The organism is Aequorivita capsosiphonis DSM 23843 (genome assembly GCF_000429125.1).
GTDB classification, from domain to species: domain Bacteria; phylum Bacteroidota; class Bacteroidia; order Flavobacteriales; family Flavobacteriaceae; genus Aequorivita; species Aequorivita capsosiphonis.
The window spans coordinates 115,343-173,013 of record NZ_AUBG01000013.1 but is presented as its reverse complement, the minus strand read 5'-3'; the positions used below and the strand labels follow the sequence as shown (position 1 = coordinate 173,013).

The window sequence follows — 57,671 nt, the reverse complement described above, 5'->3', positions numbered from 1 at the left end:
TGCTTTTCCGTCAAACCACAAACAAGGATAAATTTGATTTAGCATTTCTTTTCATTTTGATTATTTCAAATTTAGAAAACTTAATCCCAAAATAAATTGTCATAGGACATTATTTTATCGTTTTCAATCATCAATATTTTAAATGTCTTGATTATTCTTTTTCTTTGTTGAATGATTACGAATAGAAATACACATTGATAAATCAAAGCATTTAATAATGCGCCAAATGGGATATCATATAATATATCTAGCAATATTATATTTAGGAAAATTGGTGTAAGTAACAGCGCTCCGAGTAATTTTGTTTTCCGGAATACCAATAAAATTGCGCCTATTATTTGTAAACTACCAATTATAATAGGATATTCCCTTGTGGTTCCAAAAAACGCCCACATAATTTCAAATTTGCTCGCGTCTCTGATTGATACGTCAAGTAATTTAGAGCCTTCAAATTGCCTAATTTTTGCAATTCCATACACAAGAATAAAAAAGGCTGTCCAAATGCGAATTGCATTTTCAAAATATCCAATACAAACTTTTTCTTGAGTTTCACACTTCTAATTTATTTATGAATTTTAAAATTTAATGCTGTTTTTAAATGTTAAACAACTTGTGGATATATCTAACCCAATCTCGCCATTTAAATCAATTGCTGTAGTTCACTTTGGTCTACTTTTTTTTCTGCCATTTCCAGGCATACCAGACAATTAAACCAGTAATCATACTTTCCAAAAATCCCAGAAAAACATAAAAGCTATACCATTCAGTCATTGAATTTACTGCTATAAATAACATAATTAAGGTAAATACTGTTCCGAAAATAATATTTAAAAACCGATTTAATTTTGGTTTTAGTACTATAGATGCGCCAACCATTAATGCAGGAATTGCCAGAACTATTGAGGCTATTAATAACTTAGTTGGACTGTCTAAACCATTTACACCAGTAATTAAACTGTTCACTTTATCTGGTGTATAAAGCTCGAAATAGTCTCCATATAAATAACAAAAGGTTGCCGAAGCCCACAATGCAGCGAGTTTGATTTTGATGTTTACTTTTGGATTTTCTAACACTGGAGCTTGATTGTAATTGGTTTATAATAAGGACGATTCATCCGAAACTTTGTTACAAGCACTATTTTTATTCCACTCTTTTTAGATATTCCGCCCATTTTCCAATTCCAACAGATGCTGATATTTCTGCATTATTTTGATGGTCGGCATTTTTGGTAAATTCCGAATACCATACCAATTGGTCATTTTCATTTTTACTCAAGATTTTTGTCATTTCATTAAATCCGTTTTTCATTTTTTCATTTTCCTTGTCTCCCATACTCAAATACAGAAACGAGTTCAAATTCTCGTTTGTATGAAGAAAATCAGAAACCTTTTTTATAATTAAATTATCTTCTCTCCAAAATGCTGGACTAAAACAAAACCGGCCTTTAAACAAATCAGGTTTATAAAGCAAAGAGTACATTACTAAAAGTCCGCCTCTTGAATTCCCCGCAAGGGAACGAGTTTTAGAAGCTGAATAATTTTGCTCGACAAAAGGAAAAAGCTCATTCTCCATAAACGATAAAAATTGGTCTCCTGCTCCAAGACCTGGTGACAGGAGTTATCCCAAGTTCGTCCAAAAACGGCTAAAAAACGAGGCGGAAAGTATCGTTTTGTCTTTTTAGGCTAAAGTGACTGGCTATCAATATGGATCATCCTTTTTAAAAAACTCAAATCTTGTCTATTTTTCTGGCCTGAGGAAAAAACAAAGCCGCTTAAAGCGGCTTATATAGCATCGATATTTATGGAATTATGGGATGTGCAACGGTTACCGGTGTTGCACACAGTACGTATTCTTCAATTATTCTTTCCAGTTTTGAAGTCGGTCGAGATATAGATAACTTTCTACAAATTTTCTATGATCAGGACTTGTCATTTTTTCCACTAAATTCAAGGCAGAAATATAACTCGCTAAATTTCCATTTGAGGAACTGAATTTTCCGTCCTCAACAAAAGTTACCAAACTATCGTCTTCCACTTTTAAATTCGGATAATCTTTCTGTAATTGTTCGCCACCACCAATCCACGTAACAATTTTGTGTCCGTCCGCAATTCCCGATTTTCCGATTAGTTGCGCTCCTGCACAATTGCTCACAGTATATTTAGTTTCTTTATTTTTTTCCTTTATAAAATTCACAATCTTTTCGTTATGGACTTGAGCATACATATCATAGGCACTTGGTACAAAAAGAGCAGTCAATTTTGGGCAATTCTCAAAAGTATAATCTGGAACGAAATGCATTCCTTCTTCCGTTGTTATTGGATTATCAGTTTCGGCTATTGAAATAACGTTAAAAAGTTGATTTCCATCTTCTGTCGGTTTTGCGAAAACATCGGAAGTTGCGATTACTTCGCTTTGTAAAACTCCGTTATACATTAAAAGTCCTATTGTAGGCAATTCTGGATTAAACGGTTTTAGATGTTTTGTAAGCGTATCCGTTTTCACTTCGGTTTTTGTGAATTCGGGGTTTTCTATTTTCGTTTTTGATTTGTCCGTGTTACAACCCGTTAAAAGAATTGCAAAAATCATTGTAATGATTCCTAATTTTCTCATTGTTTTCTGTTATTGTTTTTAAGTATAATTTATTTCTTTAAAATACCTTTTTGGACACTATCATTGATTAGGTTTTCGGCAAATTTCCATAATTTTTTCGAACCATTTTTAATTACTTTTTTCTTATCGTAAACTGTTTGATATTTAACTCCAAATTCTTTCCAAGTTCCACCATCATTTGATGTATTCTGAAGCAAAGGTTCAAGTCTGTCCATAGACCTTGCAAATTTCGCTTCGTTGGATATTCCTTCTTCAAACTCAATCCAAATTTTGATAAAATCCTCTGCTTGCTCTTTTGGTAAAATTCCAAAAATCCGTTGGGCTGCTTTTAGTTCTTCTTCAGTATTTTCGTGGTTTTTATTTTGGTCGTAAATAAACGTGTCTCCTGCATCTATTTCAACTATATCGTGAATTAAGACCATTTTTATGACCTTTAATAAGTCAATTTCATAATCTGAATGTTCGCTTAAAACAATTGCCATCATCGCTAAATGCCAACTATGTTCTGCATCATTTTCTTGTCTGTCACTATTAAATAATTTTGTTCGTCTTTGAATATATTTTATTTTGTCAATTTCTTTTATAAAATCAATTTGCTTTAATAATTTTTCGGTTACCATTGTGTTTTTTTGTATTGTGAGCAACATACAGATATAACCAACCTTATGTAGTATATATCGCAAGTATGTTTTTCATTTTTCAGTTTCCAATAAAATTCCCGGGTAGAAATAAGCTTCAAGCTTACCTTCAAATATATCAATTAACCTTATTCCATTAAAATTTTACTTAAGAGAAAAAGCCAAACCACAAAAAAAGCCATCCCAAAATTGCTTTCGAGACAGCTTTTGAAATGACGTAAGACGGAAGGACACTTCGACAAGCTCAGTGCAGCGCGTAAGACGTAGGACTAGAGGATGTAAGACTCGTGGAACATTAAAATTTCTCTTATGTCGTATGTCATACGTCCTCCAGTTGTAAGTCCTATCGTCTTATGTCCATTTTACACTACATATCCAAAGTCTGCTCTCCCCCGCCATTTACAAAAATAACTTGGCCACTGGTCCAGCTTGAAATTGGTGCTGCAAAATATAATACGGCGCCAGCAATATCTTCCGCTTCTCCAAGTCTGTGGATCGGTGTATGCTTTAGCATTGCTTTTTCCAATTCTGGAGTAAGCACAGTACTCAACGCGTGTGTTCTTGTTGCTCCAGGCCCGATGGCGTTGATACGGATATTATCTGGGCCATAATCAAAGGCCAAATTACGTGTCATATGGTTGATCGCTGCTTTTGAAGATGCATAAGCACTAATAGCAGGACTCTTGTTAATGGAAGCCATTGAAGACATATTGATAATACTTCCGTAACCGGCTTTTTTCATATGTGGAGCCACTAATTGGCAAAGACGCCACATACTAAAAACGTTCATTTCAAAGACTTTTTTAAATTGGGCTACCTCAATATCGTACGGACTTTCTTTTCCTGCGCCACCGCCACCAACGTTGTTTACTAAGATCTCGATGCTACCAAATTTTTCAACAGTTTTATCTACTAAATTAATAAGCGCATCGTCTTCAAGTACATTACAATCTATCGCGATTGATGTTCCGCCATTATCGTTTATTGCTTTTGAAGTTTCCTTAGCCGCATCCAGATTATAATCTGAAACAACGACATTTGCTCCATAAGCAGCTAGCATCTCGCAGCAAGCTTTTCCTATTCCGCCTGCTCCGCCAGTTACTACTGCCGTTTTTCCTTTTAAATCAAAATGTTTTGAGATATCCATAATATGATGTGTGTTTTAATTACTAATAGTCTCAAAGGTAAGCTTTCCAGCTACGGAATCTGTTGAGACGTCTTAATCTTAAACATAATTTAACAGCTTAAATACATCTAATAATAGCGCTAAAAATAAGCGAGAAAAACAAGGAATTTACAACTAAATTTTTCCAGAACAATAGCGATAAACACAAGAAAACAAAGAAATAGCTTTGGAGAACTCCTACTTATGGCTAAATTGCGATTTTTCGTGAATTATTTAATATAGTCTATAACAATACTTTTAGTATCATTCCTACTTGGAGTAATATTCAGGCTACATAATTTCAAAAAAACATTAATTGAGTAGCCATTTAGTCTTACGTCTTACGTCCAATAGCGCAACGGTCTTAAGTCTTACCCAGATACGATTAATCTAATCTCATAAAACCCAGTAAACCTTAATGATCAAATCACTATTTTTTCTCTTCACTTCATTAATTCTAATAACAACTTCAAATGCTCAAAACAATGGAAATTCCAATGATGAATTATCCATCAATCTAGAATTAAAAAACCCTTCTTCCGAAATCAATGACGCAATCGCCCAAGTACAAGTAGTAGGCGGAACATCTCCATACCAATACAAATGGAGCAATACTTCCACATCTCTAAGATCTAAGGTTTCCACAGGTTTAATTGAAGGGATGCAGCATTCGGTAACGGTAACCGACGCCAACGGAAACACCGTCTCTGAGTCTTTTAATATTCCAGCGGAATCCATCGTAGAGGTTTTTAACAGCAATGTACAACCTGCAGTAGATTTTCTCGGTGCTATTCTGTTTTGGGATCCATTCGCTTCCCTCGGTGTTTACGATCCAGTAGTCTATATTTCTCACGAAGATATTGCTCCCCCACATTCAGATACGGAACACGAGAACTACCTACTTAAAAAATGGTTGGTGCCAGAAGGAGCGCAGATAACCGAAAAGCAAGAGATTGCACTTCTTGAAATTGATGGAGAGGAAACAGTATTACACGCGATCTTTGACGGAAAACTACATCATTTAGTTGCGGAAGGAACACTTATTACCCCAAGCTCCAAGGCATCCTCAGCAGAAGAGCTTAAACTGGGTCGGGTAGATTTTAAAAAACCCCAGCCTCTATTATATCCAAATGGTGAAGTGGTGACCAATACCATTCCCTTTATTGTTATTTGGTTGATCTTGGGCAGTATTTTCTTTACTATTCGATTAAAGTTTATCAATATTCGCGGGTTTCGGCATTCCATTGATTTGGCAAGAGGAAAATATGATGATCCAAATGCGCCGGGAAGCATCACGCACTTTCAGGCTATGGCAACAGCCGTATCGGCAACGGTAGGTTTAGGAAATATTGCCGGGGTTGCCGTGGCAATTTCCCTAGGAGGTGCAGGGGCTACATTTTGGATGTTTATGGCCGGTTTCTTTGGAATGTCGATGAAATTTGCCGAATGTGCCATGGGTGTGAAATATCGGTTTATCGATGCAGACGGACGTGTTTTTGGTGGCCCGATGAACTATTTGAGGTACGGTCTTGAAAAACGAAATCTTAAGCGTTTAGGAAAATTCCTTGCCGCATTTTTTGCGATTTTAGGTGTAGGAGCCTCTTTTGGTGGCGGAAATATGCTACAATCAAACCAGGCATTTAAGATAGTTTCAGAACAAATTCCTATTCTTCAAGGACAAGGTTTCTGGTTCGGAATTGGCTTCGCAACACTTGTTGGGATCGTAATTATTGGTGGAATAAAGAGTATCGCCAAGGTTACCGAAAAAGTTGTGCCCGTTATGGCAATCTTATATATCGTAGGTTGTTTGGTTGTTATTGGTTCTAATATAGAAGGCATCGGAGGTGCATTTTTAGCGATTTTTGAAGGTGCCTTTTCTGCCGATGCATTAAAAGGTGGGTTTATTGGAGTGTTGATTGTTGGTCTGCAACGGGCTGCATTTTCAAGTGAAGCCGGCGTTGGTTCCGCAGCAATTGCCCATAGTCCGGCTAAAACAAATCATCCTATTGCCGATGGATTTACCTCCATCGTTGAACCTTTTATCGATACTATGGTGGTGTGTACTATGACCGCCTTAGTCCTAATCTTTACTGGTAAACACGAAGGGAATCTCGGTATGGGCGGTGTAGAACTTACTTCCGCTGCTTTTGGAAGTGTAGTTTCGTGGTTTCCGGTAGTGCTAGCCATCGCCGTGTTTCTATTTGCATTCTCCACAATGGTTTCTTGGTCTTATTACGGAATGCGTTCTTGGACGTATTTATTCGGACGAAGCAAAAAAGGAGAATTACTATACAAATTTATGTATTTAGGCTTTGTGGTGCTAGGAGCTTCCGTAAGTCTAGGTGCCGTGCTAAGCTTTGCCGATATGATGATTTTGGCAATGTCCTTTCCAAACATCGCTGGATTATACATTCTAGCTCCTGAAATTTATGCAGATATGAATTCTTATCTAGAAAAACTTAAAAAGGGACAATTGTATGTAAGTGAAAAGTTTCGGAAAGCTTGATTTTTAGACTTGAGATGTGAGACGTGAGATGTGAGACTTAAGCGGTAAGACAAAATTATACTTCCTAAAAATGCAATATATTTTAAAGTGAGAATAATGATTTTTAGGGCGTTACCCGCGAAAAGCGGGTCGGGCTATCCGTTCCAAGTCCTCGCTCCCCCGATAAAAATCGGGATCGCTGTGGGCTTTCCACTGCTATCCCTAACGCAAGCTGAAATTAAATATTCAAGCTATAAAGTAACTTGGATGATCAAAATCGCTATGTCGTGCAATTGATATCTAAGGATTTGATAAACATTATCGACAGCTGCCTATTCTTTTTCTTTGTTTTTATGAGGAATTAATTTAGAGAGTGCAGTAAGCCCAGCTAAAATTCCTTCCATTAGTTTATAGCCTTTTGTAGAGGATAAGGTGGCATATTCCATATTTACCTTCCTGTCCATTTTTAAGTAATGATATACCTCCTGAGCGGCTTGTTTTCCGGACATAGATGCTTGTTCCATCGTTGGTATTTTCCATCTTCCGGGAACGCTAACCACTTCCCCAGCTAAATAAACACCTTCCATTTCCGTTTTTGACACTATTTCTTTATCCTCCGCAGAGCGAACGTAAATTTGTGAAAAATCTACCCACCTGTGATCATTATTTTGGAGAATCCCCAGTTCTGCCGTTTCCAAATTTGCGTGTTGCTTCCATTCCTTCGTATATTCTAGATAGATAGGATCAACTACAGCATTATCGACAAGGGGTTTTCTTTCTGCTTCCTCCGTTATTCCCAATTGAAATAGAATTTCGTGTAGGCTTTCTTCGGGGGTGCATTCCATAAATCGTTTCCCATAAAGAGAACCTTCATTAAACGGGGAACTACAGGTTGCAGAGAGATTATAAGGTTTGGATTTTGAAAAATTCACATCTTTCCAAAATCCTTCTTTATGCTGAATTTGAAAAACAATGTTCCAAGGCGCATCAAAACTCAGATTATAGGATTTCCCTTTAAAAGGAACCAAAGCTTCCGGTAAAACTGCCATAGGAAACTGGGATCCAAATGACCATTCATCATCAAAGGGTTTTTTAACCCCTTTTAGCAAACCTACTTTCCACATTGTTTCGTGTGGAACCGCAATGATGCACGCGTCAAATTCATTTTTTTCTAAAATTTCACCCGTTGTCTTGAGTTTTATCTTTTTTGAAGCCGCATCTTGATCAATATTTTCAAAACGAGTATTATAGCTGAATTTTACTCCACGCTCTTCTAATTTTTTAACCAATAGCTCAATCACTTCCGAAGTAGGCCGATTAAAGCAATACGATTTTGAGTGTTTTCCCGGCGGCAGCTGTGGACTCTCGGTCATCGGCAGAAACATCAATACGAAACTGTCCATAATATCCACTGCCTTACTTTCCATCCGCGCACCCGTAAGGATCCCAAACCAGTTGATGATAAACTGTCGCGTATGTTCATCAAAATCATCGATACCGATAACGTCTCCTGCTTTTTGATGGGATTGTTTTTCACGTTCCTCATCAGATGCATTAACGTGATGGGCAATTTTTTTCGCCAAACTCATCATATCGGTCAAGGATAAGTCGAAAGTACTAACCAGCTCCTTAAATGTTTCAAACTTTATGGATTCGGTACGATCTATAGCGACTTTTTTACCCGATTTGCTTTCATAAAAAATGTATTCATCTACGGCGGTTAAAACATCCAACATACCTGCGCGATAAAAAACATCAAAAAGCGCAAAATAGGTAGAACCCAAGGCGCGGATAGAATGTTCTTCAAACCGATTGGTTTTCTTATTAAAATAGCCTTTCATTTTTCCGCCGCAGGAATCACTGGCTTCAATTATAGTAATATCCAATTCTGAATTCTCACTAAGCTCGAAGGCAGAGACCAATCCAGATATACCGCCTCCAACAATTGCTATTTCTTTTTTCATCAATAAATACTTTAAGTTTAAAGATCTAGATTGCTGTTATTATTTTTTCTTCATCAAATAATCCGCAACCGCTTGATACGCCGGCAATGAAGTAGCATCGTTAGCAGCATTGGCAGCAACGGGGTATGAAGCCAGTCGTACAATGACCATTTTGGCTGCCGGATCGATATAGATGGTCTGGCCATAAATGCCACGAGCTGCATAGGCACCGTCTTCATTTTCTGTAATCCACCATAAATTTTTATAAGACCATCCTTTTAGTCCGGGGTGTTCCGATTTTGCAAAATCTTCTTTGCTGGCACCATTCATAATGGTTTCCACCACTTCTTTAGGAAATAGCTGCTCTCCTTTCCAGTTTCCTTTGTTGCGCATCAACTCTCCAAAACGAGCTAAATCTCGAAGTCCGGCACTTAAACCACCTCCAGAAAATGGAATTCCTTTAGCATCGACCATCAAATTAGCTTCCTGCTCCATCCCTATTTTGCTCCATATTCTTTCAGATAACAATTCAGCAATGGATTTTCCGGTAGCACGTGTTATAATCCAGCCGGCAGCCTGTGCATTTACGGTTTTATATTTAAAGGCTTTTCCGTGAGGTCCTTTTTTCTTTACGGTTTCCAAAAAGGCATAATACCCAACTGGTTCTTTATCGCCTTTAGCTTTGATCAACGCATTTCCAGCATCGGAAAACTCCCAAACCTCAGCATCTGGATCAGCATAATCCTCACTGTATTCAACGGATGTAGTCATATCTAATATCTGACGCACCGTGGCATCTTCAAAAGCAGAGTTCTTCAACTCTGGAACATAAAAGGAAGCGGTTTTGGTTTCATCCAATTTCCCTTCAGCAATAAGAATTCCTGCCAAAGTTCCCACAAAAGATTTAGTGACCGAAAACACAGCGTGAACTTTGGTCTCATCCATCGCGCTAAAATAATTTTCATAAACTATTTTCCCATCGTGCAAAATGAGCATCCCGTCGGTGTAGTTTTTTGCAAGCGATTCTTTCCAAGTCATCTTCTCCTTTGCTTCCCAAGGAAGAAAAGTTAGCGAATCTATATTTTTATCCAGCGCATAGTCAAAGGCTTGTGGTGGTGCTAATTTCGGTGTAACTTCCGTTGTAGGCATCAGTTTCCGCATATTTACAACACTCCATCTGAGTTCAGGGAAATGAAGATAAGAACCATCTTTGGCGCTTATGGTTTTATCATTGGAAGGGGGGAAGTCTGCCATCCATCCAAAATTACTGGGTTCACTTTCCTTTGCCGATAAAAAATCTTTTTTGTCTTGAGCCATCAGTTCTACGGTATTAGCAAGTAACATCAACAGCAGAAATATGCCGCTTAAACTACGAGGGGTTTTATTATGTAAGAGTATATTTTTCATAAGAATGATTTTGAAAAATTTATAACTTCCGTTCTTTTCTATTATTTTTTACTCATCAAATAATCCGCCACCGCTTGATAAGCTGGTAAGGAAGTTGCGTCATTCGCTGAATTTGCGGCTATGGGATGCGAAGCGAAACGAACGATAACCATTTCGGCAGCTGGATCTATATAAATGGTCTGTCCGTGAACGCCACGAGCGGCATAGGCTCCATCTTTATTCTCAGTAATCCACCACATATTTCTATACGACCAGCCTTTCAGTCCAGGGTGATTCGATTTTTCAAAAGCTTGCTTGCTCCCTCCTTTCTCGATATCCTTTACCGCTTGAGCCGGAAATAGTTGCTCTCCATTCAAGTTTCCGTGATTTCGAAGCAGTTCGCCAAAACGACCTAAATCACGCATTCCAGCATTAAAACCACCACCGGTAAAGGCAATTCCCTTGCCGTCAACTTGGTAATAAGCGTCTTGCTCCATTCCAAGTTTGCTCCAGATGCGTTCTGAAAGCAATTCATTGACCGATTTCCCAGTTGCTTTTGAAATAATCCATCCCAAAGCATCTGCATTTACGGTTTTATAGCCAAAAGCTTCTCCGTGTTTACCTTCTTTTTTTACCGTTTCTAAATATTCATAATATCCTTCGGGACCTTCGTAATCTTTTGGTTTTGGAAGCGGACTTCCCGCAGCGGAAAAATCCCAGATATCGGCATTCGGATCGGCATAATCTTCACTGTATGCCAAGGCGTTGGTCATATCCATCACTTCCCGCACCGTGGCATCGCCATAAGCTGAGTTTTTAAGTTCGGGAACATAAGTCGGTACCAATTTATTTTCGTCGATTTTTCCTTCTGCAACGAGTATGGCAGCAAGAGTTCCGTTAAAAGATTTTGTCAATGACATTACGCCGTGAACATCATTTTCGGTAAGTTCACTAAAGTATTTTTCGTAAACCACTTTTCCTTTGTGAAGGATAAGCATTCCATCCGTATAGTTTTCCCAAAGGGACTCTTCCCAAGTCATTTTTTTATCGGAATTCCACGGAGTAAAAGTCAGTTCGTCGATATTTTTATCCAAGTTGTATTCCAAAGGATTTGGCGCTCCCAAACCTCTTGAAACATTTATTGTGGGAAGCATTTCGCGCATATGGACGACACTCCAGCGTATTGCCGGAAATTCAAAAAACGAGCCATCGGAAGTGTGAAGTGTTTTATCGGCCAGCGGCGGAAAACCTTGCATCCAACCGAAATTGCTCGGTTCGCTTTCCTTGGCGGAAAGAAATTCTTTTTTGTCTTGTGCCATAAGTTGTACAGTTGAAAAAAACACTAAAAGCAAAAACAGCTTCGAGTGTTTAAAATTGATTTTTTTAGGAAAATTTGATCTAGCGGAATATTCTTTCATAGTCTTTAATTTTATGGGTTTGTCGAAAAGATTAATCCTTGAAAAACTTGCATTAAAAAGCTGCTAAAGCATTTAAGCAAGGAACGCAAAACTGATGTTCCCGATTCGTTTAATAAGGCATTTTCTCAAATTTAAAGAATTAGCCTTTTACTAATAGCTAAAGAAAGTGTAAAATTTGGAATTGGAATTGAAAGACTTTCACCGAGCGACATTAGAATGAATGAATTACACTTTCTGTGCCTTCCCTGCTTGCAGGCCCACGGTAAGTTTATAACAGGCTATTAAAGCCATTAAACCTAAGGAATAATTCCAATCTTCGTTAAGGTCTTGAATAAGCCCAACTACAAATACTCCGATGGCCGCCAAAAAATAACCAATAGATTGCACCAAGCCCGATAGTTCTGCTGCGGTTTCAGAACATTTGCTTTCATAGTTTTCCACTCTTTAAGTGGTCAACCTATATCAGGGACGTACAACGTACATCTTTCCTCTTTCTACTTTCTATTTTCCACTTTCTAATTTCCTTTTTCTCTTCTTACAATTTATATATACTCACCCCCTCTTTGATAGTTTCTACCACTTTAATATCCTTGATTTTTATAGGATCGATAGTAAGCGGATTCTTATCTAAAATAATGAAATCGGCCAATTTCCCTAAGCTTAGGCTGCCTTTGGCCTCTTCCTCAAAAAACTAATAAGTCGTGTGACTCCTTATAGCCCTTAAAACTTGATAAGATGTCGATTTTTCGTCTGCTCTAATGGTTCTTGTAGTTCTCAATAGGCGATTTAATGCTGACCAAACAGTAAATAACGGATCAAGTGGCTTAACGGTTGTTTCGTAATGATTGGACTAAGAAAGAATGCTCGGTTTTCACGTTTTTTTGAGCGCATTTTCATTTAAATAATAAGTTATTATAAAGAAAGACTAAATATTTGCTATAAAAATTAATCTCAAATTCACTTTATCTATCTTTGGGATAAAGAGGTTTTTAATCATAATTTAATAGTGGGTTCGGATTTCAATTTTTTGTTTAGTTCCTTGATAAAAAACCGGTTTGAGTTGGTTAATTGACTAAAAAAAATAAAATGAAGTAGGTATCTTCTGGTGAGCACATTTAACTTCTGAAAGAATGTGCTGGTTTAATATATATAGATAAATGTAAATAATTAGAAAAATTAAATATTATGAAATTGTTAGAAAATAAAGTTGCTATGGTAACGGGCGGTGCACAAGGAATGGGCGCTGCGCATGTACGTAAACTAAACGAAGAAGGTGCAAAAGTTATTATTACAGATATTTTAGAGGAAAAAGGAGAAGCACTTGCCAAAGAACTTGGTGCCAACACTACATTTGTGAAGCTTGATGTTACCGATGCTGGTTCTTGGGAAGAAGCAATCAAAGTAGCTGAATCTGTTTTTGGCCCGGTCGATGTACTTGTTAATAATGCGGGAATCGATATTATGAAACCATTTATAGAATTTAAAGCAGAAGATTTACAAAAGCTTCTAGATGTAAACCTTTTTGGCAACTTTCACGGAATGCAAAAAATCTTGTCATCTATGAAAAAAGCTGGGGGTGGATCCATTGTTAATATTTCTTCACTTGAAGGACTGCGTGGTACGGCTGGAAATTCAATTTATAATGCATCCAAATTTGCTGCTACCGGACTAACAAAAGCAGTGGCCCAAGAGTATGCGGAATATAATATTCGTGTTAATTCTGTCCATCCGGGTGCAATTAAGACCCCCGGAATAGAAGCGGATGATATTAAAGATACCGTACAGAACTATGTTGAAAGAATTCCGATGAAGCGTATAGGCGAAGCAGAAGAAGTTGCAAACCTAGTAGCTTTTTTGGCATCAGATAAATCGAGCTATTCAACTGGGTCAGAGTTTATTTCAGACGGCGGAATTATGGCAACCTAATTTGCCCGAACCTTAGTAGAATGAAAAAATGTTCTTTTTCGTAAATATTGTTACGAAAAAGAACATTTTATATTTCTGAACAATTTTGCTCGCTTAAAAAACTTTATAAGAAGTGCATAATTTATAGTTTAAATATGCTTTTCCCCTCTTTGATAGTTTCCACTACTTTAATATCCTTGATTTTCATTGGATCAACTAAAAGCGGGTTCTGATCCAAAATAACGAAATCGGCTAATTTCCCTAAGCTTAGGCTGCCTTTGGTTTCTTCTTCAAAAAACTCATAAGCGGCGTGACTCGTTATTGCTTTTAAAGCTTGATATGGCGTTGCTTTTTCATCTGGCCCAATGGTTTTTCCTGTTCTGGACACGCGATTTACGGCCGACCAAACTGTAAATAATGGATCGATTGGTGTAACGGTTGCATCCGAATGATTGGTATATTTTAGACTCAATTTATCTGCGGAAGCAATGGGACTAAGGAAGAAGGCGCGCTTTTCACCTAAATTTTCTACGTGCACATCGCCCCAAAAATAAGCGTGATTTGTAAAAAACGAAGGTTCCATATTATATTTCTTATAGATTTCCAGCTGATCCGGTCTAACAAACTGGGAATGGATTACAATAGTTCTTCTGTCTTTATCCAAATGCTGGTTTAACTTTTCACAAGCATTTTCGTGGGCGGCGATAATCATATCAATGGAAGCGTCACCATTGCTGTGTATAAAAAGTTGATTGTCGTTTTTATAGGCCAATACAAATAAATCATTCAGCGTTTCCTGGGTCAAGCTGGGAAGTCCTTTGCAATCACTTTCGCAACCGGGTACTGGAGTTAAAAAAGCTTCGGTAAAAAAGGCCGTTTTTCCTTGAGGAGAACCGTCTGCAATAATTTTTGTACCCTGAACTTTAAATCGGTTATCATATGTTTTCCAATTGATAAGCGAATCGTTTAAATTGGTTTCTAATTCGGTATATCCACCGAGTGTAATGAGATCTATTTTGAATTTTCCCGCATCCGCTTGCGACTGAAAAAACTCAATAGCATTCCGGTCTGTCATTCCATCTTGGGCGGTTGTAATCCCATTACTGGCGTAATAATCTTGAGTAGCATCAAAAAACTCTTCTTGTTTCTTTTGTAAAATCATCATCATATTTCCCATAAACGGATACATCGCTGTTTCCTGCACCAATCCCGAAGGTTCTTTAGAGTTTGGAAAACGTTCTATGGTTCCTCCGTCGGGATCTTTGGTTTCCGAAGTTACCTTCAATTTTTCCAAAGCCTTGGAATTAGCTACCCCCATATGGCCGCTTGTATGCACTAAATAAACTGGGTTATTCGGTAAAACCGCATCTATTTCCCTTTTGTTGGGATGGCGTTTCTCCTTTAACTGACTCTCATCATAACCCCAACCGAAAATCCACTCCCCATCTGGAATATTATTTTCAGATTTATACTTTTTCATTTTTTGCATTATATCTTCAATATTGGCAACTTCCCCAACTGGCGGGGAATTAAGATCCACTTGCCCCATAGAACTAGAAACCATTCCGAAATGACTGTGCGGATCGATAAAACCGGGTAACATTGTTTTCCCCTGAAGATCGATCATTTTGGCATTTGGAAAATTTGTCGCGGCATACTTTTTACTTCCCACAAAAACAATTTTACCGTCTTGCTCCACAACAGCTTCCAAATAATCCGGCTTGTCAGCCTGCATACTAAGAATTTCGCCGTTGTAAAATAACTGTGCAGCAGCTTCGGAAGAAGTCGGAATTTCTTTTTCCTTTTCTTTACAGCTTGAAACCACAGTTAAGACTATTAATGTAAATAATAGATTTTTCATTTATTTAAAATTTATCTTGTTGATATAATACTAATATGTTTATCTATGTAATAATTCACAGCGGACTTAGAATTAATACTCTGTTCAAAGGAGGATATTTATTTAGGTTGCACCGCAAAGTCGCAGAGGACGCAAAGCCTCTATTAATATTCTTTTCCTCTAAACACAATTTTATTTTTAATTTTTGAAAAGTAAAAAATTAGATTTTAATCTACCTTTCTCTGCGCTCTTGGCGTCTTTGCGGTAAAAACATAATCAGATAAATCCTCCTCATTAATTTGGTAAATTAGCAGAGAAATAAAAGAATAGTATTGGGAGAAATAAGATATAGTTTTGCTTTATAGCTTAATCCTTTATTTCTTCAGCAATTACACTCTCCTTTAAAGTAAGGTAGTTTACAATTCCAGAGACGATACCTGCAATAACACCAATAATAATTAATGCTGAGACCAAAGAAACCTCAACGGTTCCAACATATTTTTGCCAAAGCACCGCCAAAGAAGTCAAGACCCCAAAAGTGAAAAAGCCGTGTTTTATGGTTAACCATAAAGTTGTTGGAAAAAATGGTGCCTTTGCTTCTTTGATTCCGAAGTAGGCAACCAGAGTAAGAATCATCGACAAGGTGATAGCAAGCATAACCGCGGTTCCCAAGACTGTTTGCTCATTGTTGGTAATTGAATCTACGGAAATAGGAATTATGTCCTTGTCCTTTAAAAAGAAATATTGAATCCCTCCGTTGATGACGGCATTAATGACTCCGGTAATGACGGCGCCTTTTACTAATTCTGATTTTTTTTGTGCATCCATAATGAGGTTTATTTTGGTTGGTTGTGATTTTTATTCGTTTTTTAAGCTGTTTTCAAATGAAATAAACTTTGTCCGCGAATTGCTGATTTTTAAACTCGAAATGGAGGATGCTCCGCCTTCACAGGAATTAGAATTTTATTATCTATGGACACATTTCGAAGCGCTTTAGGAGTTAGAAAAGCAGTTATTCTGTTTATCAAATTTGTCGTTTTTAAAGATTTCATATGTTTTTTACTTAGGTTTTATATTAAAAATTGTGGTTAAAGCTCCCCTCCTTTTTCAAGGTGCCCTGCCCCTCGTCGATTTAAAAAAATGATTCCAGGCGGGGGTGTCAATCCGCCACGTCGGGATGACTGGGTGGTTACCGCAGCTTCCAGATTGTAATTCGAAACCACCACATTGGACCCAAAAGCGGCAAGAATCTCACAACTCGCTTTCCTTTTCCGTTCTAATTTAATTCACTTTTTTTCGTCCAAAGCTTTCAGTTCTGCACGGGCTTGGGCTGCCGCTGACAGATAAACAGTGGCTTCTTGCAAAGGCGTGTCCTCAGCAGCAATCCGTTGCATATAAACATCGATAAACAATCTTTTAGCCTGCGGATTATTCGGTGCGCCATAATAGGCCCAATCTGCAAGCCGTGAGGCAAGAACCGGATCGGTTTTTAGAAGTTCACGACCACGTTTTTCCAGAGCTTCTACACCACCGGCTAATTTCACAGCCTCCGCCGCCTCTGCGTCGAACTCGAGTGGAGCAAAATGCGACGGGATATCGTCCCACCAGCCTGTATATCGCTTTGCGACCATCCGTGCGATGTCTGCCGGGCGATTATAGTGTATTTTCAACAAAGGATGTTCCGCAAAACGTTCGGGCCATTCTATGCGCGCTGCGATCTGATCCTTTCTCCATCCTCGATTTAATCGTTCTATAGTATAGTCACGTATGTATTCCAACGCATCTGCCGTAATCCCAAGAGCGGAGGCAACTTCATCTTTTCCGGTCACTGCGGCGGCGTGCATGCCAAGAAGATACTCGGGTTCCAGCGAGATCATTTCCCGCAACGCACCAACCCATTCTTTTGTGTAGCGCTGGCGCCTTTTACCATTGCCGGTATTTGGTAGAAAACCCTGATAGAAATCGCCTGTCGTCACTGCCTTACGTTCGGGCAACCAAACCCACATCTGTCCTTGGGTTTCGCCTGGGGAATGAACGAATGAAAATTTTTCGCCACCGATTATCGTATCCAGCTTATCGCGGAAAGTACGAGTAGGCTGCGCAGGGACGCTGGAGTTATCCGACTGATTTTCTAGCGCTTGATTGTTGTACTTTGCGAGGGAACCACGTAGTTCGATATCGGCAGAAACTTCTTCAAGATATGCTTGGGTGGTGATGACCTCCGCTTCCGGCCAACGTTTCAGCAAAGCATAAGCGCCGTAGGCATGGTCGACATGGCTATGGGATATCGCAATGGCCAGGAGAGGCTTGTCCGACAAAGTTGGAATAAGATCGGCGAGCACCTGCCCTATTGCGGCATAGCCACTGTCAAGAAGGACTAATCCATTTGGTGTTTCGACAAGCGTAACGTTCACAAATGGAAATCGGATATGCCATAAACCGCGCCCAGCAACATCGCTATAATTGGTGACTTCCATCTTAGATCGTGCTTCGGTCACAAGTTCCGGCGAACGATCCTGCATTCTGTTTGCGATCATGCTAGAGCCCGGCCCGCCGAAAGTTGTTCGCTCAGATAGAACCTGCATAGCTTCTGGATATTCCTTTGAGAGAAGCTTCCGGCCTTTGTCCTCAGTTGTTTGCCGCTCTTCTGCAGCTTTTTTTATATCAGCGTCTTGTGCCATAAGATTAAATGTTGAAATGAGTAATAAGATTAAAAGAAACGAGGTTGGAAATGATTTGGAAATCGGAAAATTGGCATTTAATTTTTTCATATGAAATATCTTTTATGATTATTTGCAAGAGCTTGTATCTTCACTGGTATTAGAATTTTATTTTCTACTGACACATTTCGAAGACCTTTAGGAGTTAGAAAAGCAGTTATTCTGTTTACAATAGTTCTTGTTTTTATAGTTTTCATAAGTTTTTTATTTAATGATTAATAGTCGATTTTAAAATGGATAAATAGTTTCCCGAGAAATCATTCATTTCCCTTTCCATCCTCTTTTGAAATATTTTCGGATGAAATTTTCAGCAATCCAAATTTCGTACCTTGAAAAAGAGTACCCTCTCCATCAAAAAGCCCTGCCATTTGCATCGCGTTAAAAGGATTGCCAATTCGTTCCAGCATAGCTTCTTTCTTTTCTTGTGTAAGCTGATTGGCATTGGGCAAAACGGAGTAGGGATCTAATTCAATAATTTCTTTTTTTACCAGATTTCCGGTTTCAAAATCCAATTCGGCATAGGCTTGTTGTTTATTTTCATCTTCATTGATAAAATGTATGCGCTTTGAATCCTTGCCCATTTTTGGGACACTGGTGGAGCGGACGTTCTTGTTGAACCAAACTGATTTGGCACCTTTTCCATTTTGGTTCACATCAAAACGTTGGACGCCATTTTTTAATTCCCCAACTTCATCCGTGGCAATGCTTGATGACGGATATTCAAAGCCGTATGTACTGGCAATTATTACAGAATTTCCGAAGGCAATTGGTGAATTCTCACTTCCCTGTTCTACATCGCCCTCAAAAGCCAATTCGCTGGCAATTAATTTTCCGTTTTTGGAATTGTAAATATTGAGATGTGTTCCCTCCGTGCCACTATCGAGGATCGTTAAATATTCATAGCCTTTTTTCGGGCCGAAAAAACTTGGCGATGACCCCGTACCCCAGCTTAATTTCCCTGGTTTTACACGGTTTCCACGATCATAATCGGCTTGCCATAAAATTTTGGGTTGCTTGCTTTTTAAATGCAAGACATATAATGAATGTGTGGTAGCGATGGCAATCCCTGCCGGACTACTGGAAATGGAATTGGCAACAATTTCATCTTTTCTATCGGATAAAGATATAAGGCTGAATTTTCCAGTTTTTGGGTTTAAAAATCCCGCTTGGGAATCATAGGAAGCAAACCAAATATTTCCCTTCCAGTCTGGGGTAATAGCTACAAATTCAAAATCTTCGGCAACTGATCCTAAAACAAATTCTTCTTTAATTTTAAATTCCCATCCGTTTTCAGCTTGATTGTGGGCTATTCTATAAATGGTCTTTCCATTGGCGAGCAGCAGTTCATCGTTTTCGTTTAAATACCCATAAATATTGTTGAGCGCTCTACCTGCGGGAAGTTTAAAGGATGCTATGGTTTCCATAGTTTCCGGATTTAGCAATAAGAGATATGGAGTTCGTTTAATACTGCCGTCGGTACTTTCATTGCGAACACATACAACTTGTAGCAAATCGTCGCTTCCCATCAGCAGCGTGGGAACAGCGCCTTTTTTGGTTTCAAATGTAAAATTAAGATCGCCGGTTGGCGCCTTGCCCGTAAATACATCGGAAGATAGCGCATCGTCGTGCATAAATGCTGTTTTTGTGCCTGCGTAAGGATTTTTTACTTGTGCCATAAGAATATTAATAAAGAGTAATAATATAGGCAGTACAAATACTGTCTTTGTTTTAATCGGAGATCGTTTTAGTAAAGTCATATTTTCTTTTCTATATATTTAGTTTAATAATCGGTTGTGCATTTTGAACATTTCATCGATTCTCGCCCTAAACCATAAAGGGAATATCCATGAAATTTCAAGTTCTTCCTTTAGGATAAGAGGCAAAAAACTTGAAATTTTGCCAAAATTGAATGATATTCATCAAAATGCACTACGGTTTTCAATAGTTTATAAATACGGCCGCTTGAACCGTTAACCAATTTGGCGTGTTTTCTATAAAGACTTCCTCCAGACCTTTTCCCGGAATGCCATACGAGACAACTCCCAAAAATGTAAAATGATCTTTTAATAATCCTTTTAAAGTAACGGAAGCTTCGTGCCCCAATTCCTTGTTTTTTAGGGTTGAAAGTGGTGGCAATCCACCCAAATTATTCAACTGATTGGCCTGCAGATAAAAATAATCCACGGACAAAGACATTTTTCTGCTTACCCAACTTGTAAGCTCTATTCTATGAGAAACAATATTGCCATTGCCTAAAACTTTTCTAAAGTTAAGGCCTTGCACCCAATTTCCAAGGCCGCCAGTCAACATAGAGTCAAAGCGTTCGTAGGTTTCGGTATTGGCGTTATCACCTTTCATAAAAGCATACCGGTAATAAACGGAGGGAGAAGTACTCACATCTTTAAAACTGTATCCCAGTCCCGCGTACCAAGCATAAGACTTCATATCTTCGGAAGTATGCGATTGGTAGGCGTATTCCGACTTAAAAAACAATCTCGTTTCGGCAATATTGCTTATCCATAACTTAGGATTGATCACATACATTCCTTTTTTCTGAATAGCGCCATCAGGCGTTGCATATTTCGCCTGTCCTCCCGTGGTTTGGATATAGGATATCCCCGTATCCAAATTATTATTGTTGTTATAGTTAAAAGTACCAATTGCGTAATTGGTATTGATCTGCTTATCCCGAAACAATTCTTGTGGCTCTACAAAATGTCCCGACAATCGGAATTTTTTCCATTGAATGGAAAGGTTTCCGTTTTTCTGATAAGTAGTCCGCGAAGACGAATAAACACTTCCCCGTGGTCCAGCATTCGAAGAACCCGAATATCTTGAAAATAGAAAACCATCGTTTAGTTGAAAGAAATTTCGTCCATAATTGGCGTTGATGGTAATATCTTTATTCTTGCCCAACCCGGTCACTAAAAATCCGCCATAAAGTCTTTCAAAAGCAATATGTGCGGTACTTCCCGAAGAATAAATATCGGTAGTATTCCTTGCCGAAACCAATGCTGAAACCTCGCCATACCAATAAACATTGGAATTGCCCAGTTTTGATATTCCAGAAATTCCGGGTTCGACAAAGGTTTCCAACCAAAAACGGGTTTCTTTTCCTGGCGGATCATCGGCTATGGGATTGCCCTGCGTAAACGCTTCTCCTTGTGCAAAAAGCGGATTTACATCGTTGTAAAATCCTAAGCCACCCTTCATCATTAACTTGAATTGCGCCTGACCAGATTCGTAAAGCAGCGGAAAATCATCATAGTGTTCAGAGACAAAAATGCCTTTCCGCGTTGGTGTTTTTACTTTTTCATCGGTAAGCGTCACATAAATCTGAAGCCAAACAGAACGACCCACCGTTCCTGTACCGCTGGCAGATTCGTATAATTCGTAATAGGCATTCTCTACATTTTCTTCTCGCTTAATTCGGCTGATGGCCAAATCGGTAATCAAGGGATTAAAAGTTGTTCCGGGCTTGATAAAAAAGGCTTTATAGAAATCTTCCATTTCCGCTTGGCTCACACCAATCTCTGCATTGCCTTCCAAGATAATAATGCGCACATCGTCAATAAAGTTTCCATTGGCAAATTGTGGGTTTACCTTTTGGGTCTGTTGTGCCATTAATATAGGAGTACATAAAAACAGTACCGAGCAAAGCAAAATGTATTTGCCCGGTACTGTAATTAGAGTTCTATTTTTAAATGAAACTTTGATATATTAGATTTAAAATTACAGATTTCTGAATGATTATGGATCTCACAAGTTACTTCTAAAATCCTAAATCAAAAATTCAACAATCTTCAATCATTTAAGAAGTTGGCATCTTGCTCTTATAAACTCCACCGCCATTTACGGTAAGTTCAACACCTGTAATCCAAGATGCGGCATCGCTCAGTAAAAATGCCATTGCTTGTGCAATATCAGCTGGCATGCCCCGTCTTTTCATTACAATACCTTTCACAACATTGTCGAGCATTTCTTGAGTGTAACCCGCTTCTTTGGAAGATTCGCCATTGTCCACAGTTCCAATAATTAGGGAATTGAAGCGCACTTCAGGACCCGAGGCCACTGCCATACTTCTGGCCATATTCAAAAGTCCTGCTTTGGCGGTACTGTATTCAATAAATTCAGGCGAAGGGGTGATCCCCACTGAAGATCCTGAAAATACTACCGAAGCATTTTTTTCTTTCTTTAGGTAAGGCATACAGAATTTTGTCAGGTTATAAGCACTCAAGGTGTTGAGCTTATAGCCATCGATCATTTTTTGACTATCAGATCCAAAAAGTGGTGTATTCGCACCCCAGCCCACGTTATTTACGACTGCGGAAATTTTTCCGAATTTCTCCACTGCCTTTTTTACCAACTCCTCAATTTCCTTTTCTTCGGTAAAGTCAACCTTCATAGCCAAAGTTTCGTTTCCGGTTTCCTTTTCGATATCGGTGGCAATGTTTTTTACTTTGTCTTCTGCCAAATCGGCCATAACAATGTTAGCACCTAAGGAACTTAGGAAGCGAGAAGCTTCACTTCCAATAGCACCGGCGGCACCGGAAATGATGATTACTTTTCCTTTAAAATCGAATAACTCAGTGATTGTTTTCATATTAAATTATATTGAGATTATTAATACTGTATTTTGTTATAGAATAAAGACTTAGGAAATAGGACTAAATATAATTTTAAGAAGAAATCTAATTCCTTACTTTCTTTAATGCTATGTCAAGCTTCAAAATTTCTAGACATGGAATAAATGCTTGTTTCTAGCTATTCTGTTCCTCTCGAATCTCTTCCATAAGAACATTATAACGTTCCTTCAAATTGGCAGAAATCTCTTTAGAGGATTTGTGTATTTTTCTTAACTGAAATGACAGAAAAATGCTGAAGAGTCCCGCGAAGAGAAAGCTTAATGCAACTAATATTACAACGCTCATCCCCGCGAATACAGGATTCCAGATAAGAACAAACGAAACTATTGCGCCCAAGATTCCGAAGATCAACAAACCACCCCAACTTTTACTGCCGTACTTTTTAAGGTCCATTGCGAAACTGATAGAGGAAATAGAGCGAAAAAGAAGCAGAAAACCAACGTAGAATGCCAAGACACTAATTGAAAGTCCTGGGTGCATTATTAGTGACGTACCTATAATAAAGGTAAGAATTCCAAAAGCTAAAGACCATCCCCAATTATCGAGTTGCTTTCTGTTGGCTATGGAAAAAATGATTTCCGAAAGTCCGCCGAATAAAAATGAAAGGGCGAAGAGGATTGATAATGTAAGCAATGAACTTACTGGAGAAGTAAACACCACGATACTTACTACTACGAATAGAATACCAACTAGCAACGGAATATACCAATGCTTGATTGTGTTTTTGATTGAATTTAAAAATGAGTTTTGCATGATCTTGAAAGTTTAGTTTAATGTTAGTTCGTTTTTCTTTTCTTAAATTAGTGGTAATGACAATAGTCTAATTTCGAGTTTTATAATTATTATTTAACTGTCTATTAAATACTTACATATACAAATATTGCCATTATTAATATCTTAAAGTATGATTTTTATCAAGTTGGAATTATTTCCACTTTTATTGGGTTTTATTCTTCCCAGTTTCTCTTTTCGTAAACAATATCTTCTATTCGATCAAAACTTTTGTGATGAATGATGTAATTACTCGGGCTTAAAGTATTTTTCATAACCGCATCCAATTTATCAACCAACCTTTCAAATTCGTGTTTTCTTTCTGCATCGGTATAGTGATACTCAGGTAATCCGAGGCGAGACATTTTATAGGTAAATTGATTCAGACGTGAAAAATATTCATCACGATCCTTTTCGGTTATTTTCATTTTCAAAACTTGTTTATAATGCCATTGCTGCAAAAAGTCCTTATCCTTGGCTGTGAAGATTTCGCCATCCTTGTCGTGTATATCTAAGGCAATAGTTGCTTCACTGGCAAATACATTTAAGCTCAGTAAAAAAAGAAGGCTTGCTATAAGAAAGTGTTTTGATTTCATTTTTGAATGTTTTAGTGGTTTTAAAAAATGCTAATTAAACAATATGCTTCAAATTAAAGTACAAAGATATGATTGGTTCGGAGTAAAGCGAACTAAAAATTTGCAAAGTTTTGTTAAATTATATTTGGCACCTAAATCTACGGATAACGGTGCTCTTCCCGCCTTTTAAAAATATCCAAATCGCTTTTATTTCTAAACGTTATTGAAAGTAAATGAAATTATTACAGACATTTTCCTTGTATTTTATCACTATCATTCAACAAAGAATATCTTTGTTACAGTCTTTGCTTCTACTCACTAAATTACAACCAATGAGATTCTTCTTCCTACTATTGCTTTCTACGTTCACGACTGTTTCTTTTGGGCAAAATGAAATCTCATCTTCTACTAATTTGAAAAACAAGTTTAAATTTATTGAGTTTAAAGGCCAATTTGGAGCTTTTTTAAAATCCAACAATAAATTGACGGCCAGCGGCTTGCTTGATAATGGTTATGGTGGAATTACCGTGAAATTGGGCTGGCAACCTACCGACCCTGAGGGATGGGCCAGTAGATACAGCTATCCATCATACGGAATTGGGTTTTATTCCGGATTTTTAAACAACGCTGAAGTATTCGGAAATCCAAATGCAATTTATGGGTTTATAAGATTCCCTATTTCCAGTCCGGAGCGACGGAATATTTTTGCAATTGAACCTTCTCTGGGGCTTACCTATAAATTGAAACCTTATGACTCTGAGGAAAACCCGCTCAACGAAGCTATTGGAGCGCGAGCGGCGGTATATTTTAATCTTAACTTTGGATTTACCTATAAGTGGACCCGGGAAGTCGATATTTTATACGGGCTGGATTTCACACATTTTAGTAATGGTTCAACCTACAAACCCAATAACGGACTTAATTTATATGGTTTTAACTTGGGGATGCGCTATAATTACAACAGAACGCAATTACTCGAAAATAATGATCCTTATACCAATGACGTTTTACCTGCAAGATTTAAAAGACCTCTTCGCTCCCCCACAGATTTGACTAGGGGGAATTCTATTTCAATTTATATCGCTGGCGGCGTCGCACAAAACGATGATTTAATTGGAAGAGATATTGTTATGGGAACCTTTACGGGTTTGGCGGAATATGAACATCAATTTAATGAAAGGCATAGTGTAGCTGGTGGGGTAGATTTTTTCTATGACAACCGTTTCCGCGATAGAAAAGCTTCAGATAGATGGTTGCCGGCAATTCACGCAGGATATGCTTTTAGCTTTTTTAAATTTGATGTAAAAATGCAACTAGGCACATATTTAGGAGACGATAAGGGAAAAGGAGCATTTTTTATGAGACCTGCGCTGCGATATCATATTTCCAAACACCTATTTGCCCAAATAGGCTTAAAAACTTTAGATGGTGGTTCAGCTGATTATATAGAGTATGGAATCGGATTTCAACCTTTTTCTTGGTAGAACCCCCTTTAGCAGAAATCGTTCTACGCAATTATCCTATTAACTAAAGTTGCGTTAAATGCATTTTAGCGTTTTTTAAAGGCTTCGGCGTTCCTTATCTTTAAGTCACGACTTTTTGCTATGAATACAAACACTATTTGGACCATTGGACATTCCACTAGAAGTTTGGAAGAATTTCTTCAACTTCTGAAATCCTTCGATATTGAATTATTGGTGGATGTTCGCCATTATCCGGGATCTCGAAAATTTCCACAGTTCAATAAAGAAAGTATGGAAATTACTATACCAGAAAATGGGATTGAATACAAACATATGGTGGAATTGGGCGGTCGAAGAAAAGTAGTTCCAAATTCCAAGAACGATGCGTGGCGCCTCAACTCCTTTAAAGGATATGCAGATTATATGGAAACAAGCGAATTTCAAGAAGCATTAAAAACTTTGAAAAAATTGGCCACTGAAAAAAGAACCGCCATTATGTGCGCAGAAGCTGTTTGGTGGAGTTGTCACCGCTCTATGATCTCTGATGCCCTAAAAGTGGATGGCTGGGAAGTAATGCATATTATGGGAGAAAATAAAGCAACTGAACACCCCTACACCGCCCCAGCAAGCATAGTTGATGGAAAATTAAATTATTCGAAGAAGCCATAATTAAGAAAACTCTAACTCTGAGGTTGCTGAGTGATTTTGTGCCAATACGTATAAAACAATACTCCTACTCTCTATCCACAAAATTGTATCGAGGCAAGGTTGCCGAGTGATTTTGTGCTAATCCGTTAAAAACTAATTTAAAAATTCCTCTTTATAAAATTGTATCGAGGCACTACAAAATTTTATCGAGGCACTAATCAACTCTTTATAAAAAACAAACAAATATACTATGCGTGCATAATATATTTTTGTATCTTTGGGTTTAGACTTTTTCAAATCTTTCATGCAAGAAAAACCAAAAGAGAAAACCATAGATTATATTTTGCGTTCCACTTGGATGAGCGTTACAAAAATGTATAACGAAGAAGCTGGTAAAAAAGGGAGCACTATGGCCACCGGATTTGCACTTATAAGCATAGATCCGGAAGAAGGAACCCCAAGCACTGGTCTAGGCCCCAAGATGGGAATGGAAGCAACCAGTCTTTCCAGAACTTTAAAAAGTATGGAAAAAAAGGGATTGATTGAAAGAAAACCGAATCCAGAAGATGGACGTGGCGTTTTAATCCATTTAACACCTTTTGGAAAGGAAATGCGAGAATTCTCAAAAACCGTAGTATTGGGTTTTGACGAGGCAGTGAAAAAAAACGTTTCCGAAGAAGAACTGCAAACCTTTAGAAAGGTGGCAAAAACTATCAACGAGTTGATCAATTCAAAGAAAGTATACGATTCAGATTAAAAAATTGAAAGTAGAAAGTAGAAAGTAGAAAGTAGAAAGTAGAAAAAAATAATAATTCAGAATTAGGGCTTCTGGTATTTAGAATCCATAATTCATAACTTATAATTAAAGCAGATGTCAAAAAGAAGAATTAATAAAGTAGCGGTAATCGGTTCCGGAATAATGGGAAGCGGGATAGCCTGCCATTTCGCCAATATTGGCGTGGAAGTGCTATTGCTCGATATTGTTCCCCGAGAGCTTAATGATGCCGAAAAGAAAAAGGGACTTACACTTGAAGATAAAGCTGTAAGAAACCGAATTGTAAATACCGATTTGCAAAAAGCCATAAAAAGCAACCCTGCTCCACTTTATCACAAGGATTTTGCGAAGCGAATTTCTACAGGAAACTTAGAAGATGATATTTCCAAAGTAAAAACTGCGGATTGGATTATTGAAGTAGTTGTAGAACGTTTAGATATTAAAAAACAGGTTTTTGAAAATCTGGATAAACATAGAAAGCCGGGAACACTTATTACTTCAAATACTTCGGGGATTCCTATTAAGTTTATGAGTGAAGGTCGTAGTGAAGATTTCCAAAAACACTTCTGCGGAACACACTTCTTTAATCCGCCCCGTTATTTAAAACTTTTTGAAATAATTCCTGGTCCGAAAACTTCAACTGAAGTATTAGACTTCTTAAATGGTTACGGTGAAAAATTCCTCGGAAAAACTTCCGTAGTAGCTAAAGATACACCAGCATTTATAGGAAACAGAATCGGAATCTTCGGCATCCAAAGTCTTTTTCATCAGGTGAAGGAAATGGGATTGACAGTTGAAGAAGTTGATAAACTTACAGGTCCAGTAATTGGCCGACCAAAATCTGCAACCTTCAGAACAGTTGATGTAGTTGGACTTGATACATTAGTTCACGTTGCTAACGGAATCTATGAAAACGCGCCTGAAGATGAGGAACACGAAATCTTTAAACTTCCGAAATTCGTGGATACCTTAATGGAAAACGAATGGTTGGGTAGCAAGAGCGGACAAGGTTTTTATAAAAAGATAAAAGATGACGAAGGTAAAAGTGAAATCTTAACCTTGGACCTCGATACTTTAGAGTACAGAAAAAACAAAAAAGCGTCTTTTGCTACATTGGAGAAAACAAAATCGGTTGCTAAAGTAACTGACCGTTTCCCAATTCTTATTGCAGGAGAAGACAAAGCTGGCGAATTCTATCGAAAAAATTTCGGCGCAATGTTCGCTTACGTTTCAAAACGAATTCCTGAAATAACAGACGAGCTTTACAAGATTGACGATGCAATGAAAGCTGGTTTCGGCTGGGAAAATGGCCCCTTCGAAATCTGGGATGCCGTTGGCATTAAAAAGGGAATTGAACTGATCAAAGATTTAGGGAAAGAACCGGCAGCTTGGGTAAACGAAATGCTGGAAGCAGGGATTGATTCTTTCTACACTGTAAAAGAAGGAAACACCTATTTCTACGATATTCCGTCTTCATCTTCCGAAGCTTCAGCGAAGGGAGAAGGAAAATACAAAAAAATTTCAGGACAGGATTCCTTTATTATTCTAAACAACATCCGCGAAACTTCTGAAGTCTTCAGAAACAAAGGAGTTGTAGTTGAAGATCTTGGCGATGGAATTTTAAATGTGGAGTTCATTAGTAAAATGAATGCTATTGGTGGCGATGTTTTGGCCGGAGTTAATAAAGCAGTTGATATTGCTGAAAAAGATTTCGATGGTCTGGTAATCGGTAACCAAGGAACAAATTTCTCTGTTGGTGCCAATATCGGAATGATATTTATGATGGCTGTTGAACAGGAATATGAAGAATTAAATGCTGCCGTTAAGTATTTCCAAGACACTAGTATGCGTCTTCGTTATTCTTCAATTCCAGTAATTGCCGCTCCTCACGGAATGACTTTAGGTGGTGGATGTGAATTTTCACTACACGCAGACCGAGTAATCGCTGCAGCTGAAACTTATATCGGACTCGTGGAATTCGGCGTTGGAGTAATTCCCGGCGGTGGTGGTTCAAAAGAAATGGCAATGCGTGCAAGTGACTCCTTCAAAAAAGATGATGTGGAGCTAAACAGACTTCAAGAGTATTTCTTAACGATTGGAATGGCAAAAGTTTCCACTTCGGCTTATGAAGCCTATGACACTGGAATTCTACAACCAGGGAAAGATATTGTAATAGGAAACCAAGACAGACAAATTGCCGCGGCCAAAGCTGCTGCGCGTTTTATGGCAGATCAAGGTTATACAAAACCAATTAGAAGAACGGACGTAAAAGTGCTCGGAAAACAAGCATTGGGAATGTTCCTAGTTGGAACCGATCAGATGGTCGCTGGAAATTACATCAGTGAACACGACAAGAAAATCGCAAATAAACTTGCCTACGTTATGGCCGGTGGCGATTTAAGTGAAGCGAGCTACGTAAGCGAACAATATTTGCTCGACCTTGAAAGAGAAGCTTTTTTAAGCTTGACTGGAGAGAGAAAGACTTTGGAAAGACTTCAGCATATGATTCAAAAGGGGAAACCACTTAGAAATTAAATGAGTATGACTTACGACAAAATTGCTATCGCAATTTGACTTACGACCTACGACAAAATAATTTTAAATATTTCAAGATAAATCTTAGGTCGTATGTCAAAAAAGCGCAGCTTTTTAAATCGTATGTCAAATTTCTAACTATAAATTAAAAACATAAACCATGGGAGCAAATCATAATTTTAGAAAAATGACAATTTGGAAAGAAGGGATTGAAATAGCTAAAGATACCTATGCAACTACCAAAATATTTCCAAAATCTGAGATGTATGGTTTGAGTAGCCAAATGCAACGATGTTCAGTTTCAATTCCCTCGAATATTGCAGAAGGTACTGCAAGAGGAACAGATAAACATTTTAAAACATATCTTGAAACAGCTTTAGGCTCAGCTTTTGAGTGGGAAACGCAATTAATTATTGCTTTTGAAATAGATTATATTTCAGAAGAAACTTTTAAGCATTTGGAAAATAAAATTCAACGGATTCAAGGAATGATAACACGATTTATAAACAGTTTAACAATTTAAAAAAAAAGACCTACGACGATTTTGCCTTTGGCAAAATGACCTACGACCCCTTTTTCATTTTGTCGTAGGTCGTAAGTCAAAAACCGAAGGTTTTCAGTCATACGTCAAAAATCGCACATTATGAAAACAGCATATATAGTAAAAGCATACAGAACAGCTGTCGGTAAAGCCCCACGAGGAGTTTTCCGCTTTAAACGCTCTGATGAGTTGGCTGCGGAAACCATTAAATATATTTTAAAGGAGTTGCCGCAGCTCGACCAAAAACGAATTGATGATGTTATCGTTGGAAACGCCATGCCCGAGGCCGAACAAGGTTTGAATATGGGGCGACTGATTTCCTTGATGAGTCTCGATACTGTAGAAATTCCCGGAATGACGGTAAACCGTTATTGCGCCTCGGGATTGGAAACAATTTCCATAGCTACGGCAAAAATCCAAAGTGGAATGGCAGATTGCATTATCGCCGGAGGTGCCGAAAGCATGAGTTATATCCCTATGGGAGGTTATAAACCCGTACCAGATTATAAGTTGGCTAAAGAAGGTCACGAAGATTATTACTGGAATATGGGGTTAACTGCGGAAGCAGTTGCCAACAAGTACAAGGTTTCGCGTGAAGATCAGGATGAATTCGCATATACAAGTCAGATGCGTGCATTAAAAGCACAAGACGAAAATCGTTTTCAAGATCAAATTGTACCTATTGATGTTGAGCGTACCTATGTGAATGATGAAGGCAAAAAAGTTACCGAAAAATATACCGTAACTAAAGATGAAGGTCCTAGAAAGGGAACAAATATAGAAGCCCTTTCAAAACTGCGTCCCGTATTCGCTAATGGCGGAAGCGTTACTGCTGGAAACTCATCACAAATGAGTGATGGCGCAGCGTTTTCAGTTATTATGAGTGAAGAAATGGTTAAGGAATTAAATCTTGAACCGATAGCGCGTTTAGTAAGTTATGCCGCTGTTGGTGTGGAGCCAAAAATTATGGGTATTGGACCAATGCACGCAATTCCAAAAGCATTGAAACAAGCAGGATTAAAGCAAGACCAAATGGAGCTTATAGAATTGAATGAGGCCTTCGCTTCACAATCCTTAGCCGTAATCCGCGGACTTGGTCTCGACAAGGAACTGGTAAACGTTAACGGAGGTGCAATCGCAATGGGTCACCCTTTAGGATGTACTGGAACAAAACTTTCCGTTCAGCTTTTTGATGAAATGCGCAAAAGAAACCTTCAAGGAAAATATGGAATGGTAACGATGTGTGTTGGTACCGGGCAAGGAGCTGCTGGGGTTTATGAGTTTTTAAAATAATTTCGTAAAAGGACTTACGACTAGTTTGCTATCGCAAATTGACTTACGACGTACGATTGAATTTTAAACTTTTTGAAAAAACAGTCGTAAATCGTAAATCAAAAAAGCGCAAACTTTTTAAGTCGTACCTCAAAACAACGAATAAAATAATAATAAATATATAAATCTAGTCGTACGTCGTAAGTCAAAAAAGCGCAAGCTTTTTAAGTCGTATGTCAATTCAACAATAACATTATGGAAACAAAAAATAATGAACTTCTTCGCGGAGGCCAATTCTTGGTTAAGGAAACAAAAGCCGAAGATGTATTTACTCCCGAGGATTTTTCCGAGGAGCAAAAAATGATGCGTGATTCTGTAAAGGAATTTGTAGATCGTGAAATCTGGCCGCTTAAAGAGCGCTTTGAGCAACACGATTATGCGCTTACCGAAGAGATAATGCAAAAAGCAGGTGAAATGGGCTTGCTTGGAACGGCCGTGCCAGAGGAATATGGCGGTTTAGCAATGGGTTTCGTAACCACTATGTTGGTATGTGACTATATTTCAGGAGCTAGTGGCTCTGTAGCTACGGCTTTTGGCGCACATACAGGAATTGGAACTATGCCAATCACTTTATATGGAACTGAAGAGCAGAAACAAAAATATGTACCAAAATTGGCAACGGGCGAGTGGATTGGTGCTTATGCTTTAACCGAGCCAGGTGCCGGAAGTGATGCAAATAGCGGGAAAACTAAGGCTGCGCTTTCCGAAGATGGAAAAACATACGCTATCAACGGACAAAAAATGTGGATTTCTAATGCAGGATTCTGTAATACCTTCATTGTTTTTGCGAGAATTGAAGACGACAAAAACATCACTGGATTTATCGTTGAAAATGATTCTTCAAATGGAATCACATTTGGCGAGGAAGAAAAGAAACTCGGTATCCACTCCTCCTCTACCCGTCAGGTTTTCTTTAGTGACACCAAAGTTCCTGTAGAAAATATGCTTGGCCAACGAGGCGAAGGCTTTAAAATTGCGATGAATGCTTTAAACGTAGGTCGAATTAAGCTTGCTGCTGCGGGTCTGGATGGACAACGCAGGGTAATTTCAAAAGCGGTGGAATACGCTAATGAAAGAATTCAATTTGATGTGCCAATTTCATCTTTTGGTGCTATTAAACTCAAATTGGCCGAAATGGCAACCAATGCCTATGTGGACGAAAGTGCTTCCTACCGTGCAGGAAAAGATATTGAAGATAGAATCGCACTTCGTATAGAAGCTGGTAACAGTCATCAAGAAGCAGAGTTAAAAGGGGTTGAAGAATACGCTATTGAGTGCTCAATTTTAAAAGTGGCCGTTTCTGAAGACATCCAACATTGTACCGACGAAGGAATCCAGATTTATGGCGGAATGGGATATAGTGCTGAAGCGCCTATGGAATCAGCTTGGAGAGATGCGCGAATCACTCGTATTTATGAGGGAACCAACGAGATTAACAGAATGTTAGCCGTTGGAATGCTGGTGAAGAAAGCGATGAAAGGTCACGTAGATCTATTGAATCCTGCGCAAGCCGTAGCTTCAGAATTGTTAGGTATTCCTTCCTTTGAAACTCCTGATTTCTCTGAATTGCTTTCCGAAGAAAAAGCGATGGTTGCCAAACTGAAAAAAGTATTCTTGATGGTTGCCGGAAGTGCGGTTCAAAAATATGGAACTGAATTGGAAGAGCATCAGCAAACACTAATGGCGGCTGCAGATATCCTGATTGAAATCTATATGACCGAAAGTGCAATCCTGCGAACTGAAAAGAATGCAAAACGTTATGGCGAAGACACTCAAAAGGAACAGATAGCAATGTCGCAATTATATCTTTATCACGCAGTAGATATTATTACTGTAAAAGCGAAAGAAGCAATTCTATCTTTCGCTGAAGGAGACGAACAACGCGGTATGTTGATGGGACTAAAACGTTTCACCAAATATCAAAATATGCCAAATATTGGTGAATTGAGAAGAGTTGTTGCACATAAAGTTATAGCTGAAAATAAGTATCCTTTCTAAATAATAGATACAACGTTTTCAAATTAAAGACCTTACAAGTTTCAAAAACCTGTAAGGTCTTTTTTTTTAGAATAAATTTAAGTATTCAATACTATTCTTAGTAAAACCATTTCTTTCATTTTAATTGCCTGAGAATAAAAACCCTACTGGATCATTTTAAAAACCAAACCTTAAGAAACTATTCAGATTCTTCGGAAGAATGTCTATATTTATGTTACTTATAAAAGTTAAGGTTTATGAAAAAGTTTATTCTTATAGCATTAATCGCTTCTGTGGGGATGGCTTTTACTATAAAAAACACATCGGGGTTGAAGGTTTTAATTTTAAATAAACTAAAAGAATACACTACCGAAAACTATCCTGAAAAAATATACATACAAACAGACAAACCATACTACACTGCTGGAGAAAATATTTGGTTTAACACGTATCTAATTAATGGAGTTACCCACACTAAAAGCGATAAAAGCAAAATTGTGTATGTGGAGCTTATAAACGAAAAAGATAAAATAATTGCCATGCGAAAACTGTTCGTAGAATCATTGAGTGTTCAAGGTGATTTTAAATTACCCACGGGTTTGCAAGAAGGAAACTATCTTTTGAGGGCATATACCAATTACATGCGCAACCAACCAAGAGATTATTTTTTTAAGAAAGAGCTTCCCGTTTTCAGTCTTAATTCTGAAAATGCAGGTGATAGCAGCGATAAAAACCCTAAAACAGAGGAAAACTTGGTGTTACCCGATATTGGTTTTTATCCAGAAGGAGGTTATTTAGTTGCCGGTCTCAATAATAAAGTAGCTGTAAAAATAAAAGATGCCGATCTAAATTCCGGTTCTATTTCTGGTATTATAGAAGACACCGAAGGAAATAAAATCACAGAATTTAAAACACAAGAATTTGGACTAGATTCCTTCTATATAAAACCTGAGGCAGGCAAGGAATATCGTGCAGTTATTAGCTCTAAAGAAGAACATATCCTTTATTCTTTACCCAATCCACTTTTAGAAGGCTATGTTTTAAATACAGTGCTAACAGAAAAAGACTTAGTTATAAACGTCACTACAAATCAAAAAGACGGATTAAAGAATACCTTGATCATCGGTCAACAAAGAGGTTTGGCAGCTTTTGATTATTTGTTTGATAAAAACACAAATACTTCAGTATTGAAAATTCCCAAAGAACAATTAATCGCAGGGGTTTTGGATATTGTTCTTTTTAACCAGTCTGAAAAACCCGTAGCAGAAAGATTAGTATATATTAATAAAGACGAGGACATTTCTGTTTCGGTCAATAAAACCAATGGGTTTAAAACATCTTTGCGGGATCGTGTGAACTTAGAGATTGAAGTAAAGGAAAAATCGGGTCGATTGGTTTCCGGAACCTTTTCACTTTCCATAACAGATACTGACTTAATCAAACCGAATCCCAATTCCGAAAATATAAAAACCTATCTATTGCTAAGCTCAGATTTAAGGGGAGAAATTAAAAGTCCGAATTACTTTTTTATAAATGACGATACAATCAAGAAAGATCAACAATTAGATTTGATTATGCTTACTCACGGTTGGAGTCGTTTTACTTGGCAAGAGTTTTTGGAGAATAGAACCACACAGGAATTTAAACCAGAAGATGGCATTTACATAAGTGGCAATACATTGAATTCCAAATCACCATTTCAGAACAAAATTAGCGAGACTAAGCTTACTTTTAGAAAAAAAGGTTTCTACCAAGAAGCAAAAAAGACTGATAACTACGGTCATTTTATGTATGGCCCATTTATATTTCAGGATACGATTGATGTTTTTCTACAAGCCGGAAAAGACTTAACTTCAGAAAATCCAGATTTTAGTGATACAAACATTGTTTTAGATAAACCGAAAGAAAAACCAACTATAATACCAGATAGAATAGCCAGTACTTTTGAGTTTGAAAATGATATTGCCAATGTTCAAGTCTATAAAAAGAAATCAAAAAGTAATATTTTTCGTGATTTTGAATTTAACGATGACATAGAGAAATTGGATGAAGTTCTGCTTAAAGGAAAACTTGAAACCGAAGAAGATAAAAAGGAAATTAAAAGAGATAAAAGAACACGCTCGTTTGAGCCTTCGCACCGCATCGTAGTAAGTGAGATGGGGGAAATGGGAGCTAGCTCTTTTATGGATTTAATAATAAATGTGCCAGGCATTAGAACTGGAAGAGCCACTTTAGACCAAAAAAAGGACCCTTTTGACAAAATACTTAGTATTGAAGAAGTTGAAATTAACCTTAGAGGTATGAAACCTACAATTTATTTAGATGATGTAGAGGTTGAATTGAAGGCTGCACGATCTGTTCAACCTGCAGATATTGACTTTATAGATATTAGGAATACTGGTCACTCTTCTGCCGCTTATGGTTTAAAGGCCCAAGGAATTATCGCAATATATACAAAACAAGGTTCTAGAAATAAAACAAATATCACTGACAAAAAACCAGGTTCTATAAACTTTAAATCTGAAGGTTTTTATTCAGCGCGCGAATTTTACGCCCCAGATTATTCATTAGTTGATAGAAACAGAAGTAAGATAGACAAACGCTCAACGCTGTTTTGGAAACCTAATGTGAAAACACAAGGATACAAAAACGCAGAAGTGACTTTTTACACAAGCGATGAGAAAGGCACATACCAAATAAAAATTGAAGGAATCACCGATAAAGGAGTTCCCATTCACGCCACTTCATTTCTTGAAGTAGAATAATTAGATTTTATGACACCATCTCTTCAACAAAGTTTCCAAAACCTTGTAGATCTTATATTGGTAATTCAACCCCTCAATTCTCGATCACTGAAAACTGTCACTGATTACTGAACACTGATAACTGATTTCTGATCACCAAAAAACTGAATACTGTAAATTATGGCGCAGAGTTTGCTATTTTTGAAGGAAAATTGAATTATTATGAAAAAGCTCCTTTTCCTATTTATTATTTTCACAACCACTTTTACCTTTGCCCAAGAAAACACCGAAGTATTTGTTTTTGATATTTCACCAGCTTACGGAGGTCTTGAACTTATGAACGCTCGGAATATTTCAAACAATAAAGGTTATGACAATCAGCCTTCCTTTATTTCGAACGAAACTGTAATTTTTGCCGGTAACAACGACGGTCAGACAGATATTTCAGAATATAATTTAACTTCTAAGCACCAAAAATGGGTTAATTCAAAAACAAAAGGCGGTGAGTATTCTCCTCAAAAATTTCCCTCGAAAAGTGATGTGGCGGCTGTTCGTCTCGACCCTAATGGAATGCAAAGATTGTATCAGTACAATACTGGAACAGGAAATTCAACAGAACTTATTAAAGATCTGCAAGTGGCTTATTTTGCTTTTTACAATGACGAAAAAATGCTCGCAACAGTTTTAAATGGAGATAAAATGGATTTGGTAATGATTGATTTACCTTCAAAATCTACAGATACGATATTTTATAATGCTGGCAGATCGCTTCAGAAAGTTCCTAAAACCAATTATATGAGCTATTCCTTGGCAAACGAGGAAGGGAATTTAGACCTCTATCTTTTAGACATGAATTCCTATGAAAGCTATTTTGTAACGGAATTGCCCATTGGGATCCAGGATTATGTTTGGCTCAATGACACCCAAATATTAGTTGGAAGCGGCAGCAGGCTTTATCTGTATGACACACTCGGCGATTCTGAGTGGAACAGAGTTGCCTCCATTGAAGAGTATGGAGTCAAAAATATTAGCCGAATGGCAATTAGTCCTAACGGTAAAAAGCTGGCCGTGGTAGCAGAAATCCAGTAAGAATTTCATTATAAAAATTTTCTTCCTGTAAGGTTTTACAAGCTTATAGCTCTTTCTCCTTGCTTTTTTGGTACTTTTAAATAAAATTTCCCTCTAATGAAAAGTCTTATTCTGTTTTTTGCTTTAAGTACTTCTATATCAGTTTTTGCGCAAACAAATCAAAAGATCAGTCTATCAGAGGGGCAGTTATATGATATTATTGATTCAGTCTCTTCTAAAAGGATTGAGAAAGATATAACAAGACTTGCCAATTTTGGAACACGTAACACTTTTAGTGATACCATCAGTAATATTCGTGGTATCGGCGCGGCGCGAAGATGGATTAAAAATGAGTTTGAGAATATTTCCAAGGATTGTAACAACTGCCTAAATGTTTTTTATCAAAAAGATTTGGTCAAGGCAGAAGGCAACGACCGTATTCCGAAGGATACTTGGATCGTGAACGTTGCAGCGGTTCAGATAGGAACAAAATATCCCAATCGCTACATTATTATGAGTGGGGATATCGATTCCCGAAACAGTGATGGCAGTGACTTCACTAAAGATGCTCCCGGAGCCAACGATAATGCAAGCGGGATGGCAGGCGCAATCGAGGCAGCGCGGGTTCTTTCTAAATACACCTTTGAAACCAGTATCGTTTATTTAGGATTGAGTGGGGAAGAGCAAGGTCTTTTCGGCGGAAAAGGTTTCGCAGAATTTGCGAAAAAGAATGCTTGGGAAATTATTGGCGTTTTCAATAATGATATGATCGGAAACATCAAAGGCCTAGATGGGATAATTAGCAACCGTGATTTTAGAATCTTTAGTGAACCTGTTCCTCCTACAGAAACCGAAAAAGAACGACAGTTGCGCAGATTTTATGGCGGCGAAGTAGATGGTATTTCACGCCAATTGGCTCGTTACGTTTACAAAACCACAAAAACCTATATGCCTGAAATGAACCCAATGATGATTTATCGTTTAGATCGTTTCGGGCGTGGTGGTCATCACCGTCCGTTTAATGATCTTGGTTGGGCCGGAATCCGAATTATGGAAGCTCACGAAGATTACAACCATCAACATCAAGATATTCGTACTGAAGATGGTGTGGAATACGGTGATAAATTGAAGTTTGTGAATTTTGGTTACGCCGCAAAACTCACCGCCGTAAACGCAATTAACCTGGCGAGTATTGCTTGGGCACCTCCTGCTCCTAAAAATGTAAGCATCGGCGGTATTGTAGAACCATCTGTAAAACTAAAATGGGACAAAGTAGATGGCGCAACAGCTTATAAAATATATTGGCGAGACACCACCTCTCCTACTTGGGATTATAGTCGTTATGTAGGCGATGTTTCAGAATTTACATTAGAAGGAATAGTAATAGACAACTTCTTTTTTGGCATCGCTTCCGTAGGAAAAGATGGTTTTGAAAGTGTAGTCGCGTTTCCCAATTGAGTGTTTAGAGCCCCCTAACCCCTAAAGGAGGAATTATAACAGATAGAATAGCAATCAGATTTCTCTATTATTTAAAATTAAATTAATGAAAAAAGTCCTAATCTTTTTCCTAGTTCTGATAAGTATAAAATTGTCAGCCCAAGAATTCACCCGCGCTGATACACTTCGTGGAAGCATTACCCCTGAACGTGCTTGGTGGAATGTACTTCACTACGATTTAAACGTAACGCCAAATGCTTCCGAAAAATCTATTGAAGGAAGTAATACGATAACCTACGAAGTTTTAAAACCTAATAACATTATGCAAATCGATCTTCAAAGTCCGATGAAGATTGACAAAATTCTTCAGGATGGAGAAGAACTTCACTATACTTCAGAAGGAAATGTGCACTTTGTAAAACTTCAGGAAAAACAAGAAATAGGAAGAGAAAACAGAATTACAATCTATTTTTCAGGAAAACCGAGAGAAGCCGTTCGGCCACCTTGGGACGGTGGTTTCACTTGGACCAAAGATAGCAATGGCAAAGATTTTATTGCAAATTCCAACCAGGGTATTGGCGCCAGCGTTTGGTGGCCGTTAAAGGACCATCCTTCCGAAGAGGCAGATAATGGGGTTACTATTTCTGTAACAACACCAAAAGACTTAATGGACGTGAGTAACGGTCGTTTAAAGGAAGTAATTGAAAACAAAGATTCAAAAACCTGGGTTTGGGAAGTGAAAAACCCAATCAACAGTTACGGAGTCAACCTGAGCATTGGTGATTATGTACATTTTGGAGATAAATACAAAGGCGAAAAGGGAATCTTGGATATGGATTATTACGTTCTTCGCGAAAACGAAGCCAAGGCAAGAGAGCAGTTTAAACAAGCCCCGATGATGATGGAGGCCTTTGAATATTGGTTTGGCCCCTACCCTTTTTACGAAGACGGCTATAAACTTGTGGAAGTTCCCTATTTGGGAATGGAGCATCAAAGCAGCGTAACCTACGGCAACAACTTTGAAAACGGCTATTTGGGTAAAGACGTTTCTGGCTCTGGCTGGGGAATGAAGTTCGATTTTATCATCATCCACGAAAGTGGACACGAATGGTTTGCCAATAATATTACCAATACGGATGTGGCTGATATGTGGATTCACGAAGGCTTCACCAGTTATTCTGAAAACCTATACGTGGATTATTTCTTCGGAAAAAAAGCCTCGTCAGAATATGTTTTAGGGGTTCGCAATAATGTTGTAAATGATAAACCTATAATCATTGGAAACTACAACGTCAACAAATCCGGTGGTTCAGATATGTATTATAAGGGCGCTAATATTCTTCATACAATTCGTCAATTAATCGCAGATGATGAAAAATGGCGACAAATTCTACGAGGTTTGAATAAAGAGTTTTACCATCAAAACGTCACAACGGAACAGATTGAAAATTACATAAGCGATAAAAGCGGAATGGATCTCACAGCATTTTGGAATCAATATCTACGTACTGTAATGATTCCAAAAGTAGAATATTCATATAAAGAGAACATCTTGAAATTCCGCTATGTCAACATTGTCAAAGGTTTTGAAATGCCTGTTATTGCAATTATAAATGGCGAAGAAGTTTGGATTAATCCAACTGCAGAATGGAAAACCAAAAAACTTAAATCCCCAATAAAAATCGTTGAGATAAAGAAAGATTTTTATGTGAATGAGGAAAAGATGAAGTAATCAGAAAGCTCATATTACCATTTCAACTAAAACGTATCAAATATATCAATTCTAACTACTATTATGAGAATACTATCTATGTTGGCCATTTTGGTCTTTACCACAACGCTTACAGCTCAAAAAAAGAACAAAAAAAATAAAAAAGAAGAAACAAAATGGGAAGTTGCCAATCCCGGAAAAGACTTCAATTATAAAACACATTCCTTTACCACAGATGAAGGTACTTGGATGAATCTTGACGTGAGTCCTGATGGGGAAACCATAGTTTTTGATATGGTGGGTGATATTTACAGTCTGCCTATTTCGGGAGGGAAAGCGAAAGTGATTCGTTCCGGAATTCCCTTTGAAGTTCAACCACGTTTTAGCCCTGACGGTTCTAAAATATCATTTACCAGCGATGCTGGAGGTGGCGATAATATCTGGACAATGAATCTAGATGGAACCGATGCCAAACAAGTAACCAAGGAGGATTTCAGATTATTGAACAACGCTGTTTGGAGCGCAGATGGCAATTATCTTTTAGTGCGTAAACACTTTTCATCTGGCAGAAGTTTAGGTGCGGGTGAAATTTGGCAATATCATATTACTGGCGGTACCGGACTTCAAATCACAAAGCGCAAAAACGACCAACAAGATGTAAATGAACCTTTTACTTCTCCCGACGGAAAATATGTTTATTACAGTGAAGATATGTACCCAGGTGGAAATTTTCAGTATAACAAAGATCCAAACAGCCAGATTTACGTTGTTAAACGTTACGATTTTGAAACTGGCGAAACCAAAACAATAACTGGTGGCCCTGGAGGAGCTGCAAGACCAACGCTTTCTCGCGATGGTAAAAAGTTGGCGTTCGTTAAGCGCGTGCGAACCAAAAGTGTACTCTTTATCCAAGATTTGGAAACGGGGAAGGAATGGCCAATTTACGATGCTTTAAACAAGGATCAGCAAGAAGCTTGGGCCATTTTCGGGGTTTATCCAAACTTTAGCTGGATGCCGAATAGCAAAGAAATCGTTTTTTGGAGCGGCGGAAAAATCAACAAAATTGATATAAATACGCTAGCTGTAACAAACATTCCGTTTACGGCTGATGTAAATATCGATTTAGCAGAAACCGTTCATTTCAACAATAAAATTGAAACCGAAACTTTTACTCCAAAAATGATTCGCCACACGGCAACCTCTCCAGACGGAAAGTATATTGTTTTTAGTGCGCTTGGAAATTTATACAAAAAAACATTGCCCAATGGGGAACCACAAAGATTGACTGAAACTTCCGATTTTGAGTTCGAGCCTGCATTTTCACCCAATGGAAATGATATAGTCTATGTTACCTGGAATGATCTGGAAAAAGGTGCCATATTTAAAATTCCAGCTGCAGGTGGAACAGCTGTAAAACTCACTTCGGAAAAAGGAATTTATAGAATGCCTTCTTATTCGCAGGATGGGAATCATATCGCCTATATGAAAGAAGGCGGAAATACCGATCAAGGTTTTACTTACACCAAAAACAAGGGAATCTACATAATGGATTCTTCTGGTAAAAATGAAAAATTTGTTACCGAAGAAGGCGAATACCCACTATTTAGCAAAGACGGCCAACGAATATTTCTACAATTGGGCGGCACTTATTTTGGTGCTTTAGAGAAAAAATTGATAAGCGTAAATCGTGAAGGGGAAGATGAAAAAGTTCATATCACTTCAAAATATGCAAATAGACTTATCCCAAGTCCAGATAACAATTGGATCGCATTTACCAATCTTCATAAACTTTTTGTTGCTCCGTTGGTAATGAATGGTCAAACTGTAAACTTAGATAACAACAGCAAATCCGTTCCCGTTTCAGAACTTGCAAAAGATGCCGGAATTAATATCCATTGGGCTCCAAATAGTAAAAAATTAATGTGGACTTTGGGCGACGAATATTTCAGCAATGAGTTGAAAAACAGTTTTACCTTCTTAAAAGATTCCCCAGAAAAAGTTTCCGAAGTAAAATTAGATGGAATAAAAATTGGCTTGACCGCACCGGTTGATAAGCCTTCGGGAAGAATTGCCTTTACCAATGCGCGTATCATCACTATGGAAAATGATAAGGTTATTGAAAACGGTACCATTCTTATAAACGAAAGTAAGATTGAGGCAGTTGGGAATATGGATGATATTTCCATTCCTTCAGGAACAACAGTTTATGATGGTAAAGGAAAAACCATTATGCCGGGAATGGTTGATGCGCACGCTCACGTTGGCGCATTTAGATACGGTTTGCCATCGCAACAATACTGGCCGTTTATGGCAAATTTAGCGTTTGGAGTAACAACTTCTCACGATCCCTCAGCCAATACCGAAACGGTTTTCACGTTATCTGAACTTCAAAAAAGCGGACAATTAGTTGGGCCGCGATTATTTTCCACTGGATTTATACTTTATGGCGCAGAAGGTGATTTTAAAGCTGTAATCAACAACCTTGAAGACGCCCGAAGCAGCATTAGAAGAACAAAAGCTTTTGGTGCAAAAAGCGTAAAGAGTTATAACCAACCGCGAAGAGAGCAGCGTCAACAAATTTTACAAGCAGCGCGCGAACTTGAAATAAACGTAGTGCCCGAAGGCGGTTCAACTTTTTATCATAATATAACCGAGGTTATCGATGGCCACACAGGCATTGAACACAACATACCCGTTGCACCGGTTTACAAAGATATTTTGGAAGTTTGGGGCAAAAGCAATTCTGGCTATACTCCTACTCTAATTGTAAACTATGGTGGAATGAACGGCGAAATTTACTTTTATGAAAGAGACAATGTTTGGGAAAATGAAAAGCTGCTCACATTTACCCCGCGCAGTATTATTGATAGTCGCTCTCGTCATAGAGTAAAAGTTCCAGCCGAAGAATATGACAACGGCCACAAGTTAGTTTCTAGAACCGTAAAATCTTTACAAGATGCTGGAGTGAAGGTAAACATGGGAGCTCACGGCCAATTACAAGGTTTGGGAGCGCATTGGGAAACCTGGATGTTACAACAAGGTGGAATGAGTAGTTTGGAGGCGCTAAAAGCCGCGACAATCAATTCTGCCGAATATATTGGTGCCGGAAATGATATCGGCTCTTTAAAAGTGGGGAAACTTGCAGATTTAATAGTGATGGATGAAAATCCCTTAGAAGATATAGAAAACACCTTAAGCATAGAAATGGTGATGATTAATGGGAGGTTATACGATACCGAAACTATGAATGAAATTGGTAATAACCCAAAAGAGCGCCTTCCTTTTTTCTGGGAGATGGAAAAATACAATCAAGCCTTTCCTTGGCATCAAGAAACCCACGGATTTATGGATGGCGGATGTAGCTGTCAATAAATAACACTAACTTTAAAAAATGTACCGAGCCCAATGGCAGTTTTATAAAAGCATTTTTCCGTTTATTGCTGCATTTTCGCTGGCCTGCATTACATTTGGAGGTTTGCTGTGGGCCGTACTGCTTTTTGCAACCATAGGACCATTTATTGGAATGTTGGGATTTAGAATTGTTTATAAGGAACAGTTTTATTTTTATTATAACTTAGGCTTAACCCGTTTAAAATTAATGGGAGTTTCCTTTTTAATAAACCTTTTGTTGGGAATTCCATTCTTCGGAATTTTAGTTCTAATCGTAAAATTTTTTATTGGCAACCTTACAATTACATAGCGCCACCAAGAGTTTTGGTAAACTGAAAGTAATTGAAGAAATTGCTTTCAGTTTATCTACGGGTGAAATATTAGGTGTTTTCGGAAGAAACGGAAGCGGAAAGTCAACCTTATTGAAGATGTTGTTTGGAACTGTAAAGGCAGATTCCATTTCGGTTTCAATAGATAATGTACCGATAAGATCTTCGGAAATTATCTCAAAAAAACTCATAGGTTATCTTCCGCAAAATTCAATGCTTCCGAAGAATTTGAAGGTGCGAGATATAATCCCCATTTATTTCTCAGATGGAGAAAAGCAGGATGCCATTTTTTACGATTCGCAAATTGCCAAAATCACAGCTAATCAAGTGGGAGAATTATCCGCGGGAGAATTGCGCTATTTTGAAGTTTTACTAATTGGAAATCTCGATCACCCATTTTTGATGTTTGACGAACCATTCTCCATGATCGAACCCTTATACAAAATTGAGATTAAGAGGTTTCTAAAGGAACTAAAATCGAAAAAAGGAATTTTGATAACCGACCATTATTATCATGACGTTCTAGACATAACCACCAAGAACCTAATTATCAAAGGTGGAAAAGGTTTCAGTATAACAAACATGGAAGACTTGAAAAACCATAATTATCTCAGTAAAAATTCATCATAAAAAAAGCCCCATTTCTGGAGCTTTATTTTCTATTGAAAAATGTAAATTACATTTTTGGCATCAACACTTTATCGATTGTGTGTACAACACCGTTGGATGCGTCCATATCAGCACCAGTTACAGTAGCTGTATTTCCTTTAGCATCTTTCACCATTACTTTACCATCTTTTTCAGACAAGGTTAAAACCTCACCATTTAAAGTAGTTACGTCTAATTTTCCTCCTGCATCTTTTATTTTTGCAAGAACATCAGTGGAATTCATTTTTCCTTGAAGAACGTGATACTTAAGCAAAGCTTGCAATTTCTCCTTATTTTCTGGTTTCATCAAGTTATCCAATGTTGCTTTTGGAACTTTGCTGAAAGCTTCATTTGTTGGAGCAAAAACAGTGTATTCTCCTTCACCTTTAAAGGTATCGGCTAAATCTGCAGCTTGAAGTGCACCCACCAAAGTAGAAAGATCAGAATTGCCCATTGCTTTAGCAGCAATTGAATTGGCTTCCATATCTGCCATTCTACCTTTATTTTCTTCATCTAATTTCATTAAAGAATCACTCTCACGCTGCATTCGCATTTGTTCAGCTTGAGCCTGCGCTTCTTCTTTCTTTTTTGAGTCGTTACAGCTAGCAAAAAGCATTGCTACTACTGCCATTGACATTACAATTGTTTTTAGTTTCATAGTTTATAGTTGATTTATTATTTAGAACAAAGATATTCTAACTGTATCAAAATATTTATTAACGTTAATTCAGTTATTGTTAAATTATTCACATTTTTTGTGTTTTATAATCACATACTTGGGTTAAATTATAAATTTTTCTAAATGGTAAATTTATATTGTGAAATTCTATTATCTTTAAAAACTAATCTAAAAAAATATAAAATGATCAAGTCAAAATACCAGAGCGTTCTGGATCTAGGTGAAAAATTGAACATCAAAAATGGTGATGTAAAAGAGGAAAATGGACAGCTGAAAATTCATGGAACTGCAAAGAACCAATATGATAAAAATCTGATTTGGGATGAAATCAAGAAAGTTGGAGGCGAAAATCCAACAGATATAATGGCTGATATAAAAGTAGAAGACACTTCTGCCTATGCACATCACACAGTTAAAAGCGGTGAATCCTTAAGTAAAATCGCCAAGCATTACTATGGAGACGCAAATAAGTACAACACTATTTTTGAAGCCAACAAAGGAAAATTGAAATCAGCAGACGTTATTCATCCAGGTGATGAATTGGTGATTCCAAATATTTCATAATTATAGAAATATAGTATTGAAAATAGAAAAACCGTCTTGTATTGATTGTACAAGACGGTTTTTCTATTTATATAAAGTTTACAGTCCGCTAATGTAGCTACCGTAAACATCTTTAAAGTGAAGGCCGTTCCCTAAACTGAATTTACTTAATTTATTGTTTGCTGCCAATCCCCATAAAATAACTTCTTTTAGAAAATAAGCATCTTCTTTTGAAGTTTCAGGTTGATATTTATCAATTAATTGTTGCAAAGGAATAATTCTATCCAACTCCTTTCTATATTCTTCGTTTGAATATGAATCTAGTAATTCAAAATCATTTTCTTCAAAAAACCAAGATACAATTTCAGAATACGGATCAGGATCACCTTGTTTTGTCAGTTTCTCTATTTTAGGAAATATTTCCTTAAAAGTAGTGTTCACCGCATCAACGATTAATTGTTGCGCAACTTGGTTTACACCTTCCTGTTCCCCTTCATAAACTAATTCTATTTTCCCAGTGATGGAAGGAATAATTCCAATAAAATCGCCCAGTCTAATAGAAGTCTTTTCCTCTTCATTTTGCAAGGCTCTTCTTTCGGCTGTACTCAATAAATTTTCAAAAGCTGTGATACTCAACCTTGCACTTACACCACTTTTGGCATCAATAAAGTCATTTTCACGCGCTTCAAAACTTATTTGTTCTAATATATCTTTTGCGAGATCTGGCACATAAATATTAGACTTAGATTTAATTGCTCCCGCAGTTTCCTGTTCAGTTATAGTGCGTGCCGTTTCTATATTTTCGGGGTAATGCGTTAAAATCTGTGAGCCTATTCTATCTTTTAATGGCGTAACGATACTTCCGCGGTTGGTGTAATCTTCAGGATTTGCAGTAAAAACAAATTGAATATCCAAAGGTAAGCGCACGGCAAAACCTCTAATTTGAACATCCCCTTCCTGTAGAATATTAAAAAGTGCCACTTGAATTCGCGGTTGTAAATCCGGAAGCTCATTTATCACAAAAATACAACGATTACTTCGCGGAATCATTCCGAAGTGAATTACGCGATCATCGGCATAAGTCAATTTTAAATTAGCCGCTTTTATAGGATCTACATCACCAATTATATCAGCCACAGTAACATCTGGAGTTGCAAGTTTTTCCGAAAAACGATCATCGCGGTGCAACCAACTAATTGGAGTGTTATCTCCTTCTTCCTCCATTAAATTTTTGGCGTATCTGGAAATTGGACTAAAAGGATCATCGTTAATCTCACTTCCTTCAACCACTGGAATATATTCATCTAAAAGTCCAACCATTTGTCTAGCCAATCTCGTTTTTGCCTGTCCGCGTAAACCTAGCAGATTGATGTTATGTTTTGAAAGAATTGCGCGTTCCAGTTCTGGGATTACGGTAAGTTCATATCCATGAATACCAACGAAAGGTGCTTCCTTCTTCATAATTTTTTGAAGCAAATTTCGGCGTAATTCTTCTTTAATTGATTTTGGTTCGTAACCTGATTTCTTGAGGTCACCGAATGTTTTTATGTTTTCTATTTTCATGTTTTTTAGATAATAAGAGAAAAGAAGAAAGAAGAAAGACTATTTCAGTAAGGTTTTTTGAAAACCGGATGTCATCATTTGCCATTCGGTAATTGTGTCTTCCAACTTTTCTAACTCTTCATCATTAATATATTTTTTGTGATGTGCAATCAAAAGTTGTGTGCTTAATTCATAAGATGATTCCATGGAGATATCTAGAAAATGATTAAACGATTTGTCTGTTCTTGCCGATCCCTCAGCAATATTACTTGGTGCAGAGATTGAACATCGACTCATTTGGGATGTTAAATTATACTGTTCCGATTTAGGGAATGTTTCTAAGATGTCCGAAGTATCAAATGCAATATTCAAAGCTTTCTTCCAAATTTTGAGGTTTTTGTAATTGTGTTTCAATGTCATAATTTGTGAGTTTAAGGATTAATAACTATTACAGATTTTTCTTTACTCTTTTCTCTTTATTCTTTACTCTATCCTTTTTCCTCTTTTATTATTTTAACCACAAATACGTAGTACGGACAGGTCGCGACCCAGCGTACGGACAGGTCGCGACCTGTCCCTACCATTACCGAATGCGTTTACGACGATTCGTTTCATAATCACTAAAAATCATTTCCCCCAATCCTTTCAATCCTGTATAAAATGCTTTTCCTTGGTTTGCAGCAGTAAAATGTTCAATAAACTGCATTAAATAAGGATCTTCGGCAATCATAAAGGTTGTAATGGGAATATGCAGTTTTCTAGCTTGCGAGGCCATTGAATAGCATTTATTTACAATATAACTATCCAAGCCGTTGCTGTTTTTATAATAGCGACCATCGGGAAGCCTTACACAGCTGGGCTTGCCATCGGTAATCATAAAAATTTGTTTGTTGGTGTTTCGTTTTCGTCGCAATAAATCCATTGCCAATTGAAGTCCGGCAACAGTATTGGTATGATAAGGACCGACATTTAAATAAGGTAAATCCTTTATTTTTATAGGCCAAGCATCGTTTCCAAAAACTAGTATATCCAAAGTGTCTTTCGGATAACGTGTAGTTATAAATTCTGAAAGTGCCATAGCCACCTTTTTAGCAGGTGTAATTCTATCTTCCCCATAAAGTATCATACTGTGGCTAATGTCTATCATCAACACCGTACTCATTTGGGTTTTATACATGGTTTCCTCAACCACCAAATCATTTTCAGAAAGTGTAAAATCTCCCATTCCGTGATTAATCTGGGCATTTTTAAAACTTTCGGTCATCGATATCTGTTCCAAGGAATCACCAAAGCGGTAATCCCGAAACTCACCGGCCTGTTCATCTCCTCTACCTGTTTGTTTTGTTCTATGATTTCCTACCCCACTTTTTCGAAGTTTTCCAAAGATTTGTTCCAGTGCGCGTTTTCGAATTGCTCTTTCTGTCTTTTCAGTAATAGCAAGGCCACTTTTACCATCTATTTTTATTTCTTCACGCAGATAGCCTTTCTTTTTTAAGTCTTCTACAAAATCGTCTAGAGAATAATCTTCCGTAGTAAGTTCATATTCCTTATCCAACTGGGCTAGCCAATCCATCGCTTCGTCGAAATCGCCCGAGGTGTGGGTAATTAGTTCTTGGAAAACTTCAAAAAGTTTGTCGAAAGGAGATTGATCTTTTGGAGTGTGTTTAGTAAAGACAAATCCACTTTTACTTATCTTTTTCTTCATATTTTAAAAGTAAGCCAATCCTTGTTTATAAAAAAAGGAGAAACGTTAAACTAATACCAAATATAGAGATCTAAATAATCGCAAATGAGTTAATAAATTAGCGGTTTAAGTCAATTAGCATTTATTAACAATTTAGTTAACAGTTTGTTATAGCTAGCACGTCCTTGTAATCCCTAACTTTATAGCAATTAATAATCAACCTCTAAACTTTATATTATGGCAGAAATTAAAATTGAAAAGAAAAAACCTATTTGGCCTTGGATTCTTATTATCCTAATTATTCTCGCCGCCATTTACTTTTTTTGGTATTATAATGACAATAATTATAATACGGATGACCGATTAATGGAAAATGATACCATTACGAAAATAGACGAAACGAACAACTATAATGATAACGAAGCAATGGAATCCACTGCACTCTATTCAGGAACTTATGGAACTGTTAGAGATGAACAGGCTATTGCGGATTATCTAAACTTTGTTGATATTGATAAGAATATTGACCAAGAAACCGATAATGAATATTATCGTTCAGCTTTTTTCAAACTTATTACCGCAACAAAACGCGAGTCAGAAATTAAAAACGTTGATGTAACTGAAAATATTTCTGCTGCAATGAATAATGCTGAAATGTTAACTAATGATCCAGCTACAAACCAAAAAACGGATAAGATTAGGATGACATCGGAAAATGTTTCAAAAGCACTTAGAAAAATACAGCAGGAAAGTTTTAGTGATCTATTAGAAGAAACTAATGCAGTAGAAACTGCTTCCAATAACATTGATGCTCGTGGAACGATTGAGGAAGATAAAAGCGACATCAATCCCTTCTTTGATAAAGCAGCGATCCTACTTCATAAAATGTACCAAAGCGAAGAAACAAACAAATAAATACAACCACTATGAAAAACGACGAAAAACATTTATACAATTTAGACGAATTATCAGATTATAAGGTAGCGAGTGATGATCCAGATGTACGCAGCTGGGAAGTACGCGATGCCGATAATCGAGTGATTGGGAAAGTAGATAATTTATTGGTAAACAAAACTGCAAGACGTGTAGTCTATCTGGACGTAGAAGTTGACAATACAATCATTGACGCCAAACACGATCCATACGGCAGACCACAGAATGTTGAAATACGTGAGTTTGTAAACAAGGATGGTGATAGTCATGTTATTATACCCATTGGAATGGTGAATTTAGATCCAGATCATAATACGGTTTTGGCTCACGGAATTGACCATCGTACCTTTGCGGAAACAAAACGCTATCACAAAGGAGATCCTATCAATCGCGAATATGAGACAGCGGTATTAGATTCATATAATAGAGAAAATCCGCCTACTAAGGTTTATGAGGATGATGAATTTTATGAACGTGACGAATTTGACAGAAATCGATACTCTAAAAGATAAAAGTATAGTGATTTGATTATATAGGAGGGCAGTTTTGTCCTCCTTTTTATTTAAATAATACCGATACTTTTGGAATGTGCTATTGCTTTTTCACTACTTTGAAAATAACAGGTTGCGACATTCATAGATTCAATATTCTTTAAAACTTCCACTGCTTTGGGTTTCTTATGATGTGAAGTTTGCCTGATATAAATTGCCTTTATACTTTCAGGAAATACTTTGACGATGCGTTCGTATAAATAAGGATCTTTTTGAGAATCGTCTCCCAACAAAACATATTCAAGATTGGGGTAAAACATAATTATATCCTTGATTTTTTCAAATTTATGATCGTGACTTCCTCTTCCGGTAAACAGAAAATCGGAAATTCCAGTCTTGATCTTTTTTAATTTTATAACTGCTTTCGGAAGGTTGTGAAGTCTGACAAATGAATCGATAAATTCATATAAATTCCATTCACTGCTGGAAACATAGAAAAAAGAGTTGCGAGCACCTTCATCCTCCTGCCCTGCTCTGCTCAAGGCCTGATAGTGCGACACCACATCGTCAAAAACCTTACGCTTGTTGATATTTCTTAAAAGCAATACATACAATTTTTTAAAAAAATTTCCACTGTGGGAAACTAAGAAAGTATCGTCAATATCAGAAATCACTCCTACTTTACTTTCAAAAGGCTTCAAGAACTCAGAATATTCCACAATTCCGAAATCATAAATCTTACAACTAACTTCGTACTTATGCCAACCACTTTCAAGCTGTTCAGAAAATGGAATTGTAAATCGAAAATACCCATCAGACAAGGTTTTGGTAACAACTTCAATATTTCTAAACTTTAGTTTCACCGCTACATTTTCCAAAGGTTTAATTCGGAACATATGGATTACGGAAACCGCGTGCCTAATTCCCTTCCGATCCATACGATATTTGTCTGGCGCCCAAGATTTAAAGACGTGGCCAAAGACCACCAATTCTTCTTTATTCACATAGCCACGATAAAGTTTTAAGTCAAGCTTCACTTATTGAGATTTTATTAACGGTTTAACATTTTCAAATTACTTATTTTTAAATTTAATCTTTACTAATGAAATCAGAAAATTATATCCTGCTTATCATTAATCCCATTTCTGGCGACAGCGATAAGCAATCTATTATTAACTCGGTGAAAGCCGAAGTTTCTAAGAAACATTTAGATTTTTTCCTCTATAAAACTTCAGGAGAGAACGATATCGAAAATATAAAAGAGATAATTGATAAAAAAAGGCCGCTCCGGATATTAGTTGCTGGCGGTGACGGCACTATTTCTCTGGTATCAGAATGTATTATAGGAACAGAAATTTGCTTAGGAATAATCCCTGCAGGTTCTGCAAACGGCATGGCAGTAAACTTTAATATACCTGAAACGCTTCCCGAACAGATTGATATAGCTCTTGGAGATTGCACCCTGAAAATTGACGTATTATATATTAATGAGAAGCTATGCCTGCATATTGCTGATCTAGGAATAAATGCCGAACTAGTCAAAAACTATGAAGATTCAGGTATTCGCGGTAAGTTTGGATACTTTCTTCAATCCATACCCACTCTTTTAAATTCAGATTCTCCATTTGACTTCACTATTGAAACAGAAGAAGAAATTAAGAAGGAAACCGGAATTCTTCTGGCAATTGCCAACGCTAACAAATTCGGAACTGGAGCTACCATTAACCCTGATGGTAGGATAAACGATGGCAAATTTGAAATCCTTATATTTAAAAACCTTGATTTTTTTGAGATCTTTAAGACTATGCAGGAAAAGCCTGAAATGTCTTCAGATTTTGTACATATTATTTCTTCAAGTTATGCGAAGATAAGCTGTGAAAATAAAGTTCCCTTCCAAGTTGACGGCGAGTTTATGGGTGAAATTAGAGAGGTTATTGCTAAAATAGAAAAAGAAAAACTTTTGGTGGCAGTGCCTCAAAACTTCTGTAATTTACATACAACAAAAACGAATCCATGAATATTCAAAAAGTAAATTTTACCAATAAAGACAAAGAGCAGCTTGCTGGCCGTCTTGAACTTCCATTAGACAGGAAACCCCATAATTACGTAATTTTCGCACATTGTTTTACCTGTACCAAAAACCTTACAGCTATAAGAAATGTGGGAAGAGCACTTACAAACGCAGGTTTTGGTGTTTTAAGGTTTGATTTCACAGGTTTGGGAGAAAGCGAAGGCGATTTTGAAAACACGAATTTTTCAGGAAATGTAGAGGATCTTGTTGAAGCGGCAGATTTTCTTAAAGAAAATTTTATGGCGCCAACGCTAATCATCGGCCATTCTTTGGGAGGTGCCGCAGCTATGTTTGCGGCCACTCAATTGCCTTCCATAAAAGCTGTAGCAGTAATTAATTCTCCCAGTAGTCCTTCCCATGTCATGCACTTGCTAAAAGATAGCGAACAGGAAATCACAAAAAATGGAAAGGCTAAAGTGAATTTGGGCGGTGTTGATTTCACCATAAAAAAGCAATTTCTGGACGATCTTAAAAATAAATCTCTCTCAAATGTAGTCAGTGATTTTCGAAAAGCATTATTGATACTCCATTCCCCACAAGACAAAATAGTGGGTATTAAAAATGCCGAAGAAATCTATAAAGCTGCCCATCATCCCAAAAGTTTTATCAGCTTAGATGGGGTTGACCATTTGCTCTCTAAAAAAGAAGACTCAAAATATGTAGGGGAAGTTATTGCTGGTTGGGCGTCTCGGTATGTAGAGATTCCACCAGAGGAAGAATTAAAGAGTAAGAGCAAAGTTGCTGCAAGTTTAAATAAAGATGAAAATTTCACTACAAATTTAAAGTTGGGAGACCACTACCTTATTGCAGATGAACCCACTACTTTCGGCGGTAATAATTTTGGTCCTTCCCCGTATGAATTTCTTTCTGCTGGACTTGCAGCTTGTACAGCAATGACGATTCAGATGTACGCAACAAGAAAAAAATGGGAGGTTGAAAATGTTTCTGTCCACATCAATTACTCAAAAGATCACGCCGTAGATTGTGAACACTGTGAAGAAGATTCCGCTAAAATTGACACCTTTAATCGTGATATAAGGTTTAAGGGAAATCTAACAGATGAACAGAAAAACAGATTGCTAGAAATAGCAGATAAATGTCCCGTACACAAAACGCTTCATTCTAAAACCCAAGTTATTACTAAGCTTATTGATTAATTGAAAAGAAATATATTATTCTTGGCTTCAAAATCTGAAATGCTAAGGTTTGTTAAAATTTTTGTTCAGAGAAAACCGAAACAGTACCTTTATTATTAAAATCAACATTAACTAAAAGAACTTCCAATGAAAAAATTAGGATTATTACTTACAGCTACTGCGATCTTTGCATTCGTAAGCTGTAAAAATGAAAAAAAAGATGCAGATAATATGGACCAGATGAATGACACCGTTCAGATGGACGACACTGCTGATCAAAACGATATGCAACCAAAAACGGTTTCTGTAACTATGGAACCAAAAAGCGGAAGCACTGCTCAGGGTACGGTCAATTTTACCGAAGAAAATGGAATGGTTAAAATGGATGCGAAATTTTCTGGATTAAAGCCAGGAACCCACGCAATTCACCTTCACGAAAAAGCCGATTGTAGTTCTGAAGATGGAAAATCTTCTGGCGGACACTGGAACCCTACACATCAAAAACATGGGAAATGGGGTGATTCAGACGGATATCACAAAGGAGACATTGGCAACTTTGAAGCTGATGCAGATGGTAACGGAAGTATCTCTATGCAAACCGACGAATGGTGTATAGGTTGTGGTGACGAAAACAAAGATATACTCGGAAAAGCGGTAATTGTTCACGCGGGTACAGATGACTTTACAACGCAACCAACTGGTGATGCTGGTGGACGCGTAGCTTGTGGAGGAGTTATTGAATAAATTCCCATGATTTATTAAGCAAAAAAAATGTCGGCAAATTTGCCGACATTTTTTATATAATTAAAACCCATTTTTGATTAAATGTGTATAGGTCTATTTTCAGTTGCAGCAAGTGCGGCTTCTTTTACTGCCTCGGCATAGGTTGGGTGTGCGTGGCTCATTCTAGCTATGTCTTCAGCACTTGCACGATATTCCATCGCTACTACTGCTTCCGCAATTAAATCGGCAACCCTGGCTCCTACCATATGAACGCCTAATACTTCATCAGTCTCTTTATCTGAAAGTATTTTTACAAAACCATCTAAATCTCCACTAGCGCGGCTTCTTCCTAATGCACGCATCGGGAATTGACCTGATTTATATTCCACATTCCCTTCTTTTAATTGCTCTTCTGTTTTTCCAACAGATGCAACTTCAGGCCAAGTATAAACCACACCAGGAATTAAGTTGTAATTGATATGTGGTTTTTGTCCAGCTATTATTTCTGCAACCATCGTTCCTTCTTCCGAAGCTTTATGGGCAAGCATTGCTCCGCGAACTACATCGCCAATAGCGTAGATATTTTTGATATTGGTTTGAAGGTGATCATTAACGTCAATCATACCGCGTTCCGTGATTTTCACTCCTGCATTTTCAGCTTTTAAACCATCGGTATAAGGTTTTCTTCCTACGGAAACTAAACAGTAATCCCCTTTAAAAGTAACTTCTTTATCTTTTTTATCAGTAGCCGTAACGGTTATCTCTTTTCCTTTTTTCGAAACTGCCGAAACTTTATGTGAAAGATTGAATTTCACACCTTGTTTCTTCATCGCTTTCATCAGCTCCTTGCTCTGTGCAGCATCCATAGTTGGGATAATACGATCTAAATATTCAATCACAGTAACTTCTGCCCCTAAACGGCGATATACTTGCCCAAGTTCCAGCCCAATAACGCCTCCTCCAATTACAAGAAGATGTTTTGGAACTTCCTTTAAACTTAAAGCTTCAGTTGAAGTGATAACGCGATCCTTATCCAATTTGATAAATGGAAGTGTTGAAGGCTTACTTCCTGTAGCGATTATAGTGTTTTTTGCTTCAATGGTATCTTTTTTCTTTCCATTGGTGATTTCAATATGGGTTGCATCTTTAAAGGCACCCATTCCTGTGAAAACATCAACTTTATTTTTGTCCATCAAAAACGCAATTCCTTTGGTAGTTTGATCTACAACAGAGGCTTTACGTTCAATCATTTTTTTGAAGTTTAGCTTTATATCGCCTGGAATTTCAATTCCGTGCTCTTCAAAATGTTTTATTGCATCTTCATAATGATGTGACGAATCCAGCAAGGCTTTACTGGGAATACAACCTACGTTAAGGCAAGTTCCCCCCATAACATCATATTTTTCAATGATTGCGGTTTTCAAACCCAATTGTGCACAACGAATTGCGGCAACATAGCCACCGGGGCCTGAACCAATTACTGCTACATCATATTTTGCCATCTTTATCTTTTTTAAAATGAAGTTGCAAAGGTACAATACTGGTTAATAGTTTAAAAGTTTAGGAGTTTAAAAGTTTAAGGAGTTTTTGCGTTAGAAGCTTACAGGTATAAAAAGTGTTTAGGACAGTTGAATTGAAGTTTTGAAGGTACTATTTTTGGATTTCTGAAATATCATATTTTATTTCTATTGAAGGGGGAAAAATTTCTTGTAATTTTTTCATTTTCAGTTATTGGTGAAAAAAGATATAATGGTTTAGGCTTTGATTATGACTCTAATTCTGAAATATTATGAAAATTTAATATTTGTGATACGAGAAGGAGATTAAATCAGCTTAGGTCTTCTAATGGACCCCTAACTGATAATTTCGCTTTAGAAAATTAAATCTTAGAAAAGGAGTTGTTATAAATTTGACCACTTCTTTTAATTTTCGCAAATTTGCCATACAACGATAAAACTACAATCATGGCATTCAAACCAGCAGACAAAATTCAAGATTTACAATACTTTGGCGAATTTGGAGGTGTAAATCCTTCCATTTCAGATTCTTCCACATATACTTTTCTTTCAGCAAAAACAATGTTTGACACTTTTGAAGGAAACGCAGATGGGTGTTATTTATATTCCCGCCACTCTACACCTTCAAACTTACATTTGGGGCAAGCATTGGCCGCAATGGAAGGTACAGAAACGGCAAACGTTGCTGCCAGTGGCATGGGCGCAATAACTCCTGCTATTTTACAGCTTTGTCAAGCCGGAGATCACGTTGTTTCCAGCAGAACCATCTATGGTGGTACATATGCTTTTCTGAAAAACTTCGCACCGCGCTTAAACATTGAAACCGCTTTTGTAGATATTACCAATCTCGAGCAAGTAGAAGCGTCAATTACTAAAAACACTAAAATACTTTACTGTGAAACTGTGAGCAATCCACTTTTGGAGATCGCAGATATCGAAGGCCTTTCAAAAATTGCAAAAAAGCATAAGCTTCAGTTGTTGGTTGACAATACTTTTTCGCCGCTAAGCTTATCTCCTGCAGAAATGGGTGCGGATGTAGTTTTACACAGTTTAACAAAATTCATCAACGGGAGTAGCGACACTATGGGCGGAGTAGCTTGTGGGACCCAGGAATTTATCGATAGCCTGAGAAGTGTAAACGACGGCGCAAATATGCTTCTTGGCCCAGCCATGGATAGTTTGCGAGCAGCTTCCATTTTAAAAAACCTTAGAACACTTCATATTCGTGTAAAGCAGCACAGTGAAAACGCATTGTATCTAGCCGAAAAATTTGAAGCGGATGGTCTAAAAACCGTTTATCCGGGCTTAAAGTCACATTCTGGTCATGAGCTTTTCAAACAAATGATGAACAAAGAATACGGTTTCGGTGGCATGTTAACGGTTGACGTTGGCGGAATTGATAAAGCCAATGAGTTAATGGAGATGATGCAAGAACGAAACCTTGGTTATTTAGCAGTGAGTTTAGGATTTTATAAAACGCTTTTCAGCGCGCCCGGCTCCTCTACTTCTTCTGAAATACCTGAAGATGAACAAAAAGAAATGGGACTTAGTGATGGCTTGATTCGCTTTTCCATTGGTTTGGACAATGATATTGAGCGTACTTACAAAATGATGCGCGAATGTATGGTTGAGGTTGGGGTGTTGTAAAATT

The 57,671-nt window shown here is 37.5% G+C and carries 47 protein-coding genes and 1 pseudogene (1 of these 48 cut by a window edge); 23 read left to right on the top strand and 25 right to left on the bottom strand.

What is annotated here, in order from left to right; all coding sequences use genetic code 11:
• From G440_RS0112185 to G440_RS0112155, 6 genes are all read right to left on the bottom strand, one after another.
• On the bottom strand, positions 1-45 hold the beginning of the coding sequence (locus G440_RS0112185) for a VOC family protein (RefSeq protein WP_026451561.1). Its footprint begins 381 nt before the window's first position; 45 of the gene's 426 nt are visible here — the first part of the coding sequence; its start codon is at positions 43-45; the stop codon falls past the left edge of the window.
• Positions 46-669: 624 nt separating this feature from the next.
• On the bottom strand, positions 670-1,074 hold the full coding sequence (locus tag G440_RS0112175; RefSeq protein ID WP_026451559.1) for a DUF6326 family protein: 405 nt from the start codon (positions 1,072-1,074) through the stop codon (positions 670-672).
• A gap of 67 nt (positions 1,075-1,141) precedes the next feature.
• The gene (locus G440_RS20750) at positions 1,142-1,615 is read right to left on the bottom strand and encodes an alpha/beta hydrolase (RefSeq protein WP_281170770.1); all 474 of its coding nucleotides are present in this window, start codon (positions 1,613-1,615) and stop codon (positions 1,142-1,144) included.
• Between the two features lie 243 nt (positions 1,616-1,858).
• The gene (locus G440_RS0112165) at positions 1,859-2,611 is read right to left on the bottom strand and encodes a DJ-1/PfpI family protein (protein WP_026451558.1); all 753 of its coding nucleotides are present in this window, start codon (positions 2,609-2,611) and stop codon (positions 1,859-1,861) included.
• 29 nt (positions 2,612-2,640) lie between these two features.
• Positions 2,641-3,231 (bottom strand): HD domain-containing protein, encoded by a 591-nt coding sequence (locus G440_RS0112160; protein ID WP_026451557.1) that lies wholly within the window; start codon positions 3,229-3,231, stop codon positions 2,641-2,643.
• Between the two features lie 385 nt (positions 3,232-3,616).
• Complete coding sequence (locus G440_RS0112155) at positions 3,617-4,396, bottom strand: glucose 1-dehydrogenase (protein WP_026451556.1); 780 nt, start codon at positions 4,394-4,396, stop codon at positions 3,617-3,619.
• Between the two features lie 436 nt (positions 4,397-4,832).
• Here G440_RS0112155 and G440_RS0112150 point away from each other — a divergent pair, with 436 nt between their 5' ends.
• Complete coding sequence (locus G440_RS0112150; protein ID WP_026451555.1) at positions 4,833-6,920, top strand: alanine/glycine:cation symporter family protein; 2,088 nt, start codon at positions 4,833-4,835, stop codon at positions 6,918-6,920.
• Positions 6,921-7,231: 311 nt separating this feature from the next.
• On the opposite strand, the gene G440_RS0112140 is transcribed toward G440_RS0112150, so the two are convergent.
• The 5 genes and pseudogenes from G440_RS0112140 to G440_RS21410 all read right to left on the bottom strand — a co-directional run.
• On the bottom strand, positions 7,232-8,863 hold the full coding sequence (locus G440_RS0112140) for an FAD-dependent oxidoreductase (protein ID WP_026451553.1): 1,632 nt from the start codon (positions 8,861-8,863) through the stop codon (positions 7,232-7,234).
• Positions 8,864-8,902: 39 nt separating this feature from the next.
• Positions 8,903-10,249: a serine hydrolase domain-containing protein gene (locus G440_RS0112135; RefSeq protein ID WP_034259453.1), complete on the bottom strand. Its 1,347-nt coding sequence runs from the start codon at positions 10,247-10,249 to the stop codon at positions 8,903-8,905.
• Positions 10,250-10,290: 41 nt separating this feature from the next.
• Positions 10,291-11,547: a serine hydrolase domain-containing protein gene (locus G440_RS0112130; RefSeq protein ID WP_051285350.1), complete on the bottom strand. Its 1,257-nt coding sequence runs from the start codon at positions 11,545-11,547 to the stop codon at positions 10,291-10,293.
• A gap of 324 nt (positions 11,548-11,871) precedes the next feature.
• Complete coding sequence (locus G440_RS0112125; protein WP_026451550.1) at positions 11,872-12,087, bottom strand: hypothetical protein; 216 nt, start codon at positions 12,085-12,087, stop codon at positions 11,872-11,874.
• 94 nt (positions 12,088-12,181) lie between these two features.
• Positions 12,182-12,322 (bottom strand): annotated as a pseudogene (locus tag G440_RS21410) (amidohydrolase family protein); the annotation flags it as partial.
• 509 nt (positions 12,323-12,831) lie between these two features.
• Between G440_RS21410 and G440_RS0112120 the strand changes: the two are divergent.
• Positions 12,832-13,572: an SDR family NAD(P)-dependent oxidoreductase gene (locus G440_RS0112120; RefSeq protein ID WP_026451549.1), complete on the top strand. Its 741-nt coding sequence runs from the start codon at positions 12,832-12,834 to the stop codon at positions 13,570-13,572.
• Between the two features lie 121 nt (positions 13,573-13,693).
• On the opposite strand, the gene G440_RS0112115 is transcribed toward G440_RS0112120, so the two are convergent.
• The 8 genes from G440_RS0112115 to G440_RS0112070 all read right to left on the bottom strand — a co-directional run bounded on the left by G440_RS0112115 (position 13,694) and on the right by G440_RS0112070 (position 24,124).
• Positions 13,694-15,412 (bottom strand): amidohydrolase, encoded by a 1,719-nt coding sequence (locus G440_RS0112115; protein ID WP_026451548.1) that lies wholly within the window; start codon positions 15,410-15,412, stop codon positions 13,694-13,696.
• A gap of 345 nt (positions 15,413-15,757) precedes the next feature.
• Entirely contained in the window at positions 15,758-16,219 is a 462-nt protein-coding gene (locus G440_RS0112110; RefSeq protein WP_026451547.1) for a hypothetical protein, read from the bottom strand.
• Between the two features lie 458 nt (positions 16,220-16,677).
• The gene (locus G440_RS19920) at positions 16,678-18,162 is read right to left on the bottom strand and encodes an alkyl sulfatase dimerization domain-containing protein (protein ID WP_051285337.1); all 1,485 of its coding nucleotides are present in this window, start codon (positions 18,160-18,162) and stop codon (positions 16,678-16,680) included.
• Between the two features lie 206 nt (positions 18,163-18,368).
• Positions 18,369-19,787 carry a hypothetical protein gene (locus G440_RS0112090; protein WP_026451546.1) on the bottom strand — a complete coding sequence of 473 codons (1,419 nt, stop codon included), beginning with the start codon at positions 19,785-19,787 and terminating at the stop codon, positions 18,369-18,371.
• A 262-nt stretch (positions 19,788-20,049) separates the two neighbouring features.
• Positions 20,050-21,735 (bottom strand): alginate export family protein, encoded by a 1,686-nt coding sequence (locus G440_RS0112085; RefSeq protein ID WP_026451545.1) that lies wholly within the window; start codon positions 21,733-21,735, stop codon positions 20,050-20,052.
• Positions 21,736-21,922: 187 nt separating this feature from the next.
• Positions 21,923-22,714, bottom strand: a complete 792-nt coding sequence (locus G440_RS0112080) for an SDR family NAD(P)-dependent oxidoreductase (protein ID WP_051285335.1) — start codon at positions 22,712-22,714, stop codon at positions 21,923-21,925.
• 157 nt (positions 22,715-22,871) lie between these two features.
• Positions 22,872-23,510 (bottom strand): HdeD family acid-resistance protein, encoded by a 639-nt coding sequence (locus tag G440_RS0112075; protein ID WP_026451543.1) that lies wholly within the window; start codon positions 23,508-23,510, stop codon positions 22,872-22,874.
• A 194-nt stretch (positions 23,511-23,704) separates the two neighbouring features.
• Positions 23,705-24,124 (bottom strand): hypothetical protein, encoded by a 420-nt coding sequence (locus G440_RS0112070; protein WP_026451542.1) that lies wholly within the window; start codon positions 24,122-24,124, stop codon positions 23,705-23,707.
• A 311-nt stretch (positions 24,125-24,435) separates the two neighbouring features.
• Here G440_RS0112070 and G440_RS0112060 point away from each other — a divergent pair, with 311 nt between their 5' ends.
• The 14 genes from G440_RS0112060 to G440_RS0111985 all read left to right on the top strand — a co-directional run bounded on the left by G440_RS0112060 (position 24,436) and on the right by G440_RS0111985 (position 44,683).
• On the top strand, positions 24,436-25,587 hold the full coding sequence (locus tag G440_RS0112060) for an acyloxyacyl hydrolase (RefSeq protein WP_026451541.1): 1,152 nt from the start codon (positions 24,436-24,438) through the stop codon (positions 25,585-25,587).
• A gap of 120 nt (positions 25,588-25,707) precedes the next feature.
• Positions 25,708-26,235 (top strand): DUF488 domain-containing protein, encoded by a 528-nt coding sequence (locus G440_RS0112055; protein ID WP_026451540.1) that lies wholly within the window; start codon positions 25,708-25,710, stop codon positions 26,233-26,235.
• A 283-nt stretch (positions 26,236-26,518) separates the two neighbouring features.
• The gene (locus G440_RS0112045) at positions 26,519-26,971 is read left to right on the top strand and encodes a MarR family winged helix-turn-helix transcriptional regulator (RefSeq protein ID WP_026451539.1); all 453 of its coding nucleotides are present in this window, start codon (positions 26,519-26,521) and stop codon (positions 26,969-26,971) included.
• Between the two features lie 114 nt (positions 26,972-27,085).
• Positions 27,086-29,524: a 3-hydroxyacyl-CoA dehydrogenase/enoyl-CoA hydratase family protein gene (locus tag G440_RS0112040; protein WP_026451538.1), complete on the top strand. Its 2,439-nt coding sequence runs from the start codon at positions 27,086-27,088 to the stop codon at positions 29,522-29,524.
• Positions 29,525-29,684: 160 nt separating this feature from the next.
• Positions 29,685-30,047 carry a four helix bundle protein gene (locus G440_RS0112035; protein ID WP_026451537.1) on the top strand — a complete coding sequence of 121 codons (363 nt, stop codon included), beginning with the start codon at positions 29,685-29,687 and terminating at the stop codon, positions 30,045-30,047.
• 120 nt (positions 30,048-30,167) lie between these two features.
• A complete protein-coding gene (locus tag G440_RS0112025; RefSeq protein WP_026451536.1) occupies positions 30,168-31,358 on the top strand; it encodes an acetyl-CoA C-acyltransferase in 1,191 nt (396 codons plus the stop codon).
• A 234-nt stretch (positions 31,359-31,592) separates the two neighbouring features.
• Entirely contained in the window at positions 31,593-33,395 is a 1,803-nt protein-coding gene (locus G440_RS0112020; protein WP_026451535.1) for an acyl-CoA dehydrogenase family protein, read from the top strand.
• A 236-nt stretch (positions 33,396-33,631) separates the two neighbouring features.
• Complete coding sequence (locus tag G440_RS0112015) at positions 33,632-36,139, top strand: hypothetical protein (protein WP_026451534.1); 2,508 nt, start codon at positions 33,632-33,634, stop codon at positions 36,137-36,139.
• 201 nt (positions 36,140-36,340) lie between these two features.
• Entirely contained in the window at positions 36,341-37,207 is an 867-nt protein-coding gene (locus tag G440_RS0112010; RefSeq protein ID WP_026451533.1) for a TolB family protein, read from the top strand.
• 96 nt (positions 37,208-37,303) lie between these two features.
• Positions 37,304-38,644 carry a M28 family peptidase gene (locus G440_RS0112005; protein ID WP_026451532.1) on the top strand — a complete coding sequence of 447 codons (1,341 nt, stop codon included), beginning with the start codon at positions 37,304-37,306 and terminating at the stop codon, positions 38,642-38,644.
• Between the two features lie 85 nt (positions 38,645-38,729).
• Positions 38,730-40,355, top strand: a complete 1,626-nt coding sequence (locus tag G440_RS0112000; RefSeq protein WP_026451531.1) for a M1 family metallopeptidase — start codon at positions 38,730-38,732, stop codon at positions 40,353-40,355.
• Between the two features lie 63 nt (positions 40,356-40,418).
• Positions 40,419-43,706, top strand: coding sequence for an amidohydrolase family protein (locus G440_RS0111995; RefSeq protein ID WP_026451530.1), 3,288 nt, complete (start codon positions 40,419-40,421; stop codon positions 43,704-43,706).
• Between the two features lie 19 nt (positions 43,707-43,725).
• Positions 43,726-44,034, top strand: coding sequence for a hypothetical protein (locus G440_RS0111990; RefSeq protein WP_026451529.1), 309 nt, complete (start codon positions 43,726-43,728; stop codon positions 44,032-44,034).
• Positions 44,012-44,683 (top strand): ATP-binding cassette domain-containing protein, encoded by a 672-nt coding sequence (locus G440_RS0111985; protein WP_026451528.1) that lies wholly within the window; start codon positions 44,012-44,014, stop codon positions 44,681-44,683. The genes G440_RS0111990 and G440_RS0111985 overlap by 23 nt, the downstream gene beginning before the upstream one ends.
• Before the next feature lie 46 nt (positions 44,684-44,729).
• Here the strand turns inward: G440_RS0111985 and G440_RS0111980 are convergent, their stop codons facing one another.
• Positions 44,730-45,359, bottom strand: coding sequence for a fasciclin domain-containing protein (locus tag G440_RS0111980; protein ID WP_026451527.1), 630 nt, complete (start codon positions 45,357-45,359; stop codon positions 44,730-44,732).
• A 204-nt stretch (positions 45,360-45,563) separates the two neighbouring features.
• Here G440_RS0111980 and G440_RS0111975 point away from each other — a divergent pair, with 204 nt between their 5' ends.
• Positions 45,564-45,944, top strand: coding sequence for a LysM peptidoglycan-binding domain-containing protein (locus G440_RS0111975; RefSeq protein ID WP_026451526.1), 381 nt, complete (start codon positions 45,564-45,566; stop codon positions 45,942-45,944).
• Between the two features lie 78 nt (positions 45,945-46,022).
• Here the strand turns inward: G440_RS0111975 and G440_RS0111970 are convergent, their stop codons facing one another.
• The 3 genes from G440_RS0111970 to G440_RS0111960 all read right to left on the bottom strand — a co-directional run bounded on the left by G440_RS0111970 (position 46,023) and on the right by G440_RS0111960 (position 49,170).
• Positions 46,023-47,486, bottom strand: a complete 1,464-nt coding sequence (locus G440_RS0111970; protein WP_026451525.1) for a hypothetical protein — start codon at positions 47,484-47,486, stop codon at positions 46,023-46,025.
• Positions 47,487-47,525: 39 nt separating this feature from the next.
• Positions 47,526-47,885: a four helix bundle protein gene (locus tag G440_RS0111965; protein WP_026451524.1), complete on the bottom strand. Its 360-nt coding sequence runs from the start codon at positions 47,883-47,885 to the stop codon at positions 47,526-47,528.
• A 163-nt stretch (positions 47,886-48,048) separates the two neighbouring features.
• On the bottom strand, positions 48,049-49,170 hold the full coding sequence (locus G440_RS0111960) for a vWA domain-containing protein (RefSeq protein ID WP_026451523.1): 1,122 nt from the start codon (positions 49,168-49,170) through the stop codon (positions 48,049-48,051).
• A gap of 216 nt (positions 49,171-49,386) precedes the next feature.
• Here G440_RS0111960 and G440_RS19915 point away from each other — a divergent pair, with 216 nt between their 5' ends.
• Together G440_RS19915 and G440_RS0111950 are read left to right on the top strand one after the other, a co-directional pair.
• Positions 49,387-50,064 carry a hypothetical protein gene (locus tag G440_RS19915; protein ID WP_034259450.1) on the top strand — a complete coding sequence of 226 codons (678 nt, stop codon included), beginning with the start codon at positions 49,387-49,389 and terminating at the stop codon, positions 50,062-50,064.
• A gap of 11 nt (positions 50,065-50,075) precedes the next feature.
• A complete protein-coding gene (locus G440_RS0111950; protein WP_026451522.1) occupies positions 50,076-50,594 on the top strand; it encodes a PRC-barrel domain-containing protein in 519 nt (172 codons plus the stop codon).
• Positions 50,595-50,644: 50 nt separating this feature from the next.
• On the opposite strand, the gene G440_RS0111945 is transcribed toward G440_RS0111950, so the two are convergent.
• Positions 50,645-51,610 carry an App1 family protein phosphatidate phosphatase gene (locus G440_RS0111945; RefSeq protein ID WP_026451521.1) on the bottom strand — a complete coding sequence of 322 codons (966 nt, stop codon included), beginning with the start codon at positions 51,608-51,610 and terminating at the stop codon, positions 50,645-50,647.
• A gap of 65 nt (positions 51,611-51,675) precedes the next feature.
• On the opposite strand from G440_RS0111945, the gene G440_RS0111940 reads away from it, so the two are divergent.
• The 3 genes from G440_RS0111940 to G440_RS0111930 all read left to right on the top strand — a co-directional run bounded on the left by G440_RS0111940 (position 51,676) and on the right by G440_RS0111930 (position 54,524).
• A complete protein-coding gene (locus G440_RS0111940; RefSeq protein ID WP_026451520.1) occupies positions 51,676-52,590 on the top strand; it encodes a diacylglycerol/lipid kinase family protein in 915 nt (304 codons plus the stop codon).
• Complete coding sequence (locus tag G440_RS0111935; RefSeq protein ID WP_026451519.1) at positions 52,587-53,801, top strand: bifunctional alpha/beta hydrolase/OsmC family protein; 1,215 nt, start codon at positions 52,587-52,589, stop codon at positions 53,799-53,801. The genes G440_RS0111940 and G440_RS0111935 overlap by 4 nt, the downstream gene beginning before the upstream one ends.
• A 126-nt stretch (positions 53,802-53,927) precedes the next feature.
• On the top strand, positions 53,928-54,524 hold the full coding sequence (locus tag G440_RS0111930; protein WP_026451518.1) for a superoxide dismutase family protein: 597 nt from the start codon (positions 53,928-53,930) through the stop codon (positions 54,522-54,524).
• A gap of 77 nt (positions 54,525-54,601) precedes the next feature.
• On the opposite strand, the gene lpdA is transcribed toward G440_RS0111930, so the two are convergent.
• Positions 54,602-56,005 carry a dihydrolipoyl dehydrogenase gene (lpdA, locus tag G440_RS0111925; RefSeq protein WP_026451517.1) on the bottom strand — a complete coding sequence of 468 codons (1,404 nt, stop codon included), beginning with the start codon at positions 56,003-56,005 and terminating at the stop codon, positions 54,602-54,604.
• Between the two features lie 462 nt (positions 56,006-56,467).
• Between lpdA and G440_RS0111915 the strand changes: the two genes are divergently transcribed.
• Positions 56,468-57,667 (top strand): aminotransferase class I/II-fold pyridoxal phosphate-dependent enzyme, encoded by a 1,200-nt coding sequence (locus G440_RS0111915; RefSeq protein ID WP_026451516.1) that lies wholly within the window; start codon positions 56,468-56,470, stop codon positions 57,665-57,667.
• The last annotated feature ends 4 nt before the right edge of the window (positions 57,668-57,671 follow it).

What these genes read in the sequence shown, in the direction of transcription:
- G440_RS0112150 (WP_026451555.1), top strand. Translation starts at nt 4,833, where the DNA reads ATGATCAAATCACTATTTTTTCTCTTCACTTCATTAATTCTAATAACA.
- G440_RS0112010 (WP_026451533.1), top strand. Translation starts at nt 36,341, where the DNA reads ATGAAAAAGCTCCTTTTCCTATTTATTATTTTCACAACCACTTTTACC.
- G440_RS19915 (WP_034259450.1), top strand. Translation starts at nt 49,387, where the DNA reads ATGGCAGAAATTAAAATTGAAAAGAAAAAACCTATTTGGCCTTGGATT.
- G440_RS0112000 (WP_026451531.1), top strand. Translation starts at nt 38,730, where the DNA reads ATGAAAAAAGTCCTAATCTTTTTCCTAGTTCTGATAAGTATAAAATTG.
- G440_RS0111975 (WP_026451526.1), top strand. Translation starts at nt 45,564, where the DNA reads ATGATCAAGTCAAAATACCAGAGCGTTCTGGATCTAGGTGAAAAATTG.
- G440_RS0112035 (WP_026451537.1), top strand. Translation starts at nt 29,685, where the DNA reads ATGGGAGCAAATCATAATTTTAGAAAAATGACAATTTGGAAAGAAGGG.
- G440_RS0112085 (WP_026451545.1), bottom strand. Translation starts at nt 21,735, where the DNA reads ATGGCACAACAGACCCAAAAGGTAAACCCACAATTTGCCAATGGAAAC.
- G440_RS0111940 (WP_026451520.1), top strand. Translation starts at nt 51,676, where the DNA reads ATGAAATCAGAAAATTATATCCTGCTTATCATTAATCCCATTTCTGGC.
- G440_RS0111990 (WP_026451529.1), top strand. Translation starts at nt 43,726, where the DNA reads ATGTACCGAGCCCAATGGCAGTTTTATAAAAGCATTTTTCCGTTTATT.
- G440_RS0111935 (WP_026451519.1), top strand. Translation starts at nt 52,587, where the DNA reads ATGAATATTCAAAAAGTAAATTTTACCAATAAAGACAAAGAGCAGCTT.
- G440_RS0112005 (WP_026451532.1), top strand. Translation starts at nt 37,304, where the DNA reads ATGAAAAGTCTTATTCTGTTTTTTGCTTTAAGTACTTCTATATCAGTT.
- G440_RS0111980 (WP_026451527.1), bottom strand. Translation starts at nt 45,359, where the DNA reads ATGAAACTAAAAACAATTGTAATGTCAATGGCAGTAGTAGCAATGCTT.
- G440_RS0112160 (WP_026451557.1), bottom strand. Translation starts at nt 3,231, where the DNA reads ATGGTAACCGAAAAATTATTAAAGCAAATTGATTTTATAAAAGAAATT.
- G440_RS0111950 (WP_026451522.1), top strand. Translation starts at nt 50,076, where the DNA reads ATGAAAAACGACGAAAAACATTTATACAATTTAGACGAATTATCAGAT.
- G440_RS0112165 (WP_026451558.1), bottom strand. Translation starts at nt 2,611, where the DNA reads ATGAGAAAATTAGGAATCATTACAATGATTTTTGCAATTCTTTTAACG.
- G440_RS0111970 (WP_026451525.1), bottom strand. Translation starts at nt 47,486, where the DNA reads ATGAAAATAGAAAACATAAAAACATTCGGTGACCTCAAGAAATCAGGT.
- G440_RS0112090 (WP_026451546.1), bottom strand. Translation starts at nt 19,787, where the DNA reads ATGGCACAAGTAAAAAATCCTTACGCAGGCACAAAAACAGCATTTATG.
- G440_RS0112060 (WP_026451541.1), top strand. Translation starts at nt 24,436, where the DNA reads ATGAGATTCTTCTTCCTACTATTGCTTTCTACGTTCACGACTGTTTCT.
- G440_RS0111915 (WP_026451516.1), top strand. Translation starts at nt 56,468, where the DNA reads ATGGCATTCAAACCAGCAGACAAAATTCAAGATTTACAATACTTTGGC.
- G440_RS0111965 (WP_026451524.1), bottom strand. Translation starts at nt 47,885, where the DNA reads ATGACATTGAAACACAATTACAAAAACCTCAAAATTTGGAAGAAAGCT.
- G440_RS0112080 (WP_051285335.1), bottom strand. Translation starts at nt 22,714, where the DNA reads ATGAAAACAATCACTGAGTTATTCGATTTTAAAGGAAAAGTAATCATC.
- G440_RS0112020 (WP_026451535.1), top strand. Translation starts at nt 31,593, where the DNA reads ATGGAAACAAAAAATAATGAACTTCTTCGCGGAGGCCAATTCTTGGTT.
- G440_RS0112015 (WP_026451534.1), top strand. Translation starts at nt 33,632, where the DNA reads ATGAAAAAGTTTATTCTTATAGCATTAATCGCTTCTGTGGGGATGGCT.
- G440_RS0112070 (WP_026451542.1), bottom strand. Translation starts at nt 24,124, where the DNA reads ATGAAATCAAAACACTTTCTTATAGCAAGCCTTCTTTTTTTACTGAGC.
- G440_RS19920 (WP_051285337.1), bottom strand. Translation starts at nt 18,162, where the DNA reads ATGAAAAAATTAAATGCCAATTTTCCGATTTCCAAATCATTTCCAACC.
- G440_RS0112045 (WP_026451539.1), top strand. Translation starts at nt 26,519, where the DNA reads ATGCAAGAAAAACCAAAAGAGAAAACCATAGATTATATTTTGCGTTCC.
- G440_RS0112130 (WP_051285350.1), bottom strand. Translation starts at nt 11,547, where the DNA reads ATGGCACAAGACAAAAAAGAATTTCTTTCCGCCAAGGAAAGCGAACCG.
- G440_RS0112025 (WP_026451536.1), top strand. Translation starts at nt 30,168, where the DNA reads ATGAAAACAGCATATATAGTAAAAGCATACAGAACAGCTGTCGGTAAA.
- G440_RS0112140 (WP_026451553.1), bottom strand. Translation starts at nt 8,863, where the DNA reads ATGAAAAAAGAAATAGCAATTGTTGGAGGCGGTATATCTGGATTGGTC.
- G440_RS0111995 (WP_026451530.1), top strand. Translation starts at nt 40,419, where the DNA reads ATGAGAATACTATCTATGTTGGCCATTTTGGTCTTTACCACAACGCTT.
- lpdA (WP_026451517.1), bottom strand. Translation starts at nt 56,005, where the DNA reads ATGGCAAAATATGATGTAGCAGTAATTGGTTCAGGCCCCGGTGGCTAT.
- G440_RS0112040 (WP_026451538.1), top strand. Translation starts at nt 27,086, where the DNA reads ATGTCAAAAAGAAGAATTAATAAAGTAGCGGTAATCGGTTCCGGAATA.
- G440_RS0112120 (WP_026451549.1), top strand. Translation starts at nt 12,832, where the DNA reads ATGAAATTGTTAGAAAATAAAGTTGCTATGGTAACGGGCGGTGCACAA.
- G440_RS0112135 (WP_034259453.1), bottom strand. Translation starts at nt 10,249, where the DNA reads ATGAAAAATATACTCTTACATAATAAAACCCCTCGTAGTTTAAGCGGC.
- G440_RS0111930 (WP_026451518.1), top strand. Translation starts at nt 53,928, where the DNA reads ATGAAAAAATTAGGATTATTACTTACAGCTACTGCGATCTTTGCATTC.
- G440_RS0111960 (WP_026451523.1), bottom strand. Translation starts at nt 49,170, where the DNA reads ATGAAGAAAAAGATAAGTAAAAGTGGATTTGTCTTTACTAAACACACT.
- G440_RS0112110 (WP_026451547.1), bottom strand. Translation starts at nt 16,219, where the DNA reads ATGGATGCACAAAAAAAATCAGAATTAGTAAAAGGCGCCGTCATTACC.
- G440_RS0112055 (WP_026451540.1), top strand. Translation starts at nt 25,708, where the DNA reads ATGAATACAAACACTATTTGGACCATTGGACATTCCACTAGAAGTTTG.
- G440_RS0112075 (WP_026451543.1), bottom strand. Translation starts at nt 23,510, where the DNA reads ATGCAAAACTCATTTTTAAATTCAATCAAAAACACAATCAAGCATTGG.
- G440_RS0112115 (WP_026451548.1), bottom strand. Translation starts at nt 15,412, where the DNA reads ATGAAAAATCTATTATTTACATTAATAGTCTTAACTGTGGTTTCAAGC.
- G440_RS0112155 (WP_026451556.1), bottom strand. Translation starts at nt 4,396, where the DNA reads ATGGATATCTCAAAACATTTTGATTTAAAAGGAAAAACGGCAGTAGTA.